Origin of the sequence: Parapedobacter flavus, from assembly GCF_035818675.1 — a bacterium.
Lineage (GTDB): Bacteria > Bacteroidota > Bacteroidia > Sphingobacteriales > Sphingobacteriaceae > Parapedobacter > Parapedobacter flavus.
On the sequence record NZ_JAYKZZ010000013.1, the window covers coordinates 1 to 57671 of the forward strand.

Consider the following 57671-nt stretch of genomic DNA (forward strand, 5'->3'; position numbering starts at 1 on the left):
GCTTCCACGTATTTCTTTACGGCATCGAGGGACTACGATAAGGCATCGGGGGGTTACGCTGCCGCAGCCACGGACTACGACGACGTGGCGAGGGGTTACGATGCCGCCGCCACGTATGAACTTGCCGCCGCCGCGGCCTACGATAAGGCGCCCAGGGGGTACGCTGCCGCGGCCCCGGACTACGGCGCCGCCGCCACGTATGAACTTGCCGCCGCCACGGCCTACGATAAGGCGCCCAGGGGGTACGCTGCCGCGGCCCCGGACTACGGCGCCGCCGCCACGTATGAACTTGCCGCATCCACGGGCTACGTGAGCGCAGCCCCGTACTACGCAGCTACGTTATAGGGGTAGCCCAGTGTGCCGGGCCCCTAGGTAGCCGCGCCGAGCCCCTACGCCGCCGAGATGACGTGCTACGCTGCCGGCCAGATGTAAAGGGGACCGTGCAGCACTGAAATAGAGCCATTGCATATCAGCCGAATTTAGCTAAGTTTGTTTTATGAAGATCGCAACGTACAATGTGAACAGCATAAACGCCCGGCTGCCCGTCGTGTTACGATGGCTGGAAGAATCACAACCAGATGTGGTGTGCTTACAGGAGCTGAAGGCCATCCAGGAGAATTTCCCAGAAGCGGCGCTGCTCGATGCGGGCTATCAATCCATCTGGCATGGCCAGAAAAGTTGGAACGGTGTGGCTATCCTCTCCCGTATCGGATTGCCCGAAGAAACCTGCCGCGTGCTGCCTGGCGATCCCGAAGATGCCCACAGCCGCTACATCGAGGCAAAAATCAACGGCGTACTGATCGGCTGCCTGTATCTTCCTAACGGCAACCCTGCTCCGGGCCCGAAATTCGACTACAAATTGAGTTGGATGAATCGTCTGCTTCGCCACGCACAAATGCTGCTCGACCAAGGTGGCCCGGCGATATTAACCGGCGATTTCAACATCATCCCCACCGAAGCGGATGTGTATCGACCCGAACGGTGGGTCAATGATGCGCTTTTTAGGCCCGAAACGCGTGCTGTGTTTACCGCATTGGCAGAACAAGGCTGGACGGACGCCATCCGGCAGGTGTATCCCGACCAAACGGTCTATACCTATTGGGATTATTTCCGCAACGCATTCGGCCGCGATGCCGGCCTGCGCATCGACCATTTCCTTTTAAGTCCAGCGATAGCACCAAAATTGCGTTCCGCCGGCGTGGACCGCGATGTGCGCGGATGGGTAAAGACCAGCGACCATGCTCCGGTGTGGATTGACGTGGAAACGGAATAGCATTGGGTTTATACGGAATAAATAACTATAGATTTAACATCAACAAAAAAGCCCCACGTCGCTGTGAGGCTTTCCGTGGTACCAGCTGGATTCGAACCAGCGACACAAGGATTTTCAGTCCTTTGCTCTACCAACTGAGCTATGGTACCGCATTTGCAACCGTAATAAGGTTGTTTTGGGACTGCAAATGTAGCGCCTTTTTTCATTTAAGAAAACTTTTTTTGAAATTTATTCAGCGGCAAACGGCAAGCGGCTGATTGTGTTGTTGATAAAATGACAACGCGAAAACATACCGAAATAAAAATTAGCCGTACCTTTGTATTTTTAATCCATAGTAATGAGTAAAAGAGGAAGAGTATTGGTGGCCATGAGCGGCGGTGTGGACAGTTCGGTAGCGGCGGTGATGCTTCATGAACAGGGATACGAGGTCATCGGGTTAACGATGAAAACCTGGGATTACGCCTCTTCCGGAAGCTCTTCCAAAGAGACGGGCTGTTGTAGTCTAGACAGCATCAACGACGCCCGTGCACTGGCCGTGTCTTTCGGATTTCCGCATTATATATTGGATATCCGTGGAGAGTTTGGCGATTCTGTTATCGATAATTTTGTGGAAGAATATCTAGCGGGCCGGACGCCGAATCCGTGCGTGCTCTGCAATACCCATATTAAATGGGAGGCCTTACTAAAACGAGCGAATAAACTGGATTGTGAGTTCATCGCCACGGGTCATTATGCGAATATCCGGCAACAAGAGAACGGACGCTACGTCATTTCGAAAGGACGGGATACCCATAAGGATCAGTCATACGTACTTTGGGGTGTCTCGCAAGAGAACCTCGCCCGTACCCAATTCCCTTTAGGCGCTTATACCAAGGCCGAAATCAGGCAATTGGCAGCGGAGATGGGACAACTTGAGCTCGCCAATAAGTCCGAAAGCTATGAGATCTGCTTTGTACCCGACAACGATTACCGGTCGTTTCTACGCCACCGTGTGGAAGGTATCGACGACCGTATCGGGCCGGGCAACTTCATACTTACCGACGGAACGGTTGTGGGCCAACACCAAGGTTACCCCTACTACACCGTGGGCCAGCGCAAAGGATTGGGGATTGCACTGGGGCGGCCCATATTCGTGACGGAAATCTTACCCGAAAGCAATACGGTAGTACTCGGCGATGAACATGAACTACAACGGCGCGAAGCGTACGTAAAGAATGTCAACCTCGTTAAATACGCCGCCATCGAACAGCCAATGGAGGCGGTGACCAAGATACGGTATAAAGATGCGGGCATGACCAGTACCCTCGTGCAACAAGATGGCAATATGAAAGTTGATTTCCACCATGCGGTAAAAGGGATCGCACCTGGCCAATCTGCCGTATTCTATGAAGGCGATGATTTGTTGGGCGGTGGTTTTTTAATGTGACTATATGCTAAACAACAAAAAGAAAGCCCTTCTCGGTTTAAATCGAGAAGGGCTTTCTTTTTCTTTACGCTATTCCTTACGCCTTGCCAACAAGCTCAACCAGGTCGACCAATTTATTGGAATACCCCCACTCATTGTCATACCAAGACACCACTTTCACGAAGTTATCATTAAGTGAGATACCTGCGCCCGCGTCGAAGATCGACGTACGGGAATCGCCACGAAAATCTTCCGAAACGACAGCATCTTCAGTGTAGCCGAGGATGCCTTTTAGTTCGCCCTCTGAAGCCGCTTTGTAGGCTTGCTTGATCTGTTCGTATGTGGCTGGTTTTTCCAGTCGCGCGGTGAGGTCAACCACCGATACGTCGGGCACAGGCACGCGGAATGACATACCCGTGAGCTTGCCTTGCAGTTCTGGAAGTACCAATCCAACTGCCTTCGCAGCGCCCGTAGATGAAGGGATAATGTTTTGGTAAGCCCCGCGGCCGCCTCGCCAATCTTTCACTGACGGGCCATCTACCGTTTTTTGGGTAGCAGTAACGGCATGGATGGTACTCATCAATCCTTCAACGATACCGAAATTGTCATTCAGTACCTTCGCAAGTGGCGCCAGGCAGTTGGTGGTGCACGATGCGTTAGATACGATGGTCTGGTCCGATTTCAGCTCTTTATGGTTCACGCCAATTACGAATGTAGGCGTATCGTCTTTCGCAGGGGCAGACATCACCACTTTCTTCGCACCGGCGTCGATGTGTTTCTGTGCAGTCTCCTTGGTGAGGAAGAAACCGGTAGACTCGATGATAACTTCAGCACCCACTTCGCCCCAATTGAGGTTGGCAGGGTCCCTTTCAGCGGTTACACGGATGGTTTTTCCGTTTACAACGAGATGGCCCTCTTTGACCTCCACGGTACCATCAAATTTTCCATGGGTGGAGTCATATTTCAGCATATATGCCAAATAATCTGGCTCAACGAGGTCATTTATCCCAACAATTTCGATACCCGGGCGGTTTACTGCTGCCCTGAATGCTAAGCGGCCAATCCGGCCGAATCCATTGATTCCAATTTTCATTTTTGTATTAGTTTTTATTTAAATAGTATTTCAACAAATTATGTATAGGCTCCTTGATGACCGTACCAATAGCGATATCGTATTTGCAGGCTACATCCCGCAACCATTCCTCATACCCTGCGGCCACGCTCCCCGTAAAGTTAACGGTCATGCCGGGGTATTGTTTGGTAAGCGGCAAGAGGTATGTCTCCACGTATAATTTCAATCCGTGATAGATGGTTTTTTTCACAAAACGATGTTTGTGATTTTCCATCACAAAATCGGCAAATGACGTCAGGAACAGTGTGGGGTTCGCCTGGTTATACACTTTATCCATGATAACCTTACGATCCAACGGGTATCTTGCCACAAATTTATCAAGTAAATCCTCGGGCATGGTTTCATTGAGAAAGCTCTTCAGCAGCATGCGGCCTATCCAATTGGCCGACCCTTCATCGGCCAAAATATACCCGAGCCCAAAATTATTGTCGCTGGTCCGCCTGCCGTTAAAATAGGCTGCATTCGACCCGCTACCCAGAATACCGATGAGTCCTTTACTGTCGCCGAACGTAGAGATAGCAGATGCTTTAACATCGTGGTCAACCGCTACTTTCGCATTTTTGAAGAACTGTTTGAAGACCGAGGCTATTTTATCCTTCCTTTCGGGCGAGGATGAACCCGCGCCGAAGAAATAGATCCGCCTGATTTTCTCGGCGTAATTGATGAGGTTGTTGTTTTTGTTCAGCAGCTGCAGGATAAAACGTTCATCGTGCAGGTAGGGATTTATCCCCATCGTCCGGAAACCGGTCACAATCTTTCCCTTTTCGGCCAATCGCCAATCGGAAAACCTCGAACCGCTGAACACCACTGCGATCATATGGACAATACCTCCATCATTTCCAACATATCTTTACTCAGCTTGAACACCTTCTTGTTCAGCACGTCTTCAAGGGGCGTTGTTTTTATTTCGTTGCCCCGTAACCCAACCATCATCCGGGTTTCGCCCGCAAGCAGGCGTTGTACAGCGGCATAACCCAGCCGACTGGCCAACACCCGGTCAAAGCTACTGGGCGACCCGCCCCGCTGAAGGTGCCCTAGAATGGTCACTTTCGTGTCGTAGAAATCAAAGCGTTGCTTTACCTCCTTCGCTACATTATACGCTCCCCCATTTTCCTCACCTTCGGCAACAATCACGATGGTAGACGATTTATTGCCCTTCGCGGCAACCTCGAGTTGATCACATAAGGTTTGGATACCTGTTGCCTTCTCGGGCAGTAATATCGCTTCCGCACCGCCAGCAATGCCGGCATTTAACGCAATGCAGCCCGAGTCGCGCCCCATTACTTCCACGAAGAATAAGCGATCGTGCGAAGCCGCCGTATCGCGTATCTTATCGATTGCCTCGATGACCGTATTGGTGGCCGTATCGTAGCCCAAGGTGAAGTCAGACCCGTACAGGTCATTGTCTATCGTACCGGGTATACATATCACGGGGATACCAAACTCACGTGAAAAAACCTCTGCCCCCGTAAAGGTACCGTCGCCCCCTATCGCAATGAGCGCATCGATGCCAGCATCCTTAATGTGATCGTAAGCCTGTTGCCTGCCCTCCTTGGTGCGGAAGGCCGCGCACCTTGCCGTTTTGAGAATCGTTCCGCCAAGCTGGATGATGTTGCTTACCGACCGGCTGTTCATCTCCTGGAAATTGGCATCGATCATTCCCTGGTAGCCCTGATAGATGCCCACTACGGATTTACCGGCGTGCAACGCGGTCCGGACCACGGCCCGGATACAGGCATTCATCCCCGGGGCGTCACCACCTGAGGTAAAAACCCCGACTTTCATTATGCTTTGCACTTTTCTAATAATCTTTTGTAAATTAGCAGCACGAATATAGTGTGTATTTGTTACACTATTAAATTTTTCTAGAATTATTTTTCTACTCGAAAGGTTTAAAGTGAGCAAACTTAGATAAATTTGCTTTTATATGCAATACAATCATACGATATAAAACGGAATGATCGGTCTCCTTTCTGCCATCAGGAGATGCATTTAAAGCGGAAGTAAGCAAATAAAATTAATAGACAAAACACGAGCGGCTTTGCAATCAAATTTACCACATTTACAATCGACATTTACCACAGACTGCGTTATCTTCGGTTTCCACGAGGGTGAGTTGAAAGTGTTGCTTATTGAACGCAACGAGTACCCCTTTAAAGGATGGTGGGCGCTTCCGGGCTTTTTTGTGGAAAATAACGAGAACATCGACGATGCCGTAAAGCGGATACTCTATGAACACACGGGTTTGCGCGATATCTATATGGAGCAATTGTATACGTTCGGTGACCTGAAGCGCCATCCACAGGGGCGCATTGTAACCGTTGCCTACTACGCCCTGGTGCGACTCGACGACCTGAAAAGCCATCCGGAACCGATAACGGATTATGCCCGGCAAGCGGTGTGGCACGCCTTAAACGACCTGCCGGAACTGGGTTTCGACCATCGCCACATCATTGATAAGAGCATCCAGAAAGTACGTCGAAAAATCAGCTATAGCCCAATTGCATTCGAGCTGTTGCCTGAAAAGTTCACCCTTACGCAGCTGCAACAACTTTACGAAGCCATTTGGGGGCGCAAGCTCGACAAGCGTAATTTCCGTAAGAAGATGTTGAATTATGATATCTTGAAGGAGCTGTCTGAGTTTCAACGTGGCGTATCCTATCGTGCCGCAAGGCTATATAAACTCGATAAACGTAAATACGCCAAAGTTTTCCAAAATGAATTAACATTCAGCCGGTAGTTTTGATCACAACAGGCTTAATAGCTTTTCGCGGTTCAGCACCTGGAAAAACGAGCTGTCGCTGTTCAACAAACCATCGGCTAACGTGGCCTTTGCCTGCTGCATTGCCAGTACCTTCTCCTCCACGCTGTCGGGCGTAACCAAGCGGTAGGCCACAACGCTTTTGTTTTGGCCGATACGATGCACGCGATCGATAGCTTGCTCTTCTACGGCCGGATTCCACCATGGGTCGATGAGATACACCACCTCTGCTGCGGTGAGGTTCAATCCGGTGCCGCCGGCTTTGAGGCTGACGAGAAAAACCCGCACGTTGGGGTCCTCCTGAAACGTACGGACTACTTCTCCGCGTTGTTTTGTGCCGCCCGTGAGGCTCACAAAACGCACACCTATTTCTGTCAGCATCTCCCCCACCAGGTGTAGCATCGATACAAACTGGGAGAATATAACGAGCTTATGATGAGGCGCCTTATCGCTCACCTGCTCTTTTAACAATTCGATTTTGGCAGAGTTGGCTTTATTCAACATACCATCCGGCAACAATGCGGGCGAGTTGCAGATCTGCCGCAAGCGTGTCAGTCCACGCAGCACGTGCATGGGGCTTTTATCCAGCTCATCGCCCGAAAGGGCACAGACAAAATCACGGAACTCCCGCTCATAGGCGCCGTATATTTTGCGCTGCTCGTCGCCCATCTCGCTGTATAACACCCGGTACACTTTTTCGGGCAATTCGGTCGCGACATCTTGCTTGGTACGCCGCAACATAAACGGCTGTATTTTCCGGTGCAACTCGTTTCGCCGCTTTCGGTTTTTGAACTGGTCGATTGGTTTACTGTATACATCCCGGAAATATCGCCTGTCGCCCAATAGACCGGGGCAGGCGAATGATAACTGCCCGTACAGATCGAAAGAACTGTTTTCAAAAGGCGTTCCACTGATGGCAATGCGGTTGTGGGCCTGCAATAGCCTTGCCGCTTTATACCGTTGCGATTCGGGGTTCTTGATGTGCTGGGATTCATCCAGATACACATAGTTGAACAGGAAGCCTTTAAGGAACCGGATATCGGATAATAAGGTGGTGTAAGAAGTCAACACCACGTCGTAACCGCCGAAGGAAGCGGTATTTTTCAGTCGATTTGAACCGTAAAGCGTCAATACCCGCAACGTCGGGGCGATGGTAGCCAGCTCCCGCTCCCAGTTGAAAACCAACGTGGCCGGAACAACAACAAGATCGGTGCCGAGCCGGCCGCTTTCACGCTGTGATAGCATAAAAGCAATAATCTGAACGGTTTTCCCTAAGCCCATTTCATCGGCCAAGATCCCCCCGAACTGGAACGTATCCAGAAAGGTGAGCCAGTTCAGCCCCTGTTGTTGGTAGCGGCGAAGTGAGACGTTGATCCCTCTGGGTGAGGGTACGTCGGGCATCGCTTCAAAATTCGCTACCCGTTCCCGTAACGCTTCGATTTCGGCAGCTGCGGCGGTATCCAATGCTGCTCGGTCGAACAGCGTGGCCACCGTTTCGAAATTGGCTTTAGCAAACTGGATCGTTTCGTCGTCTACCACATCGCCGGCTTGGAAGTAAGCTGAAAACCGGTCGATCCATTCCTGTGGAAGAACACCCTTGGAACCGTCATCCAGCGCCACGTATTTGCGTTTATTGCGTAACGCGGCCTGGATTTTTTTGAGCGAAGCTTTCGCTTTGCCGAAACGCACATCATAGGTGGCATTAAACCAGTTTATCCCGCTGATCACCTTGATGTCTATCGAGACCCGATGCGGGTTCAAGTCGTTGTTTGTAAGCTCGTTGAATCCATATACTTCAATACCCGCTTCGTGCCATGCGTCAAATGCCGACAAAAACCACGCTTCATCGAGGAAATGCTTTTTGTGCAGGTAGAAATAATACAATTGATTATCCAGCTGCTCGGGCAAATGCGGGTGTTGCTTCATCAGCAAGGTGATGAACGCCTGTTCGAAATCGGCATCCCGGGGTATACTGAAGTCGTTGCCCTTCCCATCGATGGCAGCTAACTGGTTTTCCGTACGGATAGCCACTTCGGCTTCCCCATACCGAACCACCGGAATAATCATCACGTGATTACCGAAATCGGACAGGTAAAGCAGCCGTTCCGGCATAACCGAAAACCCGCCCTCCCGGAGCTGCCCCGGTGTGCCGGATTTGATATCGGGGTATTCAATGGGGATGACGGTCGAAAGTTTGTCCACAAACGCCCGCCGGAATTCCCGGTATTTGCTCGCGTGAATAAGCAATTGGCCACCCTGTTCTTTCAGTAGGCAAACCACACCCAGCAACGCCGTCCCATCCAGCAGATACAGGGTATCCTTAAAACGCAAAAAGTATCCGAAACGACGGGGCAGTTCATGTAACGGGTACACCTGCCCATTGACAGTGAAAACGCCGGTAATGCGATAGAATGGACCCGCCGCGCGAACGGATAAACGAACGCTGCGCGGTGCAATCGCCACCTTTATTGGCGCCAGTGTCTTGGAGGAGAATGTCTCGCCTATTTCATCGTCATGGTAATAAAACGGGTAGTTGGCACCGTGTTTCACAATGGTCTGCAATGCGGTGAAATCGGCCGCTCTTCGGTCGCCTTCGGTGATTTGCTGGATAGCTGCTATCGCGGCGAAAAGTTTGGCTTCACCGACATCCAGTGTCGACGAAATGAGCTCAAGCGGCTGCAACCGAATGAATGGCGGCTTTAACTTGCCGGCTTTGGTACGTCCTACTTTCATAACGTCCACACGGATATGCCGGTAATATTTATGCTTGCTGAAAACGATTACGTGTTCTTCAGATGCACGGGGTATACCGGGGGGGTGCTTAGCCTGATTATCGGCTTGGTTCCCCAGGTCCAGCAGTTTTACGGAGTTCAGCGGTAGTAGTCCGGCTATTCGGGGCTGTATAACCAATTGGCCGTCAATAAATGCAGGAAGAAAATAACGTTCAAGGTCGGGCTCATGTTCGAGCCCGTAGGCTACAGCCGCTTGTTTGATCTGTTGGTAGCGCAGCGCCGGGCGGTAAAAAACGCCCAGTTCGTCGCGTCGCACAATGGCTATCAGCACCGCCGATTCATACACGGTGAGCCCGCCCGCAGTCGCGGCATCGTCACTCGATACGGTAATGCCGTCAGCATCCTGCGCTACCGCCACCCGTCTGCGTCGGCCATCTGCCGTACGGCAGGTAAATACGCCGGTATCTACCGTAATTTCTTCGGGTTGTACCGACAGGATCGTCCGCGGTTCAATCGGTGTTGCGTCCGCGCCGGCTAACGCCACAGCCACCTCGGTCAGTTGATCTAAGGTCGTATTTTTGAAAATAAAAACATGGGCATTTGAATCAAACATCTTCAGGTAACTTCAAGTGGAACGTGGTGCCCCTGCCCTCTTCACTCTCGACTGTCAACGTACCGTTAAATGCTTGCGCGTATTCATTGCATAGAAACAACCCGAGGCCGATGCCCCGCTCGTTGTTCGTGCCGTACGTAGACCGGGTTTTCAAGGTAAACAGCTCCGCCTGCTGTGCTTTATCCATGCCGATGCCGCTATCCGCTACCATGATCCCGCATCCCGCACCGGTGCGGATGCCCGTTACGCGGATATGCCCCCCGGGCAACGTAAACTTGATGGCGTTGGCAAGGAGGTTACGGATAATCAGCTGCAACATATCGCGGTCTACCAATGCGTACAGGGAGCTGTCTATGTCTGCTTCGAGCAAAATATCTTTTTGGTTCGCATAAATCTTTTGTACGTCTATAACCGGCTTCAGCACCTGCTCGATGTTATTCCGTACCAACGCCAAGCGGAATCCACTCAGTTGGTTTTGCGACCATACCAACATGTTGGACAGCATTTCCTGCGAACCGTGGAGTGCATTGGCCAGCCCGCTTTCCACTTGTTTACGCTCGTCAGCCGTCAGCCGGTCACTGGCCACCAATCGTACATAGCTGTGTAACGATGCCAACGGCGCCTGTAAATCGTGCGAGATAATCGAGAATAATTTCAGCTTTTCGTCATTCAACTTGGTCAACGCAACCGATTTCCGTTCTGCAGAAACCTTTTCGCGGTTATACGCCTGTTTGAGGTATGCTAAACTGAAAAAACAGACGAAAATGCCCGTCGCGTAGGCGAAGGCCATATCGATAAAGTGAGCCCTATTGTTGGCGTAAGTAACCATTATCGTTTGAGGATAATAATACTCCACCACTAACAGCCCGATAACGACCAACAAAAAGAGGGTTACCCACCATTTGTATAGCATTTTGGGCGACATGATGATGATCAGAATGAACGATAGCATAAACGTCAGCAGCGAGGCGCCGTGCACTCCCGCACTGAAGAAATAATTTATCGAAAACATGAAAATACCTACACCGGACGCAATGATCACTCCCCATACTACCCGCTGCTTGAAACGCCCCAAGTAATAGGCCAAGCCAACGAGCGCGGTAAAAACCGCAAATATAAAGGACGTGATCTTCAACCCTGAAAAATAGTTGAACGGGATATTGAAAACCATGATAAACATGGCAGCGAGGCAAACCGAATTCAGTAATCGGTTCTCTAATGAGAACGCCTGGCCACCAATCAAGAAACGCAGCCATCGCCTTACGTTCCATCTACTTTTTTCCGAATGCCCGGTGGTCATAGGGCAAAAGTACGTAAACTATTTGAGTAAATTTTTTAATTCTAAGGTTAATTCCCGTACCTGACCCTCAAAAAAATGACACATAGTAAACCTTGAAAGGGCTGCTTTAGTCAACAAATATTCCGATATTTGCCTACTCGTTCGATTGAACGGCCCTGCAACGTTCTTCGGGGAATCGAATAGCCGGAGGGACGGCAGATGGAAGTACGATATGCATAATGAATATGGTAACAGTAACAGAAAAAGCAAAACAGCGTATCCTTGATATTCTCGCCAAGGAAAATTACGACGACGCCTATTTTATACGCGTAGCGGTAGAGAGCGGCGGTTGTTCCGGATTAAGCTATCGTTTGGACTTTGACAACGAGGAAAAAAAGGGCGACCAGGTATTTGAAGACAAGGGCATCAAAATATGCTTAGACATTAAATCGTACCTGTACCTTGCAGGCACCGAATTGGACTATTCGGACGGTCTCAATGGCAAAGGTTTTGAATTCCACAACCCCAACGCGTCGCGTACTTGCGCCTGTGGGGAGAGCTTTGCGGTATAGCGGGGCTTGTTACTTCAACATAAACAAGTCGTCTACCCCAAGTAACCGCCGGCAGGTAAACCCTTCGGCATATTTCGCGCCAATGTATTTGCCGTATTCCCTGGCACGCCCTTCAATGTATTCCATGAAATCTGGTTTCGAGATATACGTCTCCGGCTCATCGGGTGCGTAAGTATCACTATGGAATTGCGAACGGTAAGCTTTGATAGCCTTTATTTTATCTGCCCATTGATCCGTTACATCCACCGCAATATCCGGCTTGATGTAGTAATCCTGGATGAATTGCAGCAGCAACCGCGGGCGATGGGGGGATTGTGGCGTACCGTCTTCCAGGTGCGTTTCTATTTTCCGCAGACCGGCCAGGAAAACCGCATCGTTGACGAGGTCTCCAGCCCGCCCGTGGTCAGGGTGGCGATCAACCAACGCATTGGAAATGATCATGTCGGGTTGGTATTTGCGTATTGCTTGTATAACCGCCAACTGGTGGGGCTCATCATTACGGAAAAAGCCGTCGCGTAAGCCAAGATTCTCGCGGGCCGACAACCCCAATATTTCGGCGGCTTGGGCGGCTTCTTCATCACGCGACTCAGCGGTACCACGCGTGCCCAATTCGCCACGGGTGAGATCGACAACGCCCACCTTCTTTCCCATTTGTACATGCTTCACAATGGTTCCGCCACAGCCTAACTCAGCGTCGTCGGGATGCACCGCGACGACCAGTAAATCCAGTTTGTTTTTATCCATATCGTTAAAAATACCCGTAAGACGGGCGACGCTCAAGACTGCGTATAATGTTTTCTATCTCGAAATCCTCTTCCGCGCTGTATGTGTTTTTGAGGTTGTGTCCAAAAACACGGGCTACCGATTGGTAGAAAAAGGCGGTTACCCCCCCACGTAAATCCCTCACGACTTCATAACTCGAATTTCCCGTTTGGCGGTCGATAAGCTTAATCAGTATTTCGCCCTGCGAAATGGTTAGGTTCTTCACTTCGCGATTAAACATATCCTTAATTTCCTTTTCGCATGTTTTGACCAATCGCTTTTGGTCACGTCGGTTTTCTGTAACTGCCAAATCGCGGTACAATTGCTGGTACCTGTCTTGTGCGTATTTGGCGTATGGCAATACCTTGATCACATTGTACCGCAACCGCAAGTAACGCGCCTTATCTTCCGGACTCTTGAATACCCGCCTGCGCGTTACGGTTACCTCCGGAATCAGCATCCAGGGTACCCGTTCGCCATCGACCACCGTAGTAGCCACCATGTGCCGTTGGGAGCGCTGGCTATCGGGCGGGTGCGACAATGTATCTTGTGCGCGCACCCCATTTGCCAGCGATGCCAAGCCTACAAAAAACACCAATCGAAGGAAGGCCGTATGATACATTATTCAATAATTATCCGTACATTTACGCATACTACAACTATACAAACTTAGATAAAGTTGCTTTTATATGCAATTATAATCGCGTCAAATAAAAAAGCAACTTTATCGGTCTCTCCGCGACCATTGAGAGACAACTTGTATAGCGGAAATATAGAAATTCTCGACCATAAAGAGCAGGGCGATATGTATGAAAGAATTGGTGATTGATTTAGCGGCCGAAAGCAAAGAGATACGTAAGCGATATCGCGCATTGCTACGGGCTTGCAAGCCCACGCTGCAGCGTGGCGATAAACAGATGATACGTAGGGCATTTGATATGGCACTTGAGAGCCATAAGGATATGCGCCGCAAATCGGGCGAGCCCTACATCTACCATCCGATTGCTGTTGCGCAGATTGCAGCGGAAGAGATTGGTTTGGGCACGACCTCCATCGTATGTGCCCTCCTGCACGACGTGGTGGAAGACACGTATATTACGTTGGAGGATGTGGAACGCGAGTTTGGCAAAAAGGTCGCACGCATCATTGACGGCCTCACCAAGATTTCGGGCATATTCGACCCCAACAGTTCGATACAGGCAGAGAATTTCCGCAAGATGCTCCTTACGTTGGCAGATGATGTACGGGTTATCCTTATCAAACTAGCCGACCGGTTGCATAACATGCGCACGATGGATTTCATGCCGCGCGATAAGCAGCTGAAGATCGCCTCTGAAACCTCCTATCTATACGCGCCCCTCGCCCATCGCCTGGGGCTATATGCCATCAAGTCCGAATTGGAAGATCTTTCCATGAAGTACACCGACCCGGACACCTATAAATTCATCGCCAAAAAGCTGAACGAAAAGAAAGCGGAACGAGAACGATTTATCCTTAATTTCGTAGGTCCCATCAACGAAATACTCCACGAACAAGGGATTAATGCATCCGTGTTTGGCAGACCGAAGTCCATTTATTCGATATGGAATAAAATGCGAAAAAAATCCATTCCATTCGAAGAAGTGTACGACCTGTTTGCCATCCGCATCATCATCGACTCAGAGCAAGACAATGAGAAAGCGGATTGCTGGAAAGCTTATTCGATCGTAACAGACCTTTACCGGCCCAATCCCGACCGCTTGCGCGATTGGGTATCATCGCCCAAGGCCAACGGCTATGAGTCGCTGCACACTACGGTGATGGGCCCTAAGGGCCAATGGGTGGAAGTACAGATACGGACCATCCGGATGAATGAAATTGCCGAAAAAGGGTTCGCTGCCCATTGGAAATACAAGGAATCCAATTCAGACAGCGGACTGGACCAATGGATACAGAAGGTTCGGGAGGTGCTCAGCAATCCGGAATCCAATGCAATGGATTTCCTCGACGATTTCAAGATGAACCTCTTCTCTGATGAAATTTTCATCTTCACACCCAAAGGAGCACTTATCCAGCTACCCCACAACGCGACAGCGCTCGACTTTGCCTTTGAAATACACTCCGATCTGGGGGCAAGCTGTATCGGAGCCAAAGTAAACCATAAATTGGTGCCGCTGAGCCACCACCTGCAAAATGGCGACCAAGTGGAAATCATCACGTCGAGCAAACAGACCCCCAAAGAAGACTGGCTTAGCTTTGTGGTAACTGCCAAAGCTAAATCTAAAATAAAATCGGCCCTTAAAGAAGAAAAAAGACGCGTAGCTGAAGACGGTAAGGAAATTCTTGAGCGGAAGTTAAAGTCGCTGAAAATCACTTACAACACGGAAAACATCAACAAATTAACGATGTTCTTCAAGTTCCCGTCATCACAGGATCTATTTTACAACGTTGCAAAGGGCGAAATAGACATAAAAAACCTCAAGGATTTTGCCCACAGCGAAAAAACAGTCGAGCATCAGCACGGCCAGCAGTTTAATTCGCACATCAGCGGACTTGTTGATAAAATCAACAAAAGAGACCACGAAACACTGTTGATTGGAGACGACCTGCAGAAAATTGACTATACATTATCGCCATGCTGCAATCCCATCCCCGGCGATGACGTGTTTGGTTTTATCACGGTCAATGATGGCATCAAGATACACCGCACCAACTGCCCCAACGCCGCTAAGCTGATGGCCAATTATGGCTACCGCATTGTTAAAGCTAAGTGGACGTCGCAAAAAGAGCTGGCATTCCTCACCGGTTTGCGTATTGTGGGTATAGATGATGTCGGTTTGGTCAATAAAATCACTAAAGTGATATCGGACGATTTCAAGGTGAATATCCGTTCCATCACCATTTCAAGTAATGAGGGTATTTTTGAAGGATCCATTATGATTTTCGTCAATGATACCGCGCACTTGGAAAACCTAATTAAGCACCTTGCGCAAATCAAGGGAATCACCGGGATTACCCGTTTTGATTCGAACAGTTGAAGCCATTAACGGCGTTTGTATATGAGGACGATATTGTGTAAATTTGTACCATTAACTTTCGGATGATGACTCAAACGGAAAACTATCAAACGGTAAAAAAAATTTTCGAGGCGTACTTGGAAAACAAAGGGCTGCGCAAAACGCCCGAGCGCTACGCTATTCTTGAAGAGATTTACTCCAGAAACGACCATTTTGATGTGGAATCGCTGTATATCCACATGAAAAATAAAAAGTACCGCGTAAGCCGGGCCACGGTATACAATACACTGGAACTCCTGGTTTCTTGCGATTTGGTGACCAAACACCAATTTGGCAAAAACATGGCCCAATTCGAGAAATCTTATGGATACAAGCAGCACGACCACATTATCTGTATCGAATGTGGTAAGGTTGTGGAGTTTTGCGACCCACGCATCCACCAAATACAAAGCTTGGTGGGCGAGCTCCTGAAATTCGAAATCAAACACCATTCACTGAATCTATATGGCGTCTGTAGCGACTGTTCGGAAAAAAAAGCCACTGACCCATCGGCAACTACGGTAAACAGAAATGAATTGGTGACCTCCAATTGAGCACCTGTAATGACGCTACCCCATCCAATAGGCGCGCCGTTATGGCACGGCATATCCCTTTTCGATTTAAAGGGGTTATAGTTTCAAAATAATGTTAGATTTGCCCCGATTTCATTCGTTAATATTTTTAATTTTTCAACGCTGATAAAACTATGCGAGTTGATGTGCTTCTAGGCCTGCAATGGGGCGACGAGGGAAAAGGCAAGATTGTGGATGTACTTTGTCCGAAATACGACATGATTGCCCGCTTCCAAGGCGGTCCGAACGCCGGGCATACCCTGGAATTTGACAACCAAAAATATGTATTGAATACCATCCCTTCGGGCGTTTTCAATACGGGCACCCTCAACCTCATTGGCAACGGGGTAGTTATCGACCCGATTATCCTGAAGAGGGAACTGGACGCCCTCAAGAATAATGGCTTCGATCCGGTAGCAGCCGGCACGTTGGTCGTAGCCCGCAAGGCGCACCTCATTTTGCCTACTCATCAATTGCTTGATGCCGCATCAGAAAGTAAAATGGGCGCTGGCAAAATCGGCTCCACCCTTAAAGGTATTGGTCCGACGTACATGGATAAAACGGGGCGGAATGGTTTACGCGTAGGCGACACCACCCTGCCTGATTTTATGGACCGTTATCAACGCTTGGTTGAAAAACATAAATCCATCCTATCCCATTATGGCGATATCCCCGACTTCAGCGAGCGCGAGCAGGCCTTCTTGGAAGCCATTGAATTCCTCAAGACCATTCCGCATGTTGATAGCGAGCATTTGGTAAACCAATACCTCAACGACGGGAAAAGCATCCTCGCGGAAGGCGCGCAAGGCACGCTGTTGGATATCGATTTCGGCTCCTACCCTTTTGTCACCTCTTCCAACACCACAACAGCCGGTGCCTGTACCGGCCTGGGTATTTCGCCTGCGAAGATTGGCGGAGTCATTGGCATTTTCAAAGCCTACTGTACGCGGGTAGGCGGCGGTCCGTTCCCTACTGAACTTGAAGATGAGACCGGCGAAAAACTCCGTCAATTGGGCCATGAGTTCGGTGCTACCACCGGGCGAGCACGGCGTACAGGGTGGATTGACCTTCCGGCACTCAAATACGCCATCATGCTCAATGGGGTGACCGAGTTGGTGATGACCAAAGCCGACGTGTTGAGTGGATTCGACACCATACACGTTTGTACCCATTACATTCAAAATGGCAAAAAAATTGATTACATGCCCTACGATATCATCAGTGTACCGCCCGAGCCGGTGTACGAAGCATTACCGGGCTGGAATGAAGACCTCTGTCCGATTACGGAAACCAGCCAAATACCACAAACGCTCCAAGATTATATCGCGTATTTAGAGCGCCACCTCGGGGTTCCGATCCGGTACCTCTCTGTCGGTCCCGATCGTAAACAGACGCTGGTATTGAGCTAACACTACCATGGTATCTTTAGCGTGCCACCTGGACGATAGTGAGACATTTATCCAAAAAGCGCTGCAATGGGCAGCGCAATTTGAACATGTTTGCTACCTCGACTCCAATGGCTACCGCGATAACCATGGAAACATCAATGTGTTTCTCGCCGTAGGAGCTCATGCATCTTTCGTGTCTGATGGCGAAAACACATTCGGGGCGTTGCAGCAGTTTCTCGATGGCTATCCGAACACATGGGTCCCGGGATATTTGGGGTATGATCTAAAAAATGAACTGGAGGACCTCGAATCGCGTCACCCAAACCGGACAAGATTTCCAGATGCCTATTTTTTCGTGCCGGAATATACGCTGCTCATCGGACAGTTCAATGCGGAAATCAAAGGTCGCGACCCACAGCGTATCGTCGATCAAATCCACTCCACCCAGCCGGTTGAGGAATCGCCGGGGTTTGAAGGGCGGTTAAAATATCGCATGAACAAATCGGCATATTTTGCCGCATTTAACGATTTGCAACGCCACATCCGCCAGGGGGATGCCTATGAAGTAAACCTCTGCCAGGAATTTTATGCCGAAAATGCACAGCTCAATCCGCTTGCGGCATACCGCCGGCTCAACGAGATTTCGCCCACGCCTTTTTCATGTTTTTTCAAATTCGGCCACAACTATATCCTCTCGGCCTCGCCAGAGCGCTTCTTGTCTAAAAATGGCAATAGGCTACTATCCCAACCGATAAAAGGCACTGCGCCACGGGGCAAAGACGCCATCGAGGATGAGCGAATTAAGGTCGCTTTAGCCTCCAATCCGAAAGAAATCAGTGAGAACATCATGATTGTCGATCTGGTGCGCAATGACCTTACGCGGAGCGCATCGCCAGGTACGGTACGGGCCGAGCAACTGTTGAAAATCCACAGCTTTAAGCAGGTGCATCAGCTCATTTCTACCGTTACCTGCGAAATACGACCCCATGTGGGAATGGTTGAGACGTTGCAGAACACCTTTCCTCCGGGTTCCATGACAGGCGCACCCAAAATCAGTGCGATGAAGTTGATTGACCGGCATGAAAACAGTCGCAGGGGCGTGTATTCAGGAGCGCTAGGTTATTTCAGTCCCCAGGGCAACTACGACTTCAGCGTGGTTATCCGCACGCTTTTATACAACGCCGAAAATGGCTACTTATCATTCCATACCGGCGGGGCTATTACCGACAACGCCGATCCCGAAAGAGAATACAACGAGTGCCTGCTAAAGGGAAAGGCCTTATTTGAGGTGCTTAAGAGTAATTCTTAATGGTCAGTTGTTAATTCTGTCAGCCGTTTTTTAATTGTTAGCGGTCAATTCAATTAACAATTGACCATTGACAATTAACTAAGTTTCCCTACAACCACCTTTACCATCTTGTCGTAATCCAGATAGGCGTTTGCGAGACGCTGCACTTCTTCTTGCGTAATTGAATTCACCACATCGGTATAATAGCTGTAATAATCCAATCCCAGGCCCGAGAAATATGCATTCTTGAACTTGTCGGCATGTGAAAAAACATTCTCTAGGCTCCCGAGCATGGCGCCCATCATGTAGTTGCGTACCAGTGCCAATTCCGCTGCCGGCACCGGCTCCTCACGCAATCGCCGGACCTCTCTTTGAATTTCTACCAAAGTGGCTTCGGTTACATCCACGCCAACTTCTGACGCGATGGTAAAGAACGCCCCATGTTTGAGCGATGCTAAGCCGGAGCCAATGTTATAGGTATAACCTTTATCTTCACGTATGTTGGCCATCAACCGCGAACCAAAATAGCCACCAAGCAGGGTGTTGACCACTTGCAAACCCGGAAAATCAAGGTGCGACCGTTGGATGCTGGGGCCACCAAGCCTAATCGCTGATTGTAACGCATCGGCGCGCTCTACCACGATCGGCGCCTTCGTCGAAACCGGCACGAAGGCAGGCGACACATTGGGTGCTATACCTTCCGCTGCGTTTTGCCACCCCTCGCCGAAGAGCCGCTCCAACATACGGATTACCTCATCTGTCACCTTACCAGACACGATCAAGGTGCCGTTTACCGGCTGATATTGCTTCCTAAATAGTGACCGTAAATCATCACGGTTAATATGTTTATAATCAATCAGGTCTGGTGTATATCCGTAACGGCTTTCTCCAAATACCGAACGGTTGAACTGCCGTCGGGCCACGAAGCTGTTCTTCTTCAGGGAAACTTGCAGTTTTTGGGCGCTGTTGCGAATATAGGTCGACAATTCGTTATCAGGGAAAATCGAACCGGTTAGCACCTCCTGTACCAGCGGCAGCAATGTGGGCAGGTGTTTATTGAGTGAAAACAAGGTCAGCGACGAGTGGTCGTATCCAAACGACGGTACCAGGAAAGCACCATGGAAATCGACATGCTCGGCAAGCTGCGCGCTGCTATGGGCAGTCGTACCTTCCAATAGCATATCACACACACACGTATTCAACAACGCTCGATTTTCCGCCGTGAATACATTTCCTGTAATCCACTCAATCCGTACCAGTTCCTGTTCACCCGCATCAAAAAAGAAAGCCTGTAAACCATTTGAGAAGGTCACGTGCTGAGGTTTAATGAGATCAAACCGTGTTGTAGGGAAATGTCCGGGAGCTATTGTTCTATTGAGCATGTGCATTGGATAAATAGATCAGGGTAGATGAGTTTTCTTTCCTAAATAGTTTTTTGGCCTGCTGTTGGATGTCTGCGGCAGTAACCGCAAGGTACCGATCCGTTTCATGGTTAAATCGGTCCGCATCGCCCAGCAGCTCAAAATAGGCTAAGTTCATGGCCTTCTCTAATAGCGCCATCTCTGCGAAGACCATGGTCGACTCGATTTTGTTTTTTACCTTCTTCAACTCGTAAGGTTCAATCGAGTCCGCGCAAAGTTGCTCCAGCTGTTCCCAGATTGCCTCTTCAGCTTGCTCTACGGAAACATTCGGCAGGGGTTTTCCTTCCACCACCACCAAGCCGGGATCTATACTCCCCATTTGGTATGCGTTGATGTCACTAAACAGTTCATTTTCCTTCACCAACCGGCGGTAAAGCCGAGACGAAGGCCCTTGCGAAAGTAAATCCGTAATCAGATCAACAGCATAATAGGCCGCATCGTTACGCGCAGGACTGTGGAATGCGATATATATTGCATTTTGTGGCACGTCAGCATGTACGACCTCGCGGCGAGCTTCTAACTGTGCAGGTTCCGGCGGAAGATGGCGCAGGGGCTTTTGGCCCGCGGGGATGTCACCGAACCATTTCTCGGCGAGTGCCTTTACAGTCTCGGTTTCGACATTCCCGGCAACTACCAGGTAAGCGTTTGCCGGCGTGTAATGCCTCGCAAAGAACGCTTTTACATCGTCCATTTTCGCTTCTTCGATGTGGCTGAGTTTTTTTCCGATGGTCGCCCACCGATAGGGATGAACTTCGTAGGCCATGGGCCGTAGCCGCAGCCAAACATCGCCGTAAGGTTGGTCGAGGTAACGTTGTTTAAATTCCTCACATACCACATTCCGTTGCACATCGAGGCTTTTCTCACTGAATGCGAGCGATAGCATCCGGTCGCTTTCTAACCAAAAAGCGGTTTCTAGGTTCGCTGCAGGCAGCGTAATATAGTAATTGGTGATATCGTTGCTGGTAAATGCATTGTTCTGTGCCCCTGCCGCTTGTGACGGTCCGTCGAAATGTGGGATATTCACCGACCCGCCGAACATCAAGTGTTCGAACAGATGCGCGAACCCCGTTTGCTCGGGGTTTTCATCACGGGCACCTACATCATATAGCATATTCACTACAGCCATGGGCGTAGCATTATCCTGATGTACTAATACGCGCAAGCCGTTGGCCAGCGTAAATCGATTGAAAGAAACCATTCGCTATGTGATATAATACGTTGTCAATGTGCCAACCAATCCACGCCCTGCTTAAGCATGGAAAGGGTAAAGGCCTCCTCACTATCCGGCGCCGGCACGAAGTCGTACGCCCATTGTGCATGCGGTGGCAAACTCATCAAGATGGATTCGATACGGCCATTTGTTTCCAGTCCGAACTTCGTGCCCGCATCATATACGAGATTGAATTCTACATATCGCCCCCGTCTTAGGTGTTGCCATTGTTGTTGTTGTTCGGTAAATGTTTTATAGCGGTTCCTGTTTACCAGTTCCGAGTAAATGGGAACAAATGTGTTGCCAAGGGCACACGAAAACTCAAAAATATCCGACAACGGTACCCCTGTCTTTTCGGGGGTGAGTCTATCGTAGAAAACACCGCCTACACCGCGGGTCTCCCGGCGATGTTTGATGTAGAAATAGCGGTCGGCATGAGCCTTGAACTCCGGATAGAAAGTCGGGCTGTACCGGTCGCACACCGTTTTCAGCGATCGATGGAAGAAGGAGGCATCATCCAATTGCACATAATGCGGTGTCAGGTCTATCCCGCCCCCAAACCAGCGTACATTATCATTCAATTCGAAATACCGGATATTCATATGGATGATCGGCACGAAGGGGTTCTTTGGATGGATAACAATGGACACACCTGTGGCAAAAAACTGGTCATCATCTACCTTAAATGCCTTCTTCACCGGTTCGGGCAACACGCCGTGTACAGCAGAAAAATTTACGCCACCACGCTCGATCACGTTTCCGTGTTGGATGATACGGGTACGGCCGCCGCCACCGCCATCACGCTGCCACAATTCTTCAGCAAAGGTGGCTCCCCCATCCAATGCTTCCAATCCGCTGCATATCTCATCCTGTATGGTTTGATATCGCGCTGCTATCTGTTGCTTATCCATATCTGTCGCACCTCATCTTTAATAACCTACGGCCACATCATCGCCACGGGGATCCGCCCCACCCTGCAACGTGCCATCCGGTAGCACGAGAATGGCGTCTACACGGCCAATAGCCCGTCTATTAACCAGCTTATAGCCCGTCGTTGTCAGCGAATGGCGCACCGACTTACTGATTGCCGCTTTTTCTACGGCCACTTCAGCGGGCAACCATTGGTGATGGAACCTCGGTGCCGACACTGCTTCTTGCATATCCATTCCGAAATCTACCACATTCAATATGGTTTGGAATACCGAAGTCATAATCGTGGAACCACCCGGGGTTCCCACCACCATGAACAACTGGCCATCCTTCTCGACGATGGTTGGTGTCATGGAGCTCAGCATCCGTTTGCCGGGTTCGATGGCATTGGCTTCGCCGCCTGTTAATCCAAACATGTTGGGCGCCCCCGGCTTCACCGAGAAGTCATCCATTTCGTTGTTCAACAAAAAACCAGCCCCTGCCACGACCACCTGCGAACCGTATGAGCCGTTGATGGTCGTTGTAATCGCTACGGCGTTACCATCTTCATCCACAATGGAAAAATGGGTGGTTTCCTCGCTTTCCATCCGTGGTATTTCGCCCGCATAGATATCACTGCTAAAGGAGGCATGCCGAAAATTCAGATTACGCATACGATCGGCGTTATAGGCCGAGTCTATGAGCATTTCCCGTGGCACATCATAATAATCGGGGTCGCCCAAATGGGTCGCGCGGTCGGCATATACACGGCGTTCGGCCTCAATCATTACGCGCATGGTTGAGTCACGCTGAAACCCCCACTGCGAGAGCGGATAGCCCTCTACCGACTTCAACATGGATATCAGCGCAATGCCGCCACTGGATGGCGGAGGCATAGACACCACCCGGTACCCCCTATACGTTGAAGTTACCGGATCGCGCCACTTTGCTTCGTAATCTTTCAGGTCGTCGTGACTGATAATGCCGTTGCCGGCGGCCATTTCTGCCACGATGTGGTCTGCTGTTTCACCCTCGTAAAAACCAGCCCGCCCCTGCTCGCTAATCAGCGTTAGCGTATGGGCCAACTCGGGCTGCATCAACGTGTCGCCCGCCGTCCATTTGGCGGCTTTTATAAAAGCAGTACCTTCGGGGTTGTATTTTTCAAAGTTTTCCTTCCTGCGGTTGAGCTCGTCCGCTTGCATTTCTGTAATGGCAAACCCCTGTTCGGCCAACCGGATAGCCGGCTGCAGCAAGGTAGCCCAGTCCAGTTCTCCATAACGGTCATGCGCTTTCACCATCCCGTCGACGGAGCCGGGCACCCCCGAAGCCAGCTGACCACGTAAGCTGAGGTCAACAATCGGATTACCTTCGTCGTCGAGGTACATATCGGTCGTTGCCGCCTTTGGTGCTGCTTCGCGAAAATCAAGCGAGGCAAACTCTCCGTCGGCGCTTCTGTAAACCATAAAGCCACCGCCGCCGATGTTGCCCGCATTTGGGTACACCACAGCCAGTGCAAACTGCACAGCTACCGCCGCATCCACGGCGTTTCCGCCATCTTTCAACACCTGTAAGCCTACAGCGGATGCTTCTGGATGTGCCGTCACCACCGCGGCATGCTCGTATGATGGGGGTTGCGTTCCGCCTTCAGGCGCACTGCATGATAGGAGCGCGACGCATACAAAGGCGGTGATCAGGGTACGGATCCAAGTCGTGTTCTCGGTTAGTGTATACCTCATGGTTTAATCAAGTTAATTTGTCGGCCAACGTTTTCATTTCGATTACAGGTTGCTGTTGCTCATACAACACCCGGTATACCGCATGGCAAATAGGTAGCTCAATAGCGTGTTTGCGGCAAATCTGTTCGATGCAATTAGCAGCGTAATAGCCCTCAGCGACCATATTCATTTCCAATTGGGCGGATTTGACAGAATACCCTTTGCCAATCATGTTTCCAAAGGTACGATTCCGGCTGAATTGAGAATACGCCGTTACCAATAAATCGCCCAAATACACCGACTCCTTAATATCGCGGGTTATGGGATGGACCGTGTTTACGAAGTACGCCATTTCACGCAAGGCATTAGACACCAATACGGCCTGGAAATTATCGCCGAACCCGACGCCACGGCATATGCCCCCCGCCACGGCATAGATATTCTTGAGCACAGCGGCGTATTCCGTACCGTAGATGTCGTCAGAAACATTGGTTTTGATGTAACGGGTACCGATCAATGCGGCAACAGATTTTGCGGCATCGGTGTTTTGTGAGGCGACAGTAAGGTACGAAAGCTTTTCGAGCGATACTTCTTCCGCATGGCAGGGACCACCGATCACAACGATGTTATCGATCGGTATGTGGAGTTGTTCTTGGAGATAGTCGCCCACGATCTGGTTTTCATCGGGCACGATGCCTTTGATGGCCGAGACGATAATCTTATTTTTAAGCATCGCTGGCGGAATGTCGCGCAAGGCATCCTTTAGAAACGCTGCTGGCGTATTCAGTATCAAAATATCGGCATGCTCAGCGACCGCGCGCGCATCGACGTGGATATGACGTTTGGGGATTTTAACGGTTACCGCGCTTAGGTAATTCGGATTGTGTTTATAATTACGGATATAGTCGGCCGTTTGTGTGTTGCGGACCCACCAATAGACCGATTTGTCCACATCGTTATCGCCTAGCATCTTCACCATCGCGGTTGCCCAGCTCCCACTTCCTATCACACCAACGGATTGTTTTTCAGCTACCATAAGCTCCTACTATACGTGCGAGCGACTACTTATACCGCCAACCGTTAACAAAAAAGCCCCTCAATTCAACATCAAGAGGCTCGGTGGTACGCCAATCAGGATTCGAACCTGAGACCGACGGTTTAGAAAACCGTTGCTCTATCCAGCTGAGCTATTGGCGCATCCAATTTCCGCTGCAAATCTAGTTAAAATTGTAGAATATATAAACTATAAATACTTCCGCTTACGCATCTGATGTTGGCCTATAGCCACCAGCAGCAATATTATGCACGGCAGCGCCACATTGATCCACTGCCAAAGCACCCGCTCTTCCTGTACCTTCACACCATTCAACAGGCGTAATTTCAGTTCTTTCGCCCGCAAGTCGATGATGGCGCCGTCGTCGGTAAGGTAATCAACCGCATTCAAGAGGAATGTCTTATTGCCATACTGCTGTTCGGTATACCGATCCCATCCGAGCGGATAAGGCGATCCATCCGTAGGATTAACTTGTCCACTAAACACATCGCCATCGGCAATGGCGATCATCTTGGCAGGCTTTCCCCGTCGCGGTGTCGCCATTCCTTCGGGAATGCCCGCGGGCACCGGCCGATCGGCGAACACGGACGGGAATTCGCCCTCTAACAAGGTTGCCACTGTATACCGTTGGTTCCCAAATGACTCCGGATCCGGCTGCATGGCCGCCATCTGCAATGAAAATGTGGCGGGCACAGGCAGTACCCGCGAAAAAGGTGAAGAAGCGAGCAGTATGGTTTTATCTATTCCCGGTACGGCAATGGTGTCTAGCGTGCCTGCAAATTCACTGCGTATCCCATCGAGGTTTTTTACAATTGGCTGGTCATCATTTGGCACAAAAACAGGGTATAACGGCCAATGCGCCAATTCAATCGGCGTTTGGTTCGCCGTGCCGCCCATGGTAAGCGGTATTTGGGCACTGTTCAGATCGGCAATGAGGTCGTAGTTAAACCGTATCCCGTACGTAAACAACAGGTCATCGAGCTGGAGGTGTCGCGCCACGGCCGTTTGTTGCCCGTCTGATCGCAAACTATCCAAGTGGGCATCCAACTGGTCGATGGCCCAAATCACGCTCCCCCCTCCCATCACGTAGTGGTTGATTTTGTATTTCTCCGTCTCCGAAAACGGTTTTGTGGGCTTAGCGATGATGAGCGCCCCCAATCTGTTAAGCCCTCCTATGGTGATGCTATCTAAATTGACAAAACCCACCTGATAGCTACTCATCAAGCTTTGGATGGCATCGTATAGCTTTAGGTTATCCGGCTCACCGTGGCCCTCGGTAAAGCCAATAAGCGGTCTTCCGCCGCCTGCCGCCTTGCGGATGGCAGAAACCAAGGCATACTCCAGGTTTTGGATGGAATTGTTCAACGCCGCTTCGTGCGATTGGTTCATCCGGTTTTGCAGCAGGCTGACCGGGATATCGGTATCGTCAACGGTTACGAGTGCCGCCGGATATACCAGCTGTTGCGAAAATCCGGCATCTGTACGTACATTCAAGTTAGTAGGCATGACGCCATGTTGGGCGAGCGCGTCAGTGTTTTCGCGCTGTTGTTGCGTGTTGCCAGTCAGGGGGTCGACGACGCTAAAGCTCAACATGCCGGGAGCATATCGCTTCATATCGTGTAACATATCGATGGCCGCGCGTTTCAGCCGTTCAAAGCCCGCGGGCAGATCGCCATCCAGCAGTACAGTGACGTGAAGTGGCGCCCGGAGCTCTTTAATCGTTTTAATAGAAATGGGCGAAAGTGTAAACCGTTTGTCGGCCGTAAGGTCTATCCGCCCGAAAAACCATGCGGCAAATAGATTGATAACGATGATGCCGGATACCATCATCACGATACGTGTCATCATAGCCTTCACGGCCCATCGATCGCGCAAGAGCCAAGCATAAGCCGCTGCCAGAAAAACGAATATTACGCTGAAAAAATAAACGAGGTCGCGGCTATCGAGTACTCCCCGACTGATGGCATCAAAATGGGACTGAATACCCAGCGATGCAATGCCGTAAGCCATGTTTGAAAAAGCCGTTAGCCCACTTGCCGATTCGAATCCATAAAAAAGTAAAAAGCAACCGAACAAAGCCACCAGAAACGCCACGATAACGTTTTTATTGAGCGCTGACGCGAAAACACCCACTGCAGAGAAGGCAGCACCCAACAGGGTGAGGCCGATGTAAGACCCGACGATTGCGCCGGTGTCGACGTTGCCCACCGGCGTAGCAAGCTGGTAGATGGTTAAGTAGTAGACCGTGGTCGGTATCAGCGCCAACAACACAATGGTAAGACTGCCTAGGAATTTACCCAAAAGGATGTGGTGCATGCTTACCGGCCGGGTTAGCAGCAGTTGCCAAGTCCCATCACTTCTTTCGCCCGCGATGCTCCGCATGGTGATGGCCGGGATGAAGAACATGAAGAGGTATGGGCTCAATTGGAAGAAACTATCAAGCGAGGCATAACCATGCGCCAAAACACTGGTATCCGGAAACACCCACAGCAGCAATCCGGTCGCCAACAGGAACAGCCCGATGGCGAGGTAGCCGGTTAAGGAGTTGAAAAAAGCAGTGATTTCTTTTATATAGATGCTGCGCAAACCATTTGATTTTTGATGGTTCGAAAATAGGAAAAGGAGGCGACATCGCAAACAGGTGTGGTAAACCAGCCCCACAATTTATATTCTCCTGATAATGTTGTCATTGCTAAAAAAAGCATAATTGAATTTGCAAAATGTGCGAGAGTTCGTACTTTTGCGGCGGAGAGTTGGCAGAGTGGTCGAATGCGGCGGTCTTGAAAACCGTTGACTGTCAAAGGTCCGGGGGTTCGAATCCCTCACTCTCCGCTAAGAGGGATTTCATCATGAAGTCCCTCTTTTTTTTCGTAAATTAAAAGTCCTTTTTCTTTCATTTCCATATGGTTATGTGCTAATATATTCAGCATAGTAGGTGTTCGATAAATGCCATCTTCATAGTATAAATTGCTGTCGAACACCCTATTCACAAATTCCCGTTTTTGGAGCGTATCGGATTGGGCATAAACATGACGCATATCAGTCAATAGGTCTAATCTATCTTCCAGTATCATAAACGCACGACTCTGATCATCTTGTAAACGTTCTATTGAAGCTTTCAGGTTCAGTACCTCATTATTATAAATTGAATACCAACGGTCATAAGTTTCTTTGTTGATTTCATTTTTTATCCATTTCTCCTCAACAGAAAATAACTTCTCCTCTACTTCCTGCAATATTTTATTTTTTCCTATCGCCTTCTTGCGGTTATTTTCCATTTCTTTGTCAATAGACGCTCTACTTGCAATCCTAATCTTTTTAACCTTTGATATAGGGAGGCTCATCAATTCACAGGCATCTAAAAATTGTTTGTGGGCTTTAATCGCACTTATGTTGTTGTGCTTCGAATGCCTGCATTTATAATAATAGAAATATTTACCGGATTTCCCTCTTGAAGGAGCACCGGTCAAAGGATTTCCGCAATGGCACTTTAACACCCCACGTAAGGGTATTTCATCGTCTAAAATTGCCCGCTTCTTTTCTGGCCGTTTTATTTTCTCTTGCACCATCATCCATGTAGCCTTATCAATGATAGCTTCGTGGATGCCATCAAACAATCCTCCAGCATTACCTTTATAGGATTCCACCTTTAACAAACCAGCATACGTGGGATTTTTGAGTACTCGTTCAATAGCCATATTACCTTTGGTTATAAAACCTAATTGCCGAGCTTGCTCCTTTATCATATATAATGGTGTATCTCTCAGATAGGCATCGTATATGAAACGCACAATTTTAGCTTCGGTTTCTTCTACTACTAATCGCCTTTCTTTCCGTTCTCCTTCTTTTCTATATCCAAACGGAGCATTTTTGTATACATACCTACCCTCTTTAGCTTTTGCAGTATAGATTCCTCCTTTTACTTTAATGCTTCGATTTATATTATCCTCTTCCGCAAGCAAAAGTTGTAAGCCCGCACGAAAGAAACTGCCGGGGGTATCATAATCAAAAGTTATCCCTTCTGTCACACTTACAATCTGTATATTGTATTTCTTTTGCAGAAGCTTTACCATACTCATCGCTTCGCCTGCTTCGCGACTGAAACGATCAAGCTGATCAACCAATAGGTAATCGACCGTTTTATGATGTTTCAGAATGAATTCCTTCAGTTTGATAAAGTCTGGGCGGTCAAAGGTTCGAGCACTTTTGCCCCGGTCTATAAAAGTATCTACCAATTTTACATCATTAAACTTCAGCCATTGGTCAGTATAAAGCTCTTGTCTTTCAATGGAACCGTTACTTTGTCCGAGTTGGCTGAACCTGAGGTACCTGATGGCGTGTTTCATAGTATTCCTTTAATGTGGATGACACAATCATCTCAATGATTAAATCTACTAATTTTTCCTCTTTTTCCCGCTCTCTTTGTTCTTCTATTTTCAACATATTTTTTTCCAGTTCAGTAATTTCTTTACTATTCATAGCTGACTCACTTTACGTTCATATAAAATGAAACTGCTTTTCAGTTTCATTTTTGAAATTACAGGGAATGGTTATTTCAGCTATTAATGTTGCAGTGGGATGTTGGATTTGGCGTCGTGTTGCCATATTCTATCCCCAATCCGTTTCATCCATGTGCCGTTCCAGGTTTTCCTTCAGGGCGTCTAAGTAAGTCGTCCGATTCTTTTTGCGGATGCGCATATTCTGGAAAGCCCGGTAAAAATTACCTACCTGAACGCCGAATGCAATCTCCAGACTGGCGACGATGGTTTTTATATCCCCTTTCCCATGATTGATTGACCCTCTGGCGTGCATCGCATAAGCCAGTTCAATCAGTGCGGTCTTAGAGTCTGTCCATAAGCTTGGCCGGTTGGTGGGAGTAATTGCATTCCATGCAGGATGTGCTAAATTGTACATCATTTGCTGAATGTATTCAATGAGCTGTTCGTATGCCTGCATTCTGGCCAGCATAGAGCTATGCAGCGTAGAGAACTGGGGATCCAGATCAAGGGAATATTCATGCGGCACCGGCTGCTGTTCTTTACCGGCATCTCTGATAAAAAACAATTCATCTTGGGTGGTTTGACCGGTTCGGTAATAGCTATACAGCATCCTGTTACGGGTAAGGAAATCATCGAACCTTTCCAGTGTCCGCTTTAGAAAACTTTGCAATTTTTTTTTGCCGCCCATCGGTTTGTTCAGCTCTATATGGTAGAGTTCCGTATAAAAAATGAGTTCGCAGAAGAATTTTGGCTTTATCTCCTTGAAAAAACGTATCTCCTCCACTTTACTTTTAAAATCATAACGCACCATATACGCTTTTAATCGCTGCAAAACAGCCTGTATTGCCTCACAGGATTGGGCCGCTTGTTGCAATGGGTCACCGGCTGCCGAAAGAGCCGCCTCTTCTAATGACGCCTTCATTTCTTCATACAGGCTATGGATAAATTGATGCATAACACCTTCATTTGATATCTGTCATTCCGTGTTCGAAAATAGGGACAATACAACGCTGCCGGTATCCGGTTCTTCCGGTGTTTTCCTGAAGTAGTGAAATTAAATCACGAAGTAGCGTCCATCCAAGATGAAATAAGTTATACTATCGGCATGGATGGTGACTTCTAACGACCGGGTTAAGGTATGATCTGACAAAGCAACGGGCAGCCGTATCAAAAGGAGCAATCAAGAGGCTAATATAGTTGTTCATGGAACGCTAACATAGAGCAAACGCGACATTATCGTATTTTCCCTTCAAGGGTGGTTATAAGCTTGGGGTCGGAGTTCCTGATGCGCAAATCCATGGCAGTGGGTGTGGCACCTGAAAATATTTTGAAATCATGGATCATGTGCATCTGGTCTGCATAACCGAATTCGTATGCAATCCTGTACCAAGGCATGGCAGGATGCGCTTCTTTATAGATACAGGCACTTGTAAAACGCATAATCTTAGCAAATAGCTTAGGAGAGATGCCCAAGATATGCAGGGATTTCCGTTGTAGCTGCCGTATGCTAAGGCCTGCATAGTCCGCAACTGTTTTGACGGATAGATTCCCTTTGGTTCTAATCAATTCGTTGATAGCCCTGTCAAAAACAGATAAAGGTTTTATACCGGTTGCTTTTTGGAGGAGGAATAGTTCCGTTATCATAAAAATCTCATGATTGCTCTTTGCATTCTTTAGCCTGTCTGCCAACCGATTTATTTCATTGCCCCAAACCAATGAGGCGTCTATCCGGTTGTTCACTAATTCGCAAACGGGTATCCCTGATAAACGTGTTATCCCGCCGGGCTTAAAAGCAATGCCCACAATATGGCGGCGTTGCCCCAGATCAACGGTATCTTTCAGGAGCCGTGGACCGATAATAAAATTCTGTGGCTGATCCAACAATTGGCCTTCTGTCGGTGGCTTGGTCATCGAGGGTTCATTGTGGATAGTAATAAAGATATGGCTGGTTACCGACCACGGATAGGTATATACCGAATCAAAAGAATAACGGGTTGCATCCCAGTCCAGAATAAAAATAGATTCTACGCAATCCTGTAATGCCGGTTGTACCGGAAACAGCATATAAAAATGAGTTTCTATTCCGTATGAATTATTTTCCCGCGAGTGTGGCATTGCTTAATGCTTGTTTTTAAAAAAAGGCGCATAAGCTACAATATTGTTTTAATATTTTATGAGGGGAAATTTACCCCCCAAAATGAGGGGTAAATTTCCCCCTGTTTTTTAAAGTAATCATAGGTTATTTTTAGCGACTAAACAGTATATATGATACAGGTAGCCTATGCCGATGACCATGAACTCGTAAGGAAAGGGACAATATCCCTGTTAAGTTCTGCACAAATAAAGTTTGTATTGGAAGCCGAACACGGTGAGGAGATGTTACAACTACTGGAGCAGGAGGAAGTGTTACCGGACATTTGTATGGTGGACATCAGTATGCCGGTGATGGATGGCTTTGCCTTGGTTGCGGAGATGAAAAAACGGTGGCCGGAAATAGGCGTTTTGGTTTTGACCGCTTATAAATCAGACCTGAATATCATTCGGATGATTAAGGCAGGTGCAAATGGCTATTTGTTGAAAAGCACTTCCCCGGCAGAAATCAAACTGGCTTTACAGCTTATTCACGAGACGGGATTTTATTTTTCAGAACTTGTCAGCAACAAGCTCTATCACATGGTTCAACATGTGAAAGAAAGTGCCATCAACTTTACGGAGAGGGAAATGGAATTTTTGCAGTATTGCTGCTCCGATCTTTCTTATGAACAGATTGCCGAAGCCATGAACGTTTCATCCAGAACTGTTCATGGGTACTGTGAACGCATTTTTGCCAAATTCGGGGTCAACAGCCGTATCGGCTTGGTGCTTGTGGCCATGAAATCAGGTATTGTACCCTAAAAAACATTAGTTTATTCACACTAAAATAAATATAACATGAAAAACACAGTCCTATTTATTGGCATCTTGGCATTCACTACTCAGGCATGCAGAAACAGTTCCGAGCAAACCCCTCAAAACGGCGATTCGCCCCAAACAAACTTACAAACAAGGGTCGAATCCGCATATTCCCAATTCATACCGATTGACTCTGCGAATAAAATGATTGGCAGTTATCTTGCCAGCATTGACTATACAAACAATGACACGGATCTTCAGTCCCTGATTATCAGTGCTGACCAGTTGGAGCAATATATCAACCAGACACCGGGTGATATCGCTTATTTCAAATTGATGTTGGCTCACCGGCTGGATTATATCAATGCCGGGAACGATGGTGTCTATGACGGCTATAACAGAAATGCCCTGACGATTGTCATTGCAGGATATAATAATAATGGAGATGCCATATACTTTGATGACGGCTTTGTACTGGACTACAGCTCACCCTGTCCTCCGGGTTGCCCTCCCGACGTGGCAGGAAATCCCGGTGACGCAGAAAGTCCTTTATTACCCTAATAATGCCACTTATGGAATCTTATTATGTAACAAACAACCTGCTGATTGGAAGCCTTGCACTGGCTGTTGGGAATGGTCTGTGGCGCTACCGTAAGCTTGATACTGGAATGAAATTTTTTTGGATGCTGATTTGTACTACAATGATTAGTGAAGTGCTCGCCTACATTTTGGCAATCAGGTATGGGAATAATCTGGGGGTATATGCAGTATCAAGCATTGTAAGTATATTCTTTACCTGCATGTACTTTAATTACAGCATTCCTTTATTCCATAAATACAAGGTAGGTTATATCATTGCAGCTATCAGTACCGCCATCGGTATTATCAGTAATTTTTTTCTACAATCTGTCAATCAGTTTCCCAGTTATTTTCTGCATTACCAAGCTTTGATAGTAATTGCAATGGCGATGTTCTCATTGGCTCAAATGCTGTATAGCTATGACTATTTCGATGTGAAGGTGGAGCCTCATTTTTGGGCATGTGTTATTCTCATATTTTTTTGGAGTATCACCTATTTTAACTGGACACTGTTCCAATATTACAAGCTTCGGTTGGAGCAGCATAACAGGTTCATCTTGCTTTCCATGTTTATGGTAAACCTGATAACGAACATAGGGACTGCCTTGCTCTTATTCCTTACTCCAAAAATGCAAAAGGATGTCAGATAATTTGTTTTCACAACTCATCTTCGCAAGCACTTTGGTGCTTGTCGTATTTGCATTTTTCATCGTGTACTTTTTTGTTATTCAGCGCATGAGGATGAACCGCCATTACCTCGAAAAACAACAATTGCTGCTGGAAATGCAACATAGGGAACTGTCATTATGTTTTGAGGAACGGGAGCTCACGATGACCCAGGTATCCAAGGAAGTGCATGATAATATTGGTCAGATCGCACACCTTGCCCGGATGCATCTGCACGTCATAGAAAGCTGTGCTTACGATTCCTACCAGCTAAAGCTGATAAAATACGTATCGGAATTAACCGACCAACTGATTAACCACACCCATGACATCAGCCATTCCCTGAATAGTGATTTCATAAAGGAAAGAGGATTGTCGAGAGTACTGGAAGATGATTTGGAACAGATCAGGACAGCCTCGGATATGGCCTGTTTTATACATACGGAGGGCGACAGCCATTCGCTGGATCCGGAAAAGCAGTTATTGGTATATCGTATTGCTCAGGAAGTCATTCATAATACGCTAAAACATGCCAAAGCCAGCTTACTGGAAGTCAATCTTGACCATACACCCAAAGGCTTTATGATTCGTATTGTCGATAACGGCAAAGGGTATAATCAGGAAAAAATAGAAGGGAAAGGCACGATGGGTCTTCGGAATATGAAGGAGCGGGCCAAATTGCTGAACGGAAACCTGAGTATCAAAACCGCAGAAGGAAAGGGGTGTATTGTCACGCTGACGATTGACAAAGCAGAAACCCCAAGTAGTAGGCCTCTAAAAAGAAATTGACAATGAATGCCCCTTTGTGATGAAAGCATATTTGTATGGGCAAGAGAAAAGCAATGATATTGTTCGAGGCCGACCTGCAAAGGTTGGAAGCCATCCGTGTATATATTGGAAGTCATCTCTCCTCCAATTTAAGTACGGAAAGATTAGCCTCTTTATTTGATTGTAACCCTTCCAGGCTTAAAAGACAATTTCAGCATGTATATAAAATGACATTACGCAAGTATATTTTAGAATGCAGGATGCTTCATGCACAGACACTAATCCATGAAAAAAATGCAACCGTATGTGAAATAGCTTCCTCAGTAGGCTATAAAAACAGGACAAGTTTTACCCATGCTTTTCGTTCATTTTTTGGATATGCGCCGTTTGAGTTATTAATGCAGCAGATGAGCCGTCAGAAAGTGAAGTAAACATAATTGCACATCTTTTTCAAAAAATGCACATCTTTTTTCAAAAATGCACATGTTTCTCTGAAAATGCACATGTTTTATCAAAACTAGCACATCCTTCGGTGTAATTTCACATCAACAATCTCAACACCATCTTATGAAGAAAACGACGATTGAAATTATCACATCCTTATTCATATTGCTATGGGTATATGCGGCGTTGAGCAAATTGTTGGATTACGAAACATTCAAAGTGCAGCTGGGCAAATCACCCCTGCTGACAGATTTTGCCGGGTTCGCTGCGATAGCGGTTCCTGTATCGGAACTCCTTATTGCAGGGATGCTATTACTCAAACGATTCAGGCTTTTGGGTTTGTATGCTTCGCTATTTATGATGGTGATGTTTACGGCATATATCATTGCCATTCTGAATTTCAGCTATTATATCCCTTGCAGTTGCGGAGGCATACTGAGCTCATTGGGATGGACGGAACATATAATATTCAATTTGGTATTCGTGGGGCTGGCAATAGTGGGGATCATATTTTCGGTTGCAGGGCAAAGGCAGACCAATGCAACGAGGGGGAGTACTATTAAAACACACCCCGTCCCGGGTGTGTGATGCATACCGATGTTGCGGCAGGATTGCCCCCGAAGAGTTTTCAATCCTGCCAATGCATAGAAACCGTTGTACTGGCAACTTTGATGCGGTATCGGTATGAAGGGACGCGTTTCCCTGCGAGAATGGGCATATAAGTAACTCACATCGGGCAATCCGTTGTCCGATGTGTTTCAAAAAGGATGGGAATAATTGAAGATAACAATATTTCCGAACCTGCATAATACACACAGACCCGACCGGTTAGGCCAAGCAGATTGGGTGTATGCTATTATCAGGGGAGGACAGCACCATCAGGAAGAAACCCGCTTTCCTGAGTGCTGAACAAAAAGCGGGCATTTTCTAACCGCCACAATGCTTAAAAATCGAAGCATGTAGCATCGCAATTTTTTTAAACATAAAATTTTTTTCACCATGAGACACAAAGTGAAATTATCGCTTACAGCGATAGCATTCGTATTAGGAATCGGTGCAGCTTTTGCGACAAAAGCAAATGATCCTGAACCTGACCTATGCTCAATAGTTGAGCAGAACGGGACATGCACACAGACAAATGAAGAAGTATGTTGCTACAATACCGTGATTGGAGGTTCTTATAAAACAGGGCCATTCAACCCAATGCAGTAATATCTTCCAACTGTACGCTGTCGATTATTGTATTGACAGCGTACTTTTAATATTGTTACATATGGTTGAGAAAAGAAAGTCCATTTTAAATATTCTGGTAATTATATTGTTGGCACTTATTGTTGTCGTGATATTGTTTTGGATTATGCCCAAACCTTTGAATGAAGGAAATGGTTTTACAAGGATTCTATTTTCTGACTACCTCAAAGCGAAATCTGTACAAGGAAAACCCAATGACGTTACCCACATAGCAGGATTTACAAACGATTCAATTTACTTTCAATCCAATCGTGCAGACAAGCTGTATTCATCAACTTTAAAGTTGGAAGGATTTAATCATAGAACGCTTAAACTTTCTGTGAATGACACGTTAACAAGCTTGTTTCGTATTCAAGTTCTGTTTCCATATTTATACATTTATGGGTCCAATGTGCCAACTATCATACGATACGACTTGCAAAATGACACCTGTTGGAGCCGCCCAATGCAATCTCCTTTTATTCGGGCTGTAAATATTTCTGCCAACACGTTTGTGGTAAGAGGAGTTGCAGAGAATCAATCTTGGCATGTGTTCAAAAATATATCCCTTTCGGATAATCAGGAAAAAATTTCAGATAGTGGTAACTGGGATGGCTCAAACGGCGTTATTAAAACAGATGGTTTGCTATATTATGATACGGCTACGCAAAACTTATGCTATACATTCTTTTATCAGAATGGATTTCTGTGTATGGATACTACCCTCCAAAACACAGTGTTACACAAGACGATAGACAATGTGATTACAAACAGGAGTACGGTAGCACATGTTTCATCGACCTATACATTGTCGTCTGCCCCACAGATTGTAAGTTATGAAGGCTGTGTTTATAACGGCATCTTGTTTCTGCAATCGGCAGTTAAGGGAGATAATGAACGGTCAGATATTTTTAACAGAAATTCAGTGATAGATGTATATAGATTAAAAAACGGGAAGTATATAGGTAGCTTCTATATACCTCCCTTTAAAAATGAAAAAGCGCTAAAATTCAGACGTTACCAAGATATTCTTTTGGTCCTTTACAAAAGTAATGTGGTGGCTTACTCACTAACTAAGGAGATTTAGCCCTACGGTGGATTAGTTAATCTGAGGATTTCTGTCCTTTAAAACCATTTGTTTTGTGGAGCGGTATTCCCTTTTGAGTTCAAGCCCATACTGCCGCAGCTTATTGTTTACGTCATCGATGTCCTTCATGTAGGCATCCAGCCTTACATCAACATTCTCAGCTATCCCCGTTTCATTCAAAAACGTTTTTCGCTGATTAAAAAACCATAGGTAATACAATAGTTTCGACAATGGCATATTCTTTAATTGGACTCCAGTTAAACTGGCTTTTGCGGACGACTTTTCATCGCTTGCCAGTAAGTTGACGTCATTATTTTTAACCAATACATAGCATAATTCAGGTGCGTATTCGATAACGACCTCCAAATCATAAAACTTTTTCAAATCTTTCTGCATGATTTTCAGAATATCTTTGGATTTCTCCTCCGAGACAATCAATTCATAGCATACAGCAGCCTTATATTTCTCCATACTATAGTCTCCTGTCATCTTGTATAATGCAGAATCGGGGGTCTCAAATCGCACCCTGTGATAAGGGAATGGCCTATTTTCATCACCGTAAGCTGTCGTATACAATGACATGATATGTCTGTTGTATACACCAACATGAGTACCTTTGCCGTTCGGAGGATAATATCCTCCGGCCCAAATGCCTTCTTGATATCCGGTTAGAACAGATTGAAACTTTACGTTTAAATCGCCTGAGTAGTTACCATTAATGAAAAGAGGTTTACTGTCGTCTGTAACTAAATATTGTGAGTCGTCTTCTTTTATGGGAAAATTGACTCTATTTCCACTCACAAACAATCGCAGATTTTCTTCAGTCACATAACTATCATTGGTCACTGCACGTAAGACGCCTTGGTCGTCAATCCAGATATAATGCGGGACTGTTTTAATATTGAATTTTTTTGACAAGGTAGTATCCACTGCGATAGGCAAGGTGATGGGTTTGCCAACCGTTTCCATCCGGTTATAGAGATTCTGGATTTTTTCCTTCCCATCAATTCCAACCAATATGATATTTAGCTGACCTTTAAATTTTTCCTGTAATGTGGATGTTTTAGGCATATTTGCAATACAGGGAGCACAGAATGTTCCCCAGAAATCCAGTAATAAATACTTGCCCTTTAAGTCCTTCAGCGTTATTTCTGATGATGAAGAGTTGATTAATGTATTGAACTTGAAATCAGGGAATGGTTTCCCAATCATATCAGAAATTGAAAGTGATTGCGCGAATAGCGAGGGAACGCACAAAAGCAAAAACAGTATACCACTAAATCTTTTCATACTTCTTCTTTTAAAAATATCTGTGAATTTTAAAACTGATTTTCGTAATCGCCTAACCTCAAAACGTTCGGTGGAAAAGGAAAAACATACCTCGTGTCGTTGGGAGGGAGAGTGTAAGTCTGATCATTCAATACACGGACTAAGGTTTTTGCAAATCGTGTATCCTTATTTAACCTTCGTAGATCAGACCATCTAAGTGCCCTAAAGATTAACTCTTTTCTTCTTTCCGTTAGAATCAACGTTAATGTCTCTTCCTGATTACTTGCAACAAGCGGCACAAACGTGTCAGATTTCCAACGCTTTTCTAATAAGGTGTTAAGATCCTTTAGTGCATTCCCGATGTCACCATTCCTTGCATAACATTCTGCCCGGATTAAATAAATTTCGTCCGTAGCTATGCCACCAAAATTGAAGACCCCATTATCGTAGCTACCAATGAAATTATACCCTCCCAGCCCCTTATCTCTGAAAAAGATGGTCTTGCGCAAATCATTTTCTTCGTAGGACTCATATAAAAGCGAATCAACAAAATAATTGTTTCCAAATAATGACCCCGGAAAAAGCCTCATTTGGATAATCACTTCATCATTTAAAAAGGGTATGGGATATGCGTCAGCTGGATTTAGCTGGTTATAGTCCAGCAATGTGTCATACAACTGCAAGCAGGAATCCGCATACATGAGTGCCAATTCATAATTTTCCATCGTTAGAAACACCCTTGCCAAAGTAGCGAAGGCGGCTGGCTTTGACGGATTTGTCTTAAACGCAGGTTTGATGGGCAGTAATTCGCTTGCCTTTTTTAAGTCTGCAACAATTTGTTGATACACTTCCCCGACAGTGGATAATTTAAGTGGCGTCGTGACATCTGTCGTTAGCCTTAGAGGGATGCCGCTATCCGTTGCAGAAGATGTATTATAGTAAGAGGCTGAAAATATCTGGCTAAGCCTGTGCCAGGCGTCCGCACGATGAAACAACGCCATGCCTCTGACATTATTATATGCATCTTGTTCATAAGGATTCGGTTGTAATTTTTGGAGGCCTTCAAGTGCAATATTGGTATAATAAATCTTCCTGTATGGATAGTTCCACTCATTGTTGATGTCGACATCATTGTAAATATCATTCGACCAGACGTAGGCATTAGCATATATTCGGCTATTCACCTGCCACCTGTTATAGGTTACGAAATAATTATCACTCGCAGCTTCACCAAGTACTGGCATTGTCTCACTCATAATTGCCGTATTATCTAACAATGCTTTTAAATCCCGTAAAGTGCTAGGGACAACTAGCGAAAGGCTCGACTTCTTGTCTAACCATTGCTCGCCGCATGATATAAAAGCTATCAACGATAGAAACGATAGGATAGAGTATATTGGTTTCATTGTCATGACGTATTTAGAATTTAGTTCTTAGACCTATGGAAATAGAACGTGGAGCTGGCAAATAAACCGCCGAGCTGTTAGGGATAGCATCCGGATCAATACCATGTTTGTTTTTGCGCCACAATACACCCAGATTGTTTGCATACATGTATATGTCAAAGCTTCTAAATAGGGTACCCCTAAGTTTACTTTGGCCGATATTATAGGATAGACTTATGTCCTGAAGCCTGATATGATCAGCCCGCTCTACCAAAATCTCTGAATTTAGATAGAAGTAGGTCTCCCTGAATATGCTAGGTGTGGATGTTGGCATAGATGGGACGCTTGTTGTTAACTCATCTCCTTGTTTCTGCCATCGTAGAGCATAATCGCTATGCCCAATACCGTTGTTGAGAAGCGCATTGTAGTCAATTGAAGAGCGTCTGAAATAGTGGCCAAGTTTGTAGGTGATGTTAAAAGAAAAACTGATTTCCCGCCATTGAATTGTATTCCTTATACCTCCGAAAAAGGTCGGATTTACAGGGCCATTGTAGACATAGTCGAGAGGGTTATTAGTCGCTTGAATTGCAGTGTAATTTGTGCTTTCTTCTCCGTTAAGGTAACCTATGGGATCTCCGGTCTGTGGGTCAAGTCCGGCCCAGCGATAACTATAAAGTGAGTATACCGGTCTACCAACGGAAGGTGCAAGTTGCGGCAGCGATCCTGTTCCAAGCTGGATATAACTGTATCCAGACGTTTGCTCCCTGTGATATTTGGTAACTTTATCCTTCGCGGAGCTAAATAGTAAATTTGTTGACCATGAGAAAGAAGGAGTAGTTATATTGTTCGTAGCTATATCTATGTCAATACCAGAGCCTACCATATTTGCAAGATTTCCTTTGAATGAATTGATTCCCATCGTAGGGTCAAGCAACGACTCCCCTATAAGGTCAAGCCCTCGCTTAGTGAAGTATTCTATGGAACCTGAAATTATTGAATTACGAATTCTGAAGTCAAGACCGATATTTGTTATATTGACTTTTTCCCATCGCAATCGAGGATTGGGGGGGGAAACAACGTATGCTGTTTGGAAACCTGTCAAGTAGTCTGGCTCATAGGATGCTGTAACATATGCAGTTATGCTTTTGTCGATATTTCCGCTGTAACCATGCGTCGCTTTCATCCTGAGATACGGCAACCAACCTACATTATAAAAACGCTCCCTTGATATTTCCCAACTCATTCCAGCTGACCACAATGGTACGCTACGCTGATTGGATTTTACCCCGAAATAATTACTCTTATCAATTCTACTGCTCAATGAAAAGGTGTACTTGTTCTTCAATGTATAAGCACCATTTATATAGTAAGATAGAAACCGGTCTGTCAGGATGTCAAAATTTTTGGGATACGGTATGTTTCGACCTGAGGTTGGGTTCGTATTGTACCTTTGATTGTAATTGACGTTCTGGCTTATCCCTGTTTCGGAATCAAAACCATATAGTCTGCTTTCATCAATTTGAATCTTTACCTGCTTTGCCTCACTGCCAATAATAGCGGACAAACTATGATTTTGACTGAAATTCTTTTGATAGGAAAGTTGCCCTCGAACGGTATTCCCAGTTAAGTCGTTGTTTCGGCGGTCAAAGATAGCTCCTACGGGAACGGGATAAGTCAAACTACCTTCTGATAATTGAGTGTAAGTGTTTATTAGATCACGTGTAAAATAAGTGTCTGTCCCTCTGATAATTCTGTTTCGCGTAAATTGTTTCTCATATTGATAAAGAATATCCGCTGTCAAACCTTCTAGAAATTCATACTTTAAGGCAGTATTGATTCTGGCACCTGAGACTTTTGTGAAGTTGTCGGCGTTGTATAGTTCATCAAGTGGATAATAATCCCAATTCATGAAGCCGGCACTTTCCATTTCTTGTTTGTAGCCATTATTATGGTCGTAGTTGACAGAAGCGGAATTTCCAGACCCATCGATGAAATTTGAATAAGGGTAATATTTTCTCGCGTTGCGCGAAACCAAATCATTTATTCCTCCATTGTTTTGGGTAGTTGCGGTGTGGAATATATTTACGTTGCTGTGAAATTGAAGTTTATCAAAAATGTACAATGAATTGGCAGCTGTTAGGTTTAACCGCTCATAGTAATTTCGTCGCTCATTTCTCATATTATTATCATAGCCCCCCGAAATGTAGAAAGTTGAACGCTCTCCACCACCACGGACACTTAAAGCATATTGTTGGTTGATACTATTCCGATATAGATACTTTGCAAAATCATCTCTTACATCATTTCTCTTAAGTCTTTCAAGTTCATCGAGTGCTAATGATTCTGAAATTGTACCATCCCTAGAGGCAATCAATGTTTCTATTACGGGCGATAGCGCCAGTTTATTTGCATTACTCTCTAAACTTTCATAATATCCTCGTGAAAAATATTCTTTTTCGACCTCAATAAAATCAGGCGATGTCATCATGGGGATATAATTGAAATCAGGTTTCGGTGCAATTGTAATGTTTGTATTTAGTTCTATTATTGGACGAGACCTGATACTTCCTTTTTTCGTTGTGATAACGATGACGCCATTCCCTGCTCTCACACCCCATATTGAGGCTGCTGCTGCATCCTTTAAAATTGATATATCCTGTATGTCATTAGGATTTATAGAATTTATATCACCGTCAAAAGGAAAATTATCTATGACAACTAGGGGCCGATCGTTTGCGAATATTGTGCTTCTGCCTCGGATGTTCAAAGTGGGTTCATTAGTACTACTCGATCTATAGAAGACCAATCCACTTGTAATACCTTCAAGTCTATCAACTAAGTTTGTACCGACTCTCCGATTTAATAATTCATTGTCAATATGTACAAATGAGCCGGTCGCCCTCTCCTTAGGTATTTCCTGATAACCCGTACTCACAACGTCTATTTCTTCCAACTCACTATACAGGAGTCTAAGCGTAACATCAATCTCCGCCCTGTTAGCAACCGTTTCAAACGGCTCATAACTAAGCAATCGAAAACGCAACGTTTCCGTCGGATATACCCCTTCAATTTCATACCACCCATCCCGGTCTGTGATGGTTTGCCAACCGGATTCTTTCACCTGTACCGTTACACCCTGCAAAGGATTCCCCAACGAATCAGTTACCCTTCCTCGGATGGTTTGCTGGCTTACCTGTCGGCCGGTTTTTTTCAATATGCCTATTTCTTTTGGTATGATGGAAATGACTTTGCCATTCGCTTCATAGGTAAACGGCTGGTTGGCCAGAACGAGCGGTAATGCCTCGAACAGGTCTTTGCTATGCAGGTGTATGGTAACGGGTCTGGCACTGGTGAAGCCTTTGTCTTTATAGAGGAATGCATACCCGCTTTGCCTGCTCATTTCCTGTAATACGTTTTTCAGCGGCTCATTTTTGGCATGAATATCTATCTTCTGTGCAATGGCACCTGCCGTTACGTTCAGACTGAAAACCGTCATCAATATCAAGGAAAGCTTCATGGCAAGAAGATAAGGAGCCGGGGTATTGCTGCCAATGGGATGCGCAGAATGGACTTTTGATACTATCGCATTGGCATGAATGTTAAAATTCATACATTTGTTGAGTTAGGTAAATACTAAATTGCTAGAAACAGTGATAAGTTTTGAGAAGCCTGGCGAATCGCCGGAAGTGGTGCTAACACTTCCGGCATTTTTATTTTCGCCAGTACAAATGATGTAATTATTTGCTGACCATAATCCTCCTTCCTTCTAATTGGAACCGTAACCCTGTATGGAACTCCAGCCCTGTCAACACTTCTGAAAGATTCACATCTCGGGGTAATATCCCCGAAAGTGTACTGCCGGTTTGTTCAGGCTTCATGATGAATTCGACATCATACCATCGCTCGACCTGCCGTGCAATGGTAGGCAAGTCGGCATTGTTCAGCACGAGAAACCCGTCTTTCCATGCGGTGTAATCCTGTACGCTTACTTCGGCAACTGTTAACCGATTGTCTTTGAGAATGGCTTGCTGGCCGGGTTTGATTATAGTTATACCAGCTTCTCCGGTGTGGGAAATGCTTACGGATCCTTCCACCAACGTGGTGGAAGTAGTCTGTTCATCTCCATACGCTGTGATGTTGAATTCCGTACCCAATACTTTTATTTCCTGTGCTTGGGTTCGCACGATAAAGGGATGTTTTTCATCGGTGGTTATGTCAAAATATCCTTCCCCCTTTAATTCGACCGTTCTTTCCTTTCCAGTGAACCGTGTTGGGTACCGTAATGAGGAAGCTGCATTGAGCCAGACTTTTGAACCATCGGGGAGTGTGATTTGGTATTGCCCACCTCGGGGCGTGCTAAGGGTGGCGTAATCTATGTCCTTTAGTGTCACGGATACTGTTTCGCCATCCGTATAAGCATATTGCTCTTTACCTGCAACGATGCCGTCTTTGTTTTCATTGAGCGGAATGCTGTTGCCGTTTGAAAAACGCAGCGTTGCACGGTTGCCTCCCGGTCCGATGTCTTCCGTTTGTTGGGCTATTGGTGCTGGGGATGAGGATTTCCAGATACCCGAGTAGATGGAAAAGCCGACAACCATGATAAGGAGTGCGGCTATTGCCGTAGCCCAGACATAATAAGGTCTGATACGCCTTGCGCCTTCATCAGGGTGGATGCTTTTCTGCACATGACCATCCACTTGCCGGGCAATGGTTTTTACGAGCATCTTGTCTATCTCAACGGGAACAGGTTGGTCAAACTCCCGCATAATGAGGTCCCTCAACTGGTCGGCATGTTTGTCCGGACCGAAGTAATCCAACAGTTGCTGAAGTTCTTGATCCGTATAATCCCCGTTGAGGTATTTGTGGAATAATTCCGTGATATGGGTGCGATGTTCGTTCAACGTCTATGCTTTTACCACTATTCAATCCTGAAAGGCAAATTAGTGACAAGGCATAGGAGAAAAAAAGTAAAATACTGATAATGAATGAGAAAATTTTCAAGAGGTTTCACCCATACGGATAGCGCAGGTAAGGAGTACGGCCAAGAGTTCGGGCCGGTTGGTAAGCTGTTCTTTCAGAAACGCCGTAGCGCGTTTGATATGCGTGTTTATGGTATTATGGGTGATGCCCAAACGTTTAGCGATGAGTTGGTAGGGCAAGCCCTCCAATTTGGCAAGGCGGTAAACCTCCCGTTGCTTTTCGGGCATCCTTTGCAGTAAATCTTCCAATATGCGCTGGTTTTCCTTTCGCAGCATATAGTCTTCAACCTGGCTTACCCCCTCTGCCATGATGGGCTGCAAATAAGTGCGTAGTCTTGCGTCATGTGCAGCTCTTCGGAACAGGTTATACGCTTTATTGCCGGCTATGGCAAACAAGTAGGATTTGAACGATTTGTCAATATTGATGGATGCCCTTTGTTCCCACACGGCTACAAAAGTATCCTGTGCTACTTCCTGTGCTAAATCCGGCGAACGGAATATATGGAGCAAGCGGCCGATAACGTGTTCTTTGTAGTGACTGTAGAGGTGTTCAAATGCTACGTGGCTACCGTCCCGTAAATTCAATAGCAATTCCTTTTCTTCTGCCGTTACCATGGCCTTTTAATCTATGGTGTATAGACGGTATAAAACCGCACCCAACCTGTTGCATTCATACCTCCTGCATCATCCGTACTTTCGATTTTACTCTCAAAACCGATTAGCTTGCTTGCCATGATTTTAAAAGTGCCGGATGTGGTATTTTCTACAGGTGGTGGATCCACTTCCAAGGTAACAGGCAGCCGGTTTTCTACGGCAAATCCCAATTGGCAGGCAGCAATCTGTACCCATTTATCATTCAGGTCAGCCAGCCGGGTTTGCTGGGTGGCATCCAAAATAAAGTTAGTACTCACCCAATCCCTGAAATCGGCACGGATGGCATCTGCTTCTATCAGAAGTGCCGGGTCAGAGAGTGCATACAGGTCAGCCATTTTGTTTGCTACACCCACTGGAGTAAAGGGTTGCATGCTCATAATGGTCGTATTTTTTGTCTATAACATCGAACAAATGTAATATTTTTGTATATAATTGGTGGAATTTCTTATAAAAAAAATAAAAATGCGATGTCAGGTAACCCATTATTCAGGTACAGGGACATTTATTTCCGGTTGATCATCTCATTGCTTGTCGCCCATTTTATAGTAACGTTTGGTGAAGCATATTCCTTATCGGAATTACTGCTCATGCGGGCATACTATCTTTCCCTGCCGGGTAGCTTTATTATTGCTTTTATCCTGATCTCTTTGGTGCGCTGGATTACGATGCGGTTGGATAAACGTTATGACTGGATGGAAAAACCTTTGCTGCGGACAGCGTTACAGTTGCTCTTTGCCATTGTAGCTGTAAGTGTGGTCGCCTTTCTATTGGCAGCATTGTATTTCAGAGTTGTATTAGGGATAAATATTTTGGATACGGCTTATCTGCAATTTGATTTTCCGGTCATCGTATTGCTGTTGATATTGCTGAATGCGTATTATATAGTTTATTATTTCTACCTGCGTGCGGTGGGCAACAAGGAGTCATCAGGGAGGGAGGTTTTTATCGTTAATAGCGGTGCGAGGAATATCCCGCTTCCGGTGGATGAGATTGCTTATTTCTTCCGCAGCGATGAGGTCAATTACGTACGGGCTGTGAACAATACGGATTATATCATTACCCAATCCTTGGATGAAGTACAGCAGCAATTAGATGAGCGGCTTTTTTTCCGGGCTAACCGGTGGTTTCTGGTAAGTTTTAAAGCTTGCCGCCATTTTGAGATGTTGTCTTACGGCAAGCTGCAATTATTTGTCATACCAGAATTTAAGGAAGCCGTCATCATCAGCCAGAAAAGGGCGAAGTCTTTTAAAGAATGGATGGAACGGTGAAGTGTATTTTACCACAGTGCAATAAAAAAGCCGGCCGTAGAAACAACCGACATAAAACATGATGATGTTTTTGCCCCGTATATCCAATGCCTATTTGCGGCAAAGAATAAGTTATTGAAGATAGCCATATTTTATGAATATCTGAATTGTTCAGTTTCTTTTTCTTGAATATTTTGCTCTTTTGCTCTAAGGAAATTCCTTGTAAATCTGTTGTACTCCCCTCCCAAATATTAGAATATTTTTAAACTCTATTCATCAGGATTTGCATTGTTAGATAATATTTGTATTTTGTTGATACAAAACGTCTTACCATGAAAAAAATTTTCCCATTTTTCCTGTTGATAGCAGGATTCATCATTTTTACCGCCTGCAATAAAGAAGGTGGCGGGGCTTCGGTTGATTCTTATAAGGTCTCAAGAGATTCTATTAGGTTCGTTGTAGATTCCACTTATATTTTTGATGATAGTGTAATAGTGGAGGATACTGCTTTTTTGGATAGTGCATGTTTTAGGAATCAAGGCGGCACCTTTATGCTATATGCGAAGTTCGCAGGTTTTCCTGCTCCTAATTATATATGGGTACAACTAGGAAGTACATGGTATGGCCCTGCTCCGGTGTCTTTTGTGAGTCCGCCCAATACTTTCATTTATCACAGCCTTTGGCTTGACCAGCAGATTAAATACCTATTATTAAATTGTGTGAATATAAGGTTTACGTATTCACCGCCTTTCTATTCATCGCCGTATATCGACAGGTATGTATGCAGGTGTTGGTAAGTTGGTTGCGGATGGTCATGGTTTTGCGGCGTTCCTTTGCACGAGTTCCTTTCAGGAAACATCGTGCAGGACATAAAATATAAGGTTTACGTATTCACCGCCTTTTTATTCATCGCCGTATATCGACAGGTATGTATGCAAGGTGTTGGTAAGTTGGTTGCGGATGGCTATGGTTTTGCGGCGTTCCTTTGCACGAGTTCCTTTCAGGAAATATCGTGCAGGACATAATAGCTTGTATTTGTTCTTCTAAAATAATGCTCGTTGGAAACGTTGGTTTCAGCTCCAAAAATACAGTTTCAGACATGCAATCAGCATGTGGAGCGTTTTAGAGAAACAGATTGTTCTTCTGCCAAGCCGTTTTAAATGTGTTCGTAAGGTGAGGTTTTTCCTTTCAATATGATTGGTTCCGTTTTTTCTATTATGATGAATTTCAGAAGGTATGAGGCGGTTGTAGCTTGGTAACCTGTCGGTATGGATGTTTTTTGCTTCGGCAAATAACAAAGTGGATGTTACTTGCTGAAGGGTTTTATTGGTTCTTTTCCCTACTGTAAAATCTGCTACTTCTTTGGTATCCTTTCTAATGGCGTAAGCAATCCAATACTGCCGGTTTTTCTTTTGGATATAGGTGCACATTTCATCCATCTCATATTCTTTATGGTAGCTCAATATTGGCTTGGAGATAGAAGCAGCTAAGTTTATGATTCTTCTCAACACCGTACTGACAGCGATATGCAGTATCCTGGCAATGCTGCGCATCCCGCAACCTTCTACCAGCAGCGTTTTTATTTGATGGTTCTGAATGGTATATGCAGGATAGCTGTATTCTTTTACAAAGGTTTTGTGGCATTGTTTACAGCGATAGCGCTGTTTGTTATTAATGGTTCCGTATTTTATGGATGGGGTGTTACAGTTTTTGCAAGCTGGGTTGATGTTCATTTTTTCCTTGCAAGTTTGGCATTATTTCCACCAATCCAAGTGTTCTAAATCCATCCATGATGTTACCGGGTATATCCCTTGTTCTCCTGTTTCGTAGAATTTGGCAGAACTGTGTGGGTAATCTATGGCCGCATCCGCCAACATCCATTTTTTGCTGCATGGGTTGGCGTGGATATAGTTCATTTTTTGCAGGATGAATTTCTGTGAATAGCAGTGCAGTACATCAAAGCTTTTTTTGAAGACCGCATATTTCTTTTGCCGTTTGATGTCTGAGTTGTTGACTGCTGTTTGTAATTGGTGGAGGATGTTTGTGTTATGTGTTTCTTGAAGTCTTTTTATGATTTCATAAGTCATGAATCTTTTGCCGTTGCCGATGAGTGTATTGAGGCTTTTTTCTCCGCCGTGGTATGCGAGTAGCAGGTGTATATGGTTGGGCATGATGACGTAGCTGATGATGAGGTGGCCTTGTTGTTGCAGATGGCCGAACCAGTTATACACGAGGTCATAGGCGTTGGTGAGTTGTATGAGGGGAAGCCAGTGGGTGTTGGTGAAGGTGATGAAGTAAAGTCCCTGTTCGTGTATATGGGGTTTGCGGATGGACATAGTTTTACTGCGTTGCTTTGCACGAGTTCCTTTCAGGAAACATCGTGCAGGACACGGATTTTTTTCGTCACCAACAAGTTGATAGCACTATGTACCTTTTTATGGCTTTACAGCCTCATAATCTGTGTGTTTTCCTGTTTCGTAGGTGAAGATATTAGGCGTTTTTAAATTTTCGTGTTATTAGAAGTATTGATTTTATTGGCTTTTATCTTGGTTTTTTAAGAAAACAACAAGTTGAGAACATTACCAAATTGCTAGATTATCGTCCTGCTTTATTTATTAATTCACATGTCAACACTTTCCCTTGACCAATATAACCAACAATTTGACTGTCTTTATAAAATGAAACCGGCTCTAAGTATAATGCCTTACGTAGGTGCTGATTATTCCATGTCAATCCATTATCTTTTGAAATGTACATTATAGGAGTTGACCCACCGAACCCGTGATGCATAGAATGATCTACTTCTGATGCAATAATTACAATGGCGTCATTATATTTATACATTTTGTGAATTGAAATATTTTCATTTTGTGAAAATATTTCAATTTCTTTTGATTTTCCATTTTTATAGTTGTGTAAAATAAACTTGTTATTCTCATTACTTAATAACCAATAACTACCATTTGCGTCAACACTAAACTCTACAATATCTATATCTTTTATGTATACCTGAACGGAATCTAATTCATTATTTTTTTTAGTTATGGAATAAATCCAATTTGTTTTTTTATTTCTTTTAGAAGAAATAAAAAAAATTTTTTCAGGCATAAATTTAACCACATCTACTGATTTGTTCAAATACTGCGTAGTCCAACTTTTTCCACCATTCATCGTACTTAATACCTGATAATCTCCTGAAATATTTGATGATCTGTAAATGACATAACCTCTTTCTTCTGAATCAAAAAATACATCCTTAACAAATGCATTACCGTTATCCCATTCATGTATTTTTACTATAGTTTTATTTTCCTTTGAAATTTTATAAAGTTTGTGCACGCTGTACTTTAGAGATTGTTTTTCTTTGTAGTGTTGTCTACTAATCAAATATATATATTCTTTGGTTTGACAAACAGCTTGGCACTTCCCTGGTATTCTATTTTTAATGGATCTCCAACCGCCGCTCATATCTTCTACGTTAGTTTGTTGAATCGTTATTTCACTAGTACGAAAATCTAACTTGTTCACTTCTATCACTCCGAATAAATAATGATGGTTTTCATCTGTTAACTGATGAGTAAATAATTCATGCCGAATATTAATGTTCGTTTGATAAATAATGCAGTTTGATAAATTAGGCTTACAACTGAGTATAATAACTATAATAAAAAATATTATAGGCGTTTTTATCTTCATAGTAATTTAATATTTAATTTCCCATGGCTTTAACATTCCAGGATTTATTGGTGAATTCAAATAGAGAGTCGGATAAAATGGATTATTTAATATATGTGGCAGTATTTGAATAATTTGATGAAGACCCTTAAAGGAGAAATATGAATCTAACCCGTCCGGGGTTTGCATTATTTTCCATAAATCAGGTACTCCAAGTTGCCCAAATTTCCCACTTTCAGTATATGCAGGGACGTGAGTACTATATGCAAATTTTGTAAAAGCAGTATTGTCTCCTTGAATAGATGGAGTGGCATTAATCCCTTCATTCATTTTTATTTGCAAAGATATTGCAGTTTCGTCCAACCATTCTTTACCTACATCAGATAACGTCGCTCGAGTTTCATTATTAAAACGATTAAAATATTTATGTCCATACCCTAAATAATAATCTGGCGGACGGGTATTATATTTTGATATGTGATTTTTGTATCTTTCAACATAGTAATTTTCATTACCAGTTACTTCTATATCATCATATTGATATTGCACCATATGAGGGTTTACGCCGTTTGTTAATTGCCAACCAGAGTTTTTTGTCATTGTCCAATTATAACCAAAAACGTCCGTAGTGGTTGCTCCTACAGACAAATTAGCACAAGGAATATATACGTCACCTACTTTTTGCCAACACCTTCCATCCTGATCGGTATAAGATATTGGATTGTCAGCCATTGCGGCATATGGAGATATCGTAATATTCTTATTAGCATCTGCAAGAGGGTCAACAGCTGTAAATCTCCCTAATTGTGGGTCATATTCTCTTGCCATCAAGTCATACCAATGCAAATTGTTATGTTTTTCTAACTGAGCAGAGGTATACAAGTATCTGTTTTTTACAGGATTGTTAGAAGCAATATTTACAGTAAGTCCATAAGGGTAATAATGATTTTCTTCAACTAATTGACCCACATAATGTGATATACTTATCTGATCCATAAAGACATCAAGATTGTATGTAAGAGTGCTTATGTAAACAGATAAATATCCATTTCTTCCTACAGTCAACGGATTTTGTGTGCCTAACTGTTGCCACTCGCCAGCATCACCACTAATTTGAATAGCACCACTTTCTTCAGGTACAATATGATAGTTTTCATCAAAGAAAATATAGTTTAAAAAAGCTTTTGGTTTATTCGGGTCTGTGTTGTCATGCAGAATATTATGGTAAGCGTCTACATAATTAGTTGTAGAAAACAGTTGTTCAACATAATCAATGCCATTATTTTCAGCTCCGCCTTCAAATCCTCCCAGCCCCTCAGAGAGAGTGGAAATAATAGCACTTAACATATCTTCCGCAGAAGGCTCGGTTTCGTTACTAAATGCTCCTTCATAGTAGCTATTTGCAGATAACCCAATTTTATCTCCTGCCATCACTTTTAAAACTATAGATGTGCCAATTTTATGGTCTTGTTCAGAAGCGTTAAGTCTTGCAGCCATTACATCGCCAGGATCAGGACTATCTGGATTATCATCTCTTACATCGTCTATATTACCAAATAAAAACGATTCAAGTCCTGCAGATGCAATTTCATGAGTGGCTAAATAGTCAAAAGGAATCGGCATTTCTACGGGCGTAATTATATTTCTAACATTCCCCAAATGATCTTTTACGAAAAAATGATAAGTAAACGTATTATCAGGATTTCTTAGAGCATATCCTTCTTCATGGGCAACGGTGTAAAGTTCTAAATTTTTATAAGTGAACGTGCCAATGTAATCATAGATGTCATTATTAGAACCTTGATATATTTCCATTAGTTTATTACCTGAAGCGTCATACACATAATGTATAAAATCCCCATTATTAAACTGCACACTTTCCGGCTTATTAAAGTGATTATTATAGATTACAATACCCTTATTTTTATCTTCTTCCATTTTACCACTAGGGTTATATACATAATCTACGTTTGTTGTATTATTATCTTTAAAATCATAATCAGAAAGCTGATTATTTACTGATATTGCGTCTGTTACAAATTGAAGTTTATTGCTAGCATCGCCATTTGCATAAGTATAATTAAGTTGATCTATAATAGTAGGTAGGACAGCTCCTGTAATTAAACCTAAACCATATCTATCTAATGTTTTTATGTTCCCATTCTTATCATATGTTATGTTATTTTCTGTAAAATTAGTTTCATATTTATGCCATACGGGTCCTGTAGGAAAATGCGTATTTCCAAATTCTCTATAATCACCACTAAGAAGCCTGCCTAACTTATCGTAAACATATCCATATGCTCTAGGCTTACTCACGCCCGGACCTTTCCATATGATGCCACTAATATTTCCATCATGATAAATATCAGAGAAAGCATTATTATAATATTTTATTGCTTCTCCAAATGTTACCTTGGATGCATATGCACCTTCCGCATAATGAGCATTTATACCAGTTAAATCTCCCCTTACATTATAAGTATAGTCTTGATTTTCTATACTGCCTAAAGATTTTCTTGATATTCTTCCTAAATCATCATATGAATATGCAGCTATATTTTTCCATAAACTTGCGTTATCAATTTTATGGCTTATAACAGTTGGTTGTTGAGTGACTGTATTATATATATGATTAGTATAAACATTTGTATTCGTTTTTGAACTTAATGGGTTATTGTGTTTTATAATTGTATTAAGGATTTTTCCTTTAAAATCATATTGTGTAGCTGAGATATCCCACCCGTTTCTATGGTTTTGTGTTTTGGTTTGAATAACTCTACCGTTATTGTCATAAAAATACACTGTAGTTACCCAGTCTAATACATTATTAAAATAGCTAGGATTAGCAACAGTCGATTTAAGAACTCTTGTTTTTGTAGCTGTTTTGTATCCTTTCGTTCTATAGTTTACAGTCGGTTGTACAGCATATATACTATTAGTAGTATAGCCAGTGTAAACAGTAGGATCAAAGGGTATGTTAGACACATAATCATAATCATCATAATAAGTATATGTCAGAATAACACAATGTGATAAAGAAGTTGGATAATTACCTTCTCCATTATCAAATCCAATATAGTATTCTAGGTTACTTGGCGTATTCAAATTAGAGTTTATAGGACATGGTGTAGTTGTAAGCCAAGTTTGCCAAGTTTGTCTGTTAATAACGCTATTATTACTAACTAATAATCCAGTTATTGTCGGCCTGTCTAATTTGTCATATAATGTAAAACTCCATTGAGCATTTTGTCGCTGGTAAGGCGTTTGACTAAGTACTTTTCTGTCTTTTTTGTCATATACATAGAATTCATTTCCAATTTGTCCCGAAGTATGTTTCTCTATAACTTTCCCAAAATCATCATAAACAAAATAATCCATCAAATCTTCAATTAGGCTGTTTGTAAATTGCCAATTATTAATAACTAAAATATCAAAAGCTTTGGGAGAAATAATGTGAGATAACCTGTCAAAATTATCATACACATAATAAGTGTGGCGATAATCTGAACCTTCAATTAATTCTTTAATGCAAATTAATTTTTCATCTTTATCATAAAACTCTTCTTTGTAGTGCCCATCAGGTGTTGTAATAATTTTTTTGTCAAGAGTATAGGAGTTGTAAAAACCAACTTTTTCGGGTTTGCCAGTATTTTCATTCATATCCAAATTATAAACTTCATTATTTGCATTTAATTTATAATTTATTTCTGTAGCTCTATCCTGACCTATTGACGTTTTGCCTGGTAGGTAGGTATAGTCAGCTATTGTATTATCGGATTTTGTTACAGTTGTAATCTTTTTTGATAAAGCCGAACCTCTTTCTTCCACGGGGTAGTAATTGTGCTGATTAGCATATGGGCTTAACTGGAACTTAAACGTACTACTGATATATGGGAGAAAACCCAAAGTAGAGTTAGATGGTCTGTTATCAAAACACTCTACAAGATGTTGAGACATAGAACTTGTTTTGTTACGATGAACCTTTTCCATAGTTCGACCCCATCCATCTTTGTAGTCAGTAGATAGATTTACTAAGGTAGGATGTGAGTTTACGTTTATGCTTGCAGTATTATTATTTGGAGTCAAAGGCTCATACGTTCTCGTATAATTAAATAGAGTTGGAGCAGTATTCCCGTTAGCGTTATATGCTGAAGGAAGCGTCTGTGAAGTGATGTTGCCTGAAATAGTATTGTCAACAATGCTATTACTTCCTTGAACGGGTAAATTTTGACGATTTTGGCCAACTACTGAAGTTGATAGTAATTGCAATAATACAATTATGTATATGTAGTTAATGTTTTTCATAAATAGTTTTTTTAGTCGTTACCTTGAATTATAGTTTCTGTTTTGCTGATAATATTTCCATCGTCATCTCTGACAATACTTAAGTTACCAAAAGCATCATATTCATAGAATGTAATTCTGTCATTTATATCAACTTCAGAAGTTTTGCCAACTAGTGGTAAATAATTCAAATTTGTCATCTGAGCATCTGCTGGGTATACGCGCAATTCATCTACATATCCATCTCCCCACATCCCTATATTTGTGGCTTTAGCAACAAATTCACACCTATACAAGGACCAACCATTGTATGTTTTTATGAGCTGTTTTGTAGATTGAGAATTAGGTATAGGATCAATCCCATCATTTACGTCAATTGTTCCTCCCTGTTTAGCCCAATATGAAACAATATATTTTTTTCCAAGTTGCAGGTTCTGGGTCGTCCAAATACCATTACCATTAAAGATGTGGTAAGAATATCTGCCTAAAAAATAATTAGCAGAATTAATATGTCCTATGTTAAATTCCCAATTTCCTTTATTATGGTCAGGTGTATTTTGATAAATTGACTCAAATCCGCAATAAGCTACTTCCTCATGTTTTGCATTAACAGCTTCTGCGATTGATATTTCCCTGATATTATCCCAAATACTTGCATTAACCTTAGTCCCTGTTCTATCTGTTTGCTCTAAAGCAAACCCTCTACTATCAAACTTGGTAATAGTTGATTTTAATTCAAAATTAGGAACGCTCAAGCCTTGAGACATGAGATTAGCTAAATTATTGAGATTGCCATTAGTCGGGTAGTGAGGGATACTGTACATGCTAAAGCTGTATGGGTTTATGGGCGATAAGAGTGAATTTTTTTTAAGAGCATAAAAATATTTTGGTCTAATAATATTTCCTGATACCACAGAGTATCCTATTGGAGTTATGTCTAAAAGTTTACCATCCTTTTCCTTTTGTTTATATAGGACTTTTCTAATGCCTTCAGATGCTAACTTATTAGCAGCAGCACCCGAATTTTGATGTAAAGCAAAATAGGAATAAACATTAAGAGATTCCAATTGCTCAATTTTAGAATTATCAACCTTTTCAATAATTACATTACCAAATTTATCACTTTCATATTGTGTAGTAATTGTATTATAATCAGTAGGACTTACATAGTTTTTTTCTGTCTTTGAGGTAAGAACCGCTTTCCCAGTAAATGGATAATAAACGTCTCGTATCCAACTTGTGTTATGCTCGTCGTTAACATCTCTTTGAGTGCGTAAAGAATGTTCTCCCTCCCAATCCTGAGTTTGTAGATAATTGCTAGTTATGATATATTTATTCTCAACTATCTTAATTAGAGAACTAGACTGATTGTAAAATTCTATTTGTGTAGGCAAACCAATTCCCCAGCTTCTTATGTATTGTTTATTTGTATATGGTGCAACTCCATATGGTTTATTGTAATCTGGATGTGTTGATAATGGGAAAGGTGGATTATAAGTATTATGACCAATGTCTGCATTTAAATCTCCGTAAATTCCGGAAAATTTGTATTTTATTGAGTTGAGCAATATTCCATTTCTGTCTTTATTAATTTCTTCTACTCCTAAAAAGCCGTATCTAGATCCATTTAACCCTGTATTAAGTAAATTGGCATGATTAAAATATAATGTCCAAGTTTGTTGAGTATGGTTATAGTCAATCGTAGAAAAAGGCCTGCTAGCATAACCCTCATTGACAAAGTGTTCGGCATTTGTATAGCTATACTCTGACGTAACATCATTATCATGATTATATCCATCGTAATATTCAATATGATCTAGTATCAAACCACTTGTTATTATACCACTAGCAAGCGGAGATTTGTAAGAAAAACTTATTTGACCGCCTGTTGAATTTTTTATTTTTGTCAAACTACCGGCAGCAGCATATAAACCTGTAAAATTAGGCATATCATCAGCCCCAAAATACTCATTTGTATTTGGGTACGTCCCAGTTGTAAAAATTGCCTTGGGTATTGTCAATAATGAGTAATTTTGACTATTATGGATGTTATGATAATCACCTGCCTTAGAATTGTTTGCATACCCAAACCTATCTCTTCCTCCATATAATCTTTCAGGTAAACAACGAGGATCATATTCAAAGGAATAATATTTTTTCGTTTGATTATTTCTTTGCAAATCAATAGACATTAAAAAAAGCCTTGCTTGATGTTTTTGAAAGGTTACTGGACCATTATAATTTAATATACAAGGAACCTCAAAACTGTTTCCTGACTGTGACTGTAATTGTGAAGAAGGCGATGCCATCATGTAACTTTGATTGAAATGATAAACATAGTTTTGTCCATTACAACACTTTTCATTTACTTTAATACTTATCAATCTTTTACTTTTGGCATCTAAACGATCTGTGTTTTCATACTGAAATTCAACGTTAATATTATTGGGGTATTCTATTTTTTTCAATTGGCTATAACGAGTAGGTCCATATTGAATCATTGAAAAGCTTTCTCCATAATTATTATTTTTAGTTTGAAAAGTTTGACTATTACTTAACTCCTCTCCAGTAGCTATGTGTATTATGTCATAAGTAAAATTTATCTCTTTTCCCTCATATGTAACTACCTTATCAAGTAACCAAGAGCTTATTACCGTACGATTCGAATACGTATAAGTATTAGTATTAGCATGATATGTACTACCTTCATCATGTTGAGATGAACTAAAATAAAATTTATTATGATTCTCATCAGTTACCACAAATAGTAAATTATTTACATCTGTATTGTTGTTTGGAATTTGTCCATAGATCGGAATTCCATTAAATATTCTTTGAATATTAAAATTACTATTATTAGGGATTGTTAATAGTTCCCCTGTTCTAGAA

The 57671-nt window shown here is 44.2% G+C and carries 46 protein-coding genes and 3 tRNA genes (1 of these 49 running past the window's edge); 19 read left to right on the top strand and 30 right to left on the bottom strand.

Features of this window, described 5'->3' with window-relative positions; genetic code table 11:
* A partial coding sequence (locus U9S71_RS11075) for a hypothetical protein (RefSeq protein WP_326327502.1) occupies nucleotides 1-345 on the top strand: 345 nt, incomplete at its 5' end.
* Nucleotides 346-496: 151 nt separating this feature from the next.
* Entirely contained in the window at nucleotides 497-1273 is a 777-nt protein-coding gene (gene xth, locus U9S71_RS11080) for an exodeoxyribonuclease III (RefSeq protein WP_326327504.1), read from the top strand.
* Between the two features lie 76 nt (nucleotides 1274-1349).
* Here the strand turns inward: xth and U9S71_RS11085 are convergent.
* Nucleotides 1350-1422: transfer RNA gene (locus U9S71_RS11085), tRNA-Phe, on the bottom strand.
* Between the two features lie 188 nt (nucleotides 1423-1610).
* On the opposite strand from U9S71_RS11085, the gene mnmA reads away from it, so the two are divergent.
* Nucleotides 1611-2699, top strand: a complete 1089-nt coding sequence (gene mnmA / locus U9S71_RS11090) for a tRNA 2-thiouridine(34) synthase MnmA (protein WP_326327506.1) — start codon at nucleotides 1611-1613, stop codon at nucleotides 2697-2699.
* A 76-nt stretch (nucleotides 2700-2775) separates the two neighbouring features.
* Here mnmA and gap read toward each other — a convergent pair whose 3' ends face one another.
* Genes gap through pfkA form a run of 3 tightly spaced genes read right to left on the bottom strand, consistent with a single transcriptional unit; the run spans nucleotide 2776 to nucleotide 5595 of the window.
* Nucleotides 2776-3771, bottom strand: a complete 996-nt coding sequence (gap, locus tag U9S71_RS11095; RefSeq protein WP_326327507.1) for a type I glyceraldehyde-3-phosphate dehydrogenase — start codon at nucleotides 3769-3771, stop codon at nucleotides 2776-2778.
* Nucleotides 3772-3778: 7 nt separating this feature from the next.
* On the bottom strand, nucleotides 3779-4627 hold the full coding sequence (locus U9S71_RS11100; RefSeq protein ID WP_326327509.1) for a hypothetical protein: 849 nt from the start codon (nucleotides 4625-4627) through the stop codon (nucleotides 3779-3781).
* A complete protein-coding gene (pfkA, locus tag U9S71_RS11105; protein ID WP_436410322.1) occupies nucleotides 4624-5595 on the bottom strand; it encodes a 6-phosphofructokinase in 972 nt (323 codons plus the stop codon). Before pfkA ends, U9S71_RS11100 begins: the two co-directional genes overlap by 4 nt.
* A 256-nt stretch (nucleotides 5596-5851) precedes the next feature.
* On the opposite strand from pfkA, the gene U9S71_RS11110 reads away from it, so the two are divergent.
* The gene (locus tag U9S71_RS11110; RefSeq protein WP_326327513.1) at nucleotides 5852-6550 is read left to right on the top strand and encodes an NUDIX hydrolase; all 699 of its coding nucleotides are present in this window, start codon (nucleotides 5852-5854) and stop codon (nucleotides 6548-6550) included.
* Nucleotides 6551-6556: 6 nt separating this feature from the next.
* On the opposite strand, the gene U9S71_RS11115 is transcribed toward U9S71_RS11110, so the two are convergent.
* Together U9S71_RS11115 and U9S71_RS11120 are read right to left on the bottom strand one after the other, a co-directional pair.
* Nucleotides 6557-9916 carry a DEAD/DEAH box helicase gene (locus U9S71_RS11115; protein WP_326327514.1) on the bottom strand — a complete coding sequence of 1120 codons (3360 nt, stop codon included), beginning with the start codon at nucleotides 9914-9916 and terminating at the stop codon, nucleotides 6557-6559.
* Nucleotides 9909-11216: a sensor histidine kinase gene (locus U9S71_RS11120; protein ID WP_326327516.1), complete on the bottom strand. Its 1308-nt coding sequence runs from the start codon at nucleotides 11214-11216 to the stop codon at nucleotides 9909-9911. Before U9S71_RS11120 ends, U9S71_RS11115 begins: the two co-directional genes overlap by 8 nt.
* A gap of 224 nt (nucleotides 11217-11440) precedes the next feature.
* Between U9S71_RS11120 and U9S71_RS11125 the strand changes: the two genes are divergently transcribed.
* Complete coding sequence (locus U9S71_RS11125; RefSeq protein ID WP_326327517.1) at nucleotides 11441-11767, top strand: HesB/IscA family protein; 327 nt, start codon at nucleotides 11441-11443, stop codon at nucleotides 11765-11767.
* A gap of 9 nt (nucleotides 11768-11776) precedes the next feature.
* Here the strand turns inward: U9S71_RS11125 and bshB1 are convergent, their stop codons facing one another.
* Both bshB1 and U9S71_RS11135 read right to left on the bottom strand, forming a co-directional pair.
* Complete coding sequence (gene bshB1, locus U9S71_RS11130) at nucleotides 11777-12511, bottom strand: bacillithiol biosynthesis deacetylase BshB1 (protein ID WP_326327518.1); 735 nt, start codon at nucleotides 12509-12511, stop codon at nucleotides 11777-11779.
* Between the two features lie 4 nt (nucleotides 12512-12515).
* Nucleotides 12516-13151 carry a DUF4294 domain-containing protein gene (locus tag U9S71_RS11135; RefSeq protein ID WP_326327519.1) on the bottom strand — a complete coding sequence of 212 codons (636 nt, stop codon included), beginning with the start codon at nucleotides 13149-13151 and terminating at the stop codon, nucleotides 12516-12518.
* A gap of 187 nt (nucleotides 13152-13338) precedes the next feature.
* Between U9S71_RS11135 and U9S71_RS11140 the strand changes: the two genes are divergently transcribed.
* The 4 genes from U9S71_RS11140 (at nucleotide 13339) to U9S71_RS11155 (ending at nucleotide 18833) form a co-directional block, all read left to right on the top strand.
* Entirely contained in the window at nucleotides 13339-15546 is a 2208-nt protein-coding gene (locus tag U9S71_RS11140; RefSeq protein WP_326327520.1) for a RelA/SpoT family protein, read from the top strand.
* A 65-nt stretch (nucleotides 15547-15611) separates the two neighbouring features.
* On the top strand, nucleotides 15612-16118 hold the full coding sequence (locus U9S71_RS11145) for a Fur family transcriptional regulator (RefSeq protein ID WP_326327808.1): 507 nt from the start codon (nucleotides 15612-15614) through the stop codon (nucleotides 16116-16118).
* A 152-nt stretch (nucleotides 16119-16270) separates the two neighbouring features.
* Nucleotides 16271-17545 (top strand): adenylosuccinate synthase, encoded by a 1275-nt coding sequence (locus tag U9S71_RS11150; protein ID WP_326327521.1) that lies wholly within the window; start codon nucleotides 16271-16273, stop codon nucleotides 17543-17545.
* A gap of 7 nt (nucleotides 17546-17552) precedes the next feature.
* Entirely contained in the window at nucleotides 17553-18833 is a 1281-nt protein-coding gene (locus tag U9S71_RS11155) for an anthranilate synthase component I family protein (RefSeq protein ID WP_326327523.1), read from the top strand.
* A gap of 74 nt (nucleotides 18834-18907) precedes the next feature.
* On the opposite strand, the gene U9S71_RS11160 is transcribed toward U9S71_RS11155, so the two are convergent.
* The 7 genes from U9S71_RS11160 to gldG form a co-directional block, all read right to left on the bottom strand.
* Complete coding sequence (locus U9S71_RS11160) at nucleotides 18908-20194, bottom strand: M16 family metallopeptidase (RefSeq protein ID WP_326327524.1); 1287 nt, start codon at nucleotides 20192-20194, stop codon at nucleotides 18908-18910.
* Nucleotides 20184-21431 carry a M16 family metallopeptidase gene (locus tag U9S71_RS11165; RefSeq protein ID WP_326327525.1) on the bottom strand — a complete coding sequence of 416 codons (1248 nt, stop codon included), beginning with the start codon at nucleotides 21429-21431 and terminating at the stop codon, nucleotides 20184-20186. The genes U9S71_RS11160 and U9S71_RS11165 overlap by 11 nt, the downstream gene beginning before the upstream one ends.
* A 23-nt stretch (nucleotides 21432-21454) precedes the next feature.
* Nucleotides 21455-22354 (bottom strand): oxygen-dependent coproporphyrinogen oxidase, encoded by a 900-nt coding sequence (hemF, locus tag U9S71_RS11170; protein ID WP_326327527.1) that lies wholly within the window; start codon nucleotides 22352-22354, stop codon nucleotides 21455-21457.
* A gap of 18 nt (nucleotides 22355-22372) precedes the next feature.
* Nucleotides 22373-24088: a gamma-glutamyltransferase gene (gene ggt, locus U9S71_RS11175; protein ID WP_326327528.1), complete on the bottom strand. Its 1716-nt coding sequence runs from the start codon at nucleotides 24086-24088 to the stop codon at nucleotides 22373-22375.
* A gap of 7 nt (nucleotides 24089-24095) precedes the next feature.
* Nucleotides 24096-25103: an NAD(P)H-dependent glycerol-3-phosphate dehydrogenase gene (locus tag U9S71_RS11180; RefSeq protein ID WP_326327530.1), complete on the bottom strand. Its 1008-nt coding sequence runs from the start codon at nucleotides 25101-25103 to the stop codon at nucleotides 24096-24098.
* Between the two features lie 84 nt (nucleotides 25104-25187).
* Nucleotides 25188-25264: transfer RNA gene (locus tag U9S71_RS11185), tRNA-Arg, on the bottom strand.
* 46 nt (nucleotides 25265-25310) lie between these two features.
* Nucleotides 25311-27707 (bottom strand): gliding motility-associated ABC transporter substrate-binding protein GldG, encoded by a 2397-nt coding sequence (gene gldG / locus U9S71_RS11190; RefSeq protein WP_326327531.1) that lies wholly within the window; start codon nucleotides 27705-27707, stop codon nucleotides 25311-25313.
* Between the two features lie 161 nt (nucleotides 27708-27868).
* On the opposite strand from gldG, the gene U9S71_RS11195 reads away from it, so the two are divergent.
* A tRNA-Ser gene (locus U9S71_RS11195) sits at nucleotides 27869-27953 on the top strand.
* Here the strand turns inward: U9S71_RS11195 and U9S71_RS11200 are convergent.
* From U9S71_RS11200 to U9S71_RS11215, 4 genes are all read right to left on the bottom strand, one after another.
* Nucleotides 27944-29467 carry a recombinase family protein gene (locus tag U9S71_RS11200; RefSeq protein ID WP_326327532.1) on the bottom strand — a complete coding sequence of 508 codons (1524 nt, stop codon included), beginning with the start codon at nucleotides 29465-29467 and terminating at the stop codon, nucleotides 27944-27946. The genes U9S71_RS11195 and U9S71_RS11200 overlap by 10 nt on opposite strands.
* Nucleotides 29418-29600, bottom strand: coding sequence for a hypothetical protein (locus tag U9S71_RS11205; RefSeq protein WP_326327533.1), 183 nt, complete (start codon nucleotides 29598-29600; stop codon nucleotides 29418-29420). The genes U9S71_RS11200 and U9S71_RS11205 overlap by 50 nt, the downstream gene beginning before the upstream one ends.
* A 129-nt stretch (nucleotides 29601-29729) precedes the next feature.
* A complete protein-coding gene (locus tag U9S71_RS11210; protein WP_326327535.1) occupies nucleotides 29730-30575 on the bottom strand; it encodes an RteC domain-containing protein in 846 nt (281 codons plus the stop codon).
* 278 nt (nucleotides 30576-30853) lie between these two features.
* The gene (locus U9S71_RS11215) at nucleotides 30854-31684 is read right to left on the bottom strand and encodes a helix-turn-helix domain-containing protein (RefSeq protein WP_326327536.1); all 831 of its coding nucleotides are present in this window, start codon (nucleotides 31682-31684) and stop codon (nucleotides 30854-30856) included.
* Nucleotides 31685-31885: 201 nt separating this feature from the next.
* Between U9S71_RS11215 and U9S71_RS11220 the strand changes: the two genes are divergently transcribed.
* The 8 genes from U9S71_RS11220 to U9S71_RS11250 all read left to right on the top strand — a co-directional run bounded on the left by U9S71_RS11220 (nucleotide 31886) and on the right by U9S71_RS11250 (nucleotide 37286).
* The gene (locus tag U9S71_RS11220) at nucleotides 31886-32515 is read left to right on the top strand and encodes a response regulator transcription factor (RefSeq protein ID WP_326327538.1); all 630 of its coding nucleotides are present in this window, start codon (nucleotides 31886-31888) and stop codon (nucleotides 32513-32515) included.
* A 36-nt stretch (nucleotides 32516-32551) separates the two neighbouring features.
* The gene (locus tag U9S71_RS11225) at nucleotides 32552-33073 is read left to right on the top strand and encodes a hypothetical protein (RefSeq protein WP_326327539.1); all 522 of its coding nucleotides are present in this window, start codon (nucleotides 32552-32554) and stop codon (nucleotides 33071-33073) included.
* A gap of 11 nt (nucleotides 33074-33084) precedes the next feature.
* Nucleotides 33085-33741, top strand: coding sequence for a hypothetical protein (locus U9S71_RS11230; RefSeq protein ID WP_326327541.1), 657 nt, complete (start codon nucleotides 33085-33087; stop codon nucleotides 33739-33741).
* On the top strand, nucleotides 33731-34546 hold the full coding sequence (locus tag U9S71_RS11235) for a sensor histidine kinase (RefSeq protein ID WP_326327542.1): 816 nt from the start codon (nucleotides 33731-33733) through the stop codon (nucleotides 34544-34546). Before U9S71_RS11230 ends, U9S71_RS11235 begins: the two co-directional genes overlap by 11 nt.
* A gap of 35 nt (nucleotides 34547-34581) precedes the next feature.
* Nucleotides 34582-34956, top strand: a complete 375-nt coding sequence (locus tag U9S71_RS11240; protein ID WP_326327544.1) for a helix-turn-helix domain-containing protein — start codon at nucleotides 34582-34584, stop codon at nucleotides 34954-34956.
* Nucleotides 34957-35092: 136 nt separating this feature from the next.
* The gene (locus U9S71_RS11245) at nucleotides 35093-35557 is read left to right on the top strand and encodes a MauE/DoxX family redox-associated membrane protein (protein WP_326327545.1); all 465 of its coding nucleotides are present in this window, start codon (nucleotides 35093-35095) and stop codon (nucleotides 35555-35557) included.
* 411 nt (nucleotides 35558-35968) lie between these two features.
* On the top strand, nucleotides 35969-36181 hold the full coding sequence (locus U9S71_RS21065; protein WP_436410323.1) for a DUF6520 family protein: 213 nt from the start codon (nucleotides 35969-35971) through the stop codon (nucleotides 36179-36181).
* Nucleotides 36182-36242: 61 nt separating this feature from the next.
* On the top strand, nucleotides 36243-37286 hold the full coding sequence (locus U9S71_RS11250) for a hypothetical protein (protein ID WP_326327546.1): 1044 nt from the start codon (nucleotides 36243-36245) through the stop codon (nucleotides 37284-37286).
* 12 nt (nucleotides 37287-37298) lie between these two features.
* Here U9S71_RS11250 and U9S71_RS11255 read toward each other — a convergent pair whose 3' ends face one another.
* From U9S71_RS11255 to U9S71_RS11280, 6 genes are all read right to left on the bottom strand, one after another.
* Nucleotides 37299-38576 (bottom strand): TlpA family protein disulfide reductase, encoded by a 1278-nt coding sequence (locus U9S71_RS11255; protein WP_326327547.1) that lies wholly within the window; start codon nucleotides 38574-38576, stop codon nucleotides 37299-37301.
* A 29-nt stretch (nucleotides 38577-38605) separates the two neighbouring features.
* Nucleotides 38606-39967 (bottom strand): RagB/SusD family nutrient uptake outer membrane protein, encoded by a 1362-nt coding sequence (locus U9S71_RS11260; protein WP_326327549.1) that lies wholly within the window; start codon nucleotides 39965-39967, stop codon nucleotides 38606-38608.
* A 7-nt stretch (nucleotides 39968-39974) separates the two neighbouring features.
* Entirely contained in the window at nucleotides 39975-43550 is a 3576-nt protein-coding gene (locus tag U9S71_RS11265) for a SusC/RagA family TonB-linked outer membrane protein (RefSeq protein WP_326327550.1), read from the bottom strand.
* A gap of 127 nt (nucleotides 43551-43677) precedes the next feature.
* Nucleotides 43678-44841: a FecR family protein gene (locus tag U9S71_RS11270; RefSeq protein ID WP_326327551.1), complete on the bottom strand. Its 1164-nt coding sequence runs from the start codon at nucleotides 44839-44841 to the stop codon at nucleotides 43678-43680.
* Nucleotides 44842-44937: 96 nt separating this feature from the next.
* Complete coding sequence (locus U9S71_RS11275) at nucleotides 44938-45534, bottom strand: RNA polymerase sigma factor (RefSeq protein ID WP_326327552.1); 597 nt, start codon at nucleotides 45532-45534, stop codon at nucleotides 44938-44940.
* 11 nt (nucleotides 45535-45545) lie between these two features.
* Nucleotides 45546-45950: a hypothetical protein gene (locus U9S71_RS11280; RefSeq protein ID WP_326327554.1), complete on the bottom strand. Its 405-nt coding sequence runs from the start codon at nucleotides 45948-45950 to the stop codon at nucleotides 45546-45548.
* Nucleotides 45951-46040: 90 nt separating this feature from the next.
* Between U9S71_RS11280 and U9S71_RS11285 the strand changes: the two genes are divergently transcribed.
* Nucleotides 46041-46841 carry a LytR/AlgR family response regulator transcription factor gene (locus U9S71_RS11285; protein WP_326327556.1) on the top strand — a complete coding sequence of 267 codons (801 nt, stop codon included), beginning with the start codon at nucleotides 46041-46043 and terminating at the stop codon, nucleotides 46839-46841.
* A 1052-nt stretch (nucleotides 46842-47893) separates the two neighbouring features.
* Here the strand turns inward: U9S71_RS11285 and U9S71_RS11290 are convergent.
* From U9S71_RS11290 to U9S71_RS11310, 5 genes are all read right to left on the bottom strand, one after another.
* Nucleotides 47894-48553: an IS1 family transposase gene (locus U9S71_RS11290; RefSeq protein ID WP_326327558.1), complete on the bottom strand. Its 660-nt coding sequence runs from the start codon at nucleotides 48551-48553 to the stop codon at nucleotides 47894-47896.
* Between the two features lie 21 nt (nucleotides 48554-48574).
* Nucleotides 48575-49156, bottom strand: coding sequence for a hypothetical protein (locus tag U9S71_RS11295; protein WP_326327559.1), 582 nt, complete (start codon nucleotides 49154-49156; stop codon nucleotides 48575-48577).
* A gap of 259 nt (nucleotides 49157-49415) precedes the next feature.
* Complete coding sequence (locus U9S71_RS11300; protein ID WP_326327561.1) at nucleotides 49416-50516, bottom strand: hypothetical protein; 1101 nt, start codon at nucleotides 50514-50516, stop codon at nucleotides 49416-49418.
* Between the two features lie 6 nt (nucleotides 50517-50522).
* Nucleotides 50523-54803 carry an RHS repeat-associated core domain-containing protein gene (locus U9S71_RS11305; RefSeq protein ID WP_326327563.1) on the bottom strand — a complete coding sequence of 1427 codons (4281 nt, stop codon included), beginning with the start codon at nucleotides 54801-54803 and terminating at the stop codon, nucleotides 50523-50525.
* 11 nt (nucleotides 54804-54814) lie between these two features.
* Nucleotides 54815-57671, bottom strand: partial view of a hypothetical protein gene (locus U9S71_RS11310; RefSeq protein WP_326327564.1) — the 3' portion only. It continues 503 nt past the right edge of the window; the window shows 2857 of its 3360 coding nt (coding positions 504-3360); its start codon lies off the right edge, out of view; the stop codon is at nucleotides 54815-54817.

Coding starts and splice junctions, on each gene's coding strand:
- xth (WP_326327504.1), top strand. CDS start 497: ATGAAGATCGCAACGTACAATGTGAACAGCATAAACGCCCGGCTGCCC.
- mnmA (WP_326327506.1), top strand. CDS start 1,611: ATGAGTAAAAGAGGAAGAGTATTGGTGGCCATGAGCGGCGGTGTGGAC.
- gap (WP_326327507.1), bottom strand. CDS start 3,771: ATGAAAATTGGAATCAATGGATTCGGCCGGATTGGCCGCTTAGCATTC.
- U9S71_RS11100 (WP_326327509.1), bottom strand. CDS start 4,627: ATGATCGCAGTGGTGTTCAGCGGTTCGAGGTTTTCCGATTGGCGATTG.
- pfkA (WP_436410322.1), bottom strand. CDS start 5,595: ATGAAAGTCGGGGTTTTTACCTCAGGTGGTGACGCCCCGGGGATGAAT.
- U9S71_RS11115 (WP_326327514.1), bottom strand. CDS start 9,916: ATGTTTGATTCAAATGCCCATGTTTTTATTTTCAAAAATACGACCTTA.
- U9S71_RS11120 (WP_326327516.1), bottom strand. CDS start 11,216: ATGACCACCGGGCATTCGGAAAAAAGTAGATGGAACGTAAGGCGATGG.
- U9S71_RS11125 (WP_326327517.1), top strand. CDS start 11,441: ATGGTAACAGTAACAGAAAAAGCAAAACAGCGTATCCTTGATATTCTC.
- bshB1 (WP_326327518.1), bottom strand. CDS start 12,511: ATGGATAAAAACAAACTGGATTTACTGGTCGTCGCGGTGCATCCCGAC.
- U9S71_RS11135 (WP_326327519.1), bottom strand. CDS start 13,151: ATGTATCATACGGCCTTCCTTCGATTGGTGTTTTTTGTAGGCTTGGCA.
- U9S71_RS11140 (WP_326327520.1), top strand. CDS start 13,339: ATGAAAGAATTGGTGATTGATTTAGCGGCCGAAAGCAAAGAGATACGT.
- U9S71_RS11145 (WP_326327808.1), top strand. CDS start 15,612: ATGACTCAAACGGAAAACTATCAAACGGTAAAAAAAATTTTCGAGGCG.
- U9S71_RS11150 (WP_326327521.1), top strand. CDS start 16,271: ATGCGAGTTGATGTGCTTCTAGGCCTGCAATGGGGCGACGAGGGAAAA.
- U9S71_RS11155 (WP_326327523.1), top strand. CDS start 17,553: ATGGTATCTTTAGCGTGCCACCTGGACGATAGTGAGACATTTATCCAA.
- U9S71_RS11160 (WP_326327524.1), bottom strand. CDS start 20,194: ATGCTCAATAGAACAATAGCTCCCGGACATTTCCCTACAACACGGTTT.
- U9S71_RS11165 (WP_326327525.1), bottom strand. CDS start 21,431: ATGGTTTCTTTCAATCGATTTACGCTGGCCAACGGCTTGCGCGTATTA.
- hemF (WP_326327527.1), bottom strand. CDS start 22,354: ATGGATAAGCAACAGATAGCAGCGCGATATCAAACCATACAGGATGAG.
- ggt (WP_326327528.1), bottom strand. CDS start 24,088: ATGAGGTATACACTAACCGAGAACACGACTTGGATCCGTACCCTGATC.
- U9S71_RS11180 (WP_326327530.1), bottom strand. CDS start 25,103: ATGGTAGCTGAAAAACAATCCGTTGGTGTGATAGGAAGTGGGAGCTGG.
- U9S71_RS11200 (WP_326327532.1), bottom strand. CDS start 29,467: ATGAAACACGCCATCAGGTACCTCAGGTTCAGCCAACTCGGACAAAGT.
- U9S71_RS11205 (WP_326327533.1), bottom strand. CDS start 29,600: ATGAATAGTAAAGAAATTACTGAACTGGAAAAAAATATGTTGAAAATA.
- U9S71_RS11210 (WP_326327535.1), bottom strand. CDS start 30,575: ATGCATCAATTTATCCATAGCCTGTATGAAGAAATGAAGGCGTCATTA.
- U9S71_RS11215 (WP_326327536.1), bottom strand. CDS start 31,684: ATGCTGTTTCCGGTACAACCGGCATTACAGGATTGCGTAGAATCTATT.
- U9S71_RS11220 (WP_326327538.1), top strand. CDS start 31,886: ATGATACAGGTAGCCTATGCCGATGACCATGAACTCGTAAGGAAAGGG.
- U9S71_RS11225 (WP_326327539.1), top strand. CDS start 32,552: ATGAAAAACACAGTCCTATTTATTGGCATCTTGGCATTCACTACTCAG.
- U9S71_RS11230 (WP_326327541.1), top strand. CDS start 33,085: ATGGAATCTTATTATGTAACAAACAACCTGCTGATTGGAAGCCTTGCA.
- U9S71_RS11235 (WP_326327542.1), top strand. CDS start 33,731: ATGTCAGATAATTTGTTTTCACAACTCATCTTCGCAAGCACTTTGGTG.
- U9S71_RS11240 (WP_326327544.1), top strand. CDS start 34,582: ATGGGCAAGAGAAAAGCAATGATATTGTTCGAGGCCGACCTGCAAAGG.
- U9S71_RS11245 (WP_326327545.1), top strand. CDS start 35,093: ATGAAGAAAACGACGATTGAAATTATCACATCCTTATTCATATTGCTA.
- U9S71_RS21065 (WP_436410323.1), top strand. CDS start 35,969: ATGAGACACAAAGTGAAATTATCGCTTACAGCGATAGCATTCGTATTA.
- U9S71_RS11250 (WP_326327546.1), top strand. CDS start 36,243: ATGGTTGAGAAAAGAAAGTCCATTTTAAATATTCTGGTAATTATATTG.
- U9S71_RS11255 (WP_326327547.1), bottom strand. CDS start 38,576: ATGAAAAGATTTAGTGGTATACTGTTTTTGCTTTTGTGCGTTCCCTCG.
- U9S71_RS11260 (WP_326327549.1), bottom strand. CDS start 39,967: ATGACAATGAAACCAATATACTCTATCCTATCGTTTCTATCGTTGATA.
- U9S71_RS11265 (WP_326327550.1), bottom strand. CDS start 43,550: ATGAATTTTAACATTCATGCCAATGCGATAGTATCAAAAGTCCATTCT.
- U9S71_RS11275 (WP_326327552.1), bottom strand. CDS start 45,534: ATGGTAACGGCAGAAGAAAAGGAATTGCTATTGAATTTACGGGACGGT.
- U9S71_RS11280 (WP_326327554.1), bottom strand. CDS start 45,950: ATGAGCATGCAACCCTTTACTCCAGTGGGTGTAGCAAACAAAATGGCT.
- U9S71_RS11285 (WP_326327556.1), top strand. CDS start 46,041: ATGTCAGGTAACCCATTATTCAGGTACAGGGACATTTATTTCCGGTTG.
- U9S71_RS11290 (WP_326327558.1), bottom strand. CDS start 48,553: ATGAACATCAACCCAGCTTGCAAAAACTGTAACACCCCATCCATAAAA.
- U9S71_RS11295 (WP_326327559.1), bottom strand. CDS start 49,156: ATGTCCATCCGCAAACCCCATATACACGAACAGGGACTTTACTTCATC.
- U9S71_RS11300 (WP_326327561.1), bottom strand. CDS start 50,516: ATGAAGATAAAAACGCCTATAATATTTTTTATTATAGTTATTATACTC.
- U9S71_RS11305 (WP_326327563.1), bottom strand. CDS start 54,803: ATGAAAAACATTAACTACATATACATAATTGTATTATTGCAATTACTA.